The sequence below is a fragment of the Longimicrobium sp. genome, from assembly GCF_036387355.1.
Taxonomy (GTDB): Bacteria; Gemmatimonadota; Gemmatimonadetes; order Longimicrobiales; family Longimicrobiaceae; genus Longimicrobium.
In genome coordinates, this window is sequence record NZ_DASVTX010000392.1 from 1 (window position 1) to 42,405 (window position 42,405).

At 69.2% G+C, this 42,405-nt stretch carries 46 protein-coding genes; 29 read left to right on the plus strand and 17 right to left on the minus strand.

The window, feature by feature from the left end; translation table 11 throughout:
* Positions 1-138: 138 nt before the first annotated feature.
* Positions 139-528, minus strand: a complete 390-nt coding sequence (locus tag VF665_RS17040; RefSeq protein WP_331054648.1) for a helix-turn-helix domain-containing protein — start codon at positions 526-528, stop codon at positions 139-141.
* Between the two features lie 156 nt (positions 529-684).
* Here VF665_RS17040 and VF665_RS17045 point away from each other — a divergent pair, with 156 nt between their 5' ends.
* The 4 genes from VF665_RS17045 (at position 685) to VF665_RS17060 (ending at position 4,366) form a co-directional block, all read left to right on the plus strand.
* Positions 685-1,686 (plus strand): aldo/keto reductase, encoded by a 1,002-nt coding sequence (locus VF665_RS17045; RefSeq protein WP_331054649.1) that lies wholly within the window; start codon positions 685-687, stop codon positions 1,684-1,686.
* 667 nt (positions 1,687-2,353) lie between these two features.
* Positions 2,354-2,527, plus strand: coding sequence for a hypothetical protein (locus VF665_RS17050; protein WP_331054650.1), 174 nt, complete (start codon positions 2,354-2,356; stop codon positions 2,525-2,527).
* Positions 2,528-2,689: 162 nt separating this feature from the next.
* Positions 2,690-3,958, plus strand: a complete 1,269-nt coding sequence (locus VF665_RS17055) for an ammonium transporter (protein WP_331054651.1) — start codon at positions 2,690-2,692, stop codon at positions 3,956-3,958.
* A gap of 42 nt (positions 3,959-4,000) precedes the next feature.
* A complete protein-coding gene (locus VF665_RS17060; protein WP_331054652.1) occupies positions 4,001-4,366 on the plus strand; it encodes a P-II family nitrogen regulator in 366 nt (121 codons plus the stop codon).
* Positions 4,367-5,109: 743 nt separating this feature from the next.
* Here the strand turns inward: VF665_RS17060 and VF665_RS17065 are convergent.
* A complete protein-coding gene (locus VF665_RS17065; protein ID WP_331054653.1) occupies positions 5,110-6,618 on the minus strand; it encodes an ABC1 kinase family protein in 1,509 nt (502 codons plus the stop codon).
* Between the two features lie 387 nt (positions 6,619-7,005).
* On the opposite strand from VF665_RS17065, the gene VF665_RS17070 reads away from it, so the two are divergent.
* The 3 genes from VF665_RS17070 to VF665_RS17080 all read left to right on the plus strand — a co-directional run bounded on the left by VF665_RS17070 (position 7,006) and on the right by VF665_RS17080 (position 10,657).
* Entirely contained in the window at positions 7,006-9,243 is a 2,238-nt protein-coding gene (locus VF665_RS17070; protein WP_331054654.1) for a tetratricopeptide repeat protein, read from the plus strand.
* 70 nt (positions 9,244-9,313) lie between these two features.
* On the plus strand, positions 9,314-10,303 hold the full coding sequence (locus VF665_RS17075) for a polyprenyl synthetase family protein (protein ID WP_331054655.1): 990 nt from the start codon (positions 9,314-9,316) through the stop codon (positions 10,301-10,303).
* A 78-nt stretch (positions 10,304-10,381) separates the two neighbouring features.
* Positions 10,382-10,657: a hypothetical protein gene (locus VF665_RS17080; protein ID WP_331054656.1), complete on the plus strand. Its 276-nt coding sequence runs from the start codon at positions 10,382-10,384 to the stop codon at positions 10,655-10,657.
* Positions 10,658-10,865: 208 nt separating this feature from the next.
* On the opposite strand, the gene VF665_RS17085 is transcribed toward VF665_RS17080, so the two are convergent.
* A complete protein-coding gene (locus VF665_RS17085) occupies positions 10,866-11,777 on the minus strand; it encodes a DMT family transporter (RefSeq protein ID WP_331054657.1) in 912 nt (303 codons plus the stop codon).
* Between the two features lie 238 nt (positions 11,778-12,015).
* On the opposite strand from VF665_RS17085, the gene VF665_RS17090 reads away from it, so the two are divergent.
* Positions 12,016-12,402: a hypothetical protein gene (locus tag VF665_RS17090; RefSeq protein WP_331054658.1), complete on the plus strand. Its 387-nt coding sequence runs from the start codon at positions 12,016-12,018 to the stop codon at positions 12,400-12,402.
* Positions 12,403-12,598: 196 nt separating this feature from the next.
* Here VF665_RS17090 and VF665_RS17095 read toward each other — a convergent pair whose 3' ends face one another.
* On the minus strand, positions 12,599-14,560 hold the full coding sequence (locus VF665_RS17095; protein ID WP_331054659.1) for a pyridoxal phosphate-dependent decarboxylase family protein: 1,962 nt from the start codon (positions 14,558-14,560) through the stop codon (positions 12,599-12,601).
* A gap of 159 nt (positions 14,561-14,719) precedes the next feature.
* Between VF665_RS17095 and VF665_RS17100 the strand changes: the two genes are divergently transcribed.
* Both VF665_RS17100 and VF665_RS17105 read left to right on the plus strand, forming a co-directional pair.
* The gene (locus VF665_RS17100; RefSeq protein ID WP_331054660.1) at positions 14,720-15,109 is read left to right on the plus strand and encodes a type II toxin-antitoxin system RelE/ParE family toxin; all 390 of its coding nucleotides are present in this window, start codon (positions 14,720-14,722) and stop codon (positions 15,107-15,109) included.
* On the plus strand, positions 15,109-15,513 hold the full coding sequence (locus tag VF665_RS17105; RefSeq protein WP_331054661.1) for a helix-turn-helix domain-containing protein: 405 nt from the start codon (positions 15,109-15,111) through the stop codon (positions 15,511-15,513). The genes VF665_RS17100 and VF665_RS17105 overlap by 1 nt, the downstream gene beginning before the upstream one ends.
* Here VF665_RS17105 and VF665_RS17110 read toward each other — a convergent pair.
* The 6 genes from VF665_RS17110 to VF665_RS17135 are packed head-to-tail and all read right to left on the minus strand — an operon-like array spanning position 15,492 to position 18,842.
* Positions 15,492-15,965, minus strand: a complete 474-nt coding sequence (locus VF665_RS17110; protein ID WP_331054662.1) for a class I SAM-dependent methyltransferase — start codon at positions 15,963-15,965, stop codon at positions 15,492-15,494. The genes VF665_RS17105 and VF665_RS17110 overlap by 22 nt on opposite strands.
* 37 nt (positions 15,966-16,002) lie before the next feature.
* Positions 16,003-16,167: a hypothetical protein gene (locus tag VF665_RS17115; RefSeq protein ID WP_331054663.1), complete on the minus strand. Its 165-nt coding sequence runs from the start codon at positions 16,165-16,167 to the stop codon at positions 16,003-16,005.
* A complete protein-coding gene (locus tag VF665_RS17120; protein WP_331054664.1) occupies positions 16,167-16,853 on the minus strand; it encodes a PHP domain-containing protein in 687 nt (228 codons plus the stop codon). The genes VF665_RS17115 and VF665_RS17120 overlap by 1 nt, the downstream gene beginning before the upstream one ends.
* On the minus strand, positions 16,846-17,454 hold the full coding sequence (coaE, locus tag VF665_RS17125; RefSeq protein ID WP_349263146.1) for a dephospho-CoA kinase: 609 nt from the start codon (positions 17,452-17,454) through the stop codon (positions 16,846-16,848). Before coaE ends, VF665_RS17120 begins: the two co-directional genes overlap by 8 nt.
* Before the next feature lie 59 nt (positions 17,455-17,513).
* Positions 17,514-17,888 (minus strand): hypothetical protein, encoded by a 375-nt coding sequence (locus VF665_RS17130; RefSeq protein WP_331054666.1) that lies wholly within the window; start codon positions 17,886-17,888, stop codon positions 17,514-17,516.
* A gap of 45 nt (positions 17,889-17,933) precedes the next feature.
* Positions 17,934-18,842, minus strand: coding sequence for an MBL fold metallo-hydrolase (locus tag VF665_RS17135; RefSeq protein WP_331054667.1), 909 nt, complete (start codon positions 18,840-18,842; stop codon positions 17,934-17,936).
* A gap of 277 nt (positions 18,843-19,119) precedes the next feature.
* Here VF665_RS17135 and VF665_RS17140 point away from each other — a divergent pair, with 277 nt between their 5' ends.
* From VF665_RS17140 to VF665_RS17170, 7 genes are all read left to right on the plus strand, one after another.
* On the plus strand, positions 19,120-20,070 hold the full coding sequence (locus VF665_RS17140) for a CPBP family intramembrane glutamic endopeptidase (RefSeq protein WP_331054668.1): 951 nt from the start codon (positions 19,120-19,122) through the stop codon (positions 20,068-20,070).
* 189 nt (positions 20,071-20,259) lie between these two features.
* Positions 20,260-22,392, plus strand: coding sequence for a dehydrogenase E1 component subunit alpha/beta (locus VF665_RS17145; protein ID WP_331054669.1), 2,133 nt, complete (start codon positions 20,260-20,262; stop codon positions 22,390-22,392).
* Positions 22,393-22,677: 285 nt separating this feature from the next.
* Positions 22,678-23,034 carry a type II toxin-antitoxin system RelE/ParE family toxin gene (locus VF665_RS17150; RefSeq protein WP_331054670.1) on the plus strand — a complete coding sequence of 119 codons (357 nt, stop codon included), beginning with the start codon at positions 22,678-22,680 and terminating at the stop codon, positions 23,032-23,034.
* Positions 23,027-23,389, plus strand: a complete 363-nt coding sequence (locus VF665_RS17155; protein ID WP_331054671.1) for a helix-turn-helix transcriptional regulator — start codon at positions 23,027-23,029, stop codon at positions 23,387-23,389. Before VF665_RS17150 ends, VF665_RS17155 begins: the two co-directional genes overlap by 8 nt.
* A gap of 28 nt (positions 23,390-23,417) precedes the next feature.
* Entirely contained in the window at positions 23,418-23,624 is a 207-nt protein-coding gene (locus tag VF665_RS17160) for a hypothetical protein (RefSeq protein WP_331054672.1), read from the plus strand.
* A 276-nt stretch (positions 23,625-23,900) separates the two neighbouring features.
* On the plus strand, positions 23,901-24,260 hold the full coding sequence (locus VF665_RS17165) for a hypothetical protein (RefSeq protein WP_331054673.1): 360 nt from the start codon (positions 23,901-23,903) through the stop codon (positions 24,258-24,260).
* Positions 24,223-24,552 carry a Txe/YoeB family addiction module toxin gene (locus VF665_RS17170; protein WP_331054674.1) on the plus strand — a complete coding sequence of 110 codons (330 nt, stop codon included), beginning with the start codon at positions 24,223-24,225 and terminating at the stop codon, positions 24,550-24,552. Before VF665_RS17165 ends, VF665_RS17170 begins: the two co-directional genes overlap by 38 nt.
* 125 nt (positions 24,553-24,677) lie before the next feature.
* Here the strand turns inward: VF665_RS17170 and VF665_RS17175 are convergent, their stop codons facing one another.
* From VF665_RS17175 to treS, 6 genes are all read right to left on the minus strand, one after another.
* On the minus strand, positions 24,678-25,193 hold the full coding sequence (locus tag VF665_RS17175; RefSeq protein WP_331054675.1) for a hypothetical protein: 516 nt from the start codon (positions 25,191-25,193) through the stop codon (positions 24,678-24,680).
* A 159-nt stretch (positions 25,194-25,352) separates the two neighbouring features.
* The gene (locus VF665_RS17180) at positions 25,353-25,907 is read right to left on the minus strand and encodes a hypothetical protein (protein WP_331054676.1); all 555 of its coding nucleotides are present in this window, start codon (positions 25,905-25,907) and stop codon (positions 25,353-25,355) included.
* Between the two features lie 94 nt (positions 25,908-26,001).
* Positions 26,002-26,694 (minus strand): SDR family NAD(P)-dependent oxidoreductase, encoded by a 693-nt coding sequence (locus VF665_RS17185; protein WP_331054677.1) that lies wholly within the window; start codon positions 26,692-26,694, stop codon positions 26,002-26,004.
* Complete coding sequence (malQ, locus tag VF665_RS17190) at positions 26,691-28,235, minus strand: 4-alpha-glucanotransferase (protein ID WP_331054678.1); 1,545 nt, start codon at positions 28,233-28,235, stop codon at positions 26,691-26,693. Before malQ ends, VF665_RS17185 begins: the two co-directional genes overlap by 4 nt.
* Positions 28,235-29,533, minus strand: coding sequence for a hypothetical protein (locus VF665_RS17195; RefSeq protein WP_331054679.1), 1,299 nt, complete (start codon positions 29,531-29,533; stop codon positions 28,235-28,237). The genes malQ and VF665_RS17195 overlap by 1 nt, the downstream gene beginning before the upstream one ends.
* The gene (gene treS, locus VF665_RS17200; protein WP_331054680.1) at positions 29,530-32,811 is read right to left on the minus strand and encodes a maltose alpha-D-glucosyltransferase; all 3,282 of its coding nucleotides are present in this window, start codon (positions 32,809-32,811) and stop codon (positions 29,530-29,532) included. Before treS ends, VF665_RS17195 begins: the two co-directional genes overlap by 4 nt.
* Positions 32,812-34,848: 2,037 nt before the next feature.
* On the opposite strand from treS, the gene VF665_RS17205 reads away from it, so the two are divergent.
* From VF665_RS17205 to VF665_RS17230, 7 genes are all read left to right on the plus strand, one after another.
* Positions 34,849-35,061 (plus strand): type II toxin-antitoxin system HicB family antitoxin, encoded by a 213-nt coding sequence (locus VF665_RS17205; protein WP_331054681.1) that lies wholly within the window; start codon positions 34,849-34,851, stop codon positions 35,059-35,061.
* A 1-nt stretch (position 35,062) separates the two neighbouring features.
* Positions 35,063-35,287: a type II toxin-antitoxin system HicA family toxin gene (locus VF665_RS25940; protein ID WP_349263147.1), complete on the plus strand. Its 225-nt coding sequence runs from the start codon at positions 35,063-35,065 to the stop codon at positions 35,285-35,287.
* Positions 35,288-35,401: 114 nt separating this feature from the next.
* Entirely contained in the window at positions 35,402-35,773 is a 372-nt protein-coding gene (locus VF665_RS17210) for a VOC family protein (protein WP_331054682.1), read from the plus strand.
* A 615-nt stretch (positions 35,774-36,388) separates the two neighbouring features.
* Positions 36,389-36,862 (plus strand): hypothetical protein, encoded by a 474-nt coding sequence (locus tag VF665_RS17215; RefSeq protein WP_331054683.1) that lies wholly within the window; start codon positions 36,389-36,391, stop codon positions 36,860-36,862.
* 56 nt (positions 36,863-36,918) lie between these two features.
* Complete coding sequence (locus VF665_RS17220; protein ID WP_331054684.1) at positions 36,919-37,275, plus strand: hypothetical protein; 357 nt, start codon at positions 36,919-36,921, stop codon at positions 37,273-37,275.
* 78 nt (positions 37,276-37,353) lie between these two features.
* Positions 37,354-37,839, plus strand: a complete 486-nt coding sequence (locus tag VF665_RS17225) for a VOC family protein (RefSeq protein WP_331054685.1) — start codon at positions 37,354-37,356, stop codon at positions 37,837-37,839.
* A 232-nt stretch (positions 37,840-38,071) separates the two neighbouring features.
* Positions 38,072-38,464, plus strand: a complete 393-nt coding sequence (locus VF665_RS17230) for a hypothetical protein (RefSeq protein ID WP_331054686.1) — start codon at positions 38,072-38,074, stop codon at positions 38,462-38,464.
* A 667-nt stretch (positions 38,465-39,131) separates the two neighbouring features.
* On the opposite strand, the gene VF665_RS17235 is transcribed toward VF665_RS17230, so the two are convergent.
* The gene (locus VF665_RS17235; RefSeq protein WP_331054687.1) at positions 39,132-39,377 is read right to left on the minus strand and encodes a hypothetical protein; all 246 of its coding nucleotides are present in this window, start codon (positions 39,375-39,377) and stop codon (positions 39,132-39,134) included.
* A gap of 376 nt (positions 39,378-39,753) precedes the next feature.
* On the opposite strand from VF665_RS17235, the gene VF665_RS17240 reads away from it, so the two are divergent.
* From VF665_RS17240 to VF665_RS17260, 5 genes are all read left to right on the plus strand, one after another.
* On the plus strand, positions 39,754-40,269 hold the full coding sequence (locus tag VF665_RS17240) for a DUF1697 domain-containing protein (protein ID WP_331054688.1): 516 nt from the start codon (positions 39,754-39,756) through the stop codon (positions 40,267-40,269).
* Positions 40,270-40,345: 76 nt separating this feature from the next.
* Positions 40,346-40,558 (plus strand): DUF4287 domain-containing protein, encoded by a 213-nt coding sequence (locus VF665_RS17245; protein ID WP_331054689.1) that lies wholly within the window; start codon positions 40,346-40,348, stop codon positions 40,556-40,558.
* Positions 40,559-40,691: 133 nt separating this feature from the next.
* Complete coding sequence (locus VF665_RS17250; RefSeq protein WP_331054690.1) at positions 40,692-41,105, plus strand: hypothetical protein; 414 nt, start codon at positions 40,692-40,694, stop codon at positions 41,103-41,105.
* A 191-nt stretch (positions 41,106-41,296) separates the two neighbouring features.
* On the plus strand, positions 41,297-41,767 hold the full coding sequence (locus VF665_RS17255) for a hypothetical protein (RefSeq protein WP_331054691.1): 471 nt from the start codon (positions 41,297-41,299) through the stop codon (positions 41,765-41,767).
* Between the two features lie 33 nt (positions 41,768-41,800).
* Positions 41,801-42,253, plus strand: coding sequence for a GNAT family N-acetyltransferase (locus VF665_RS17260; RefSeq protein ID WP_331054692.1), 453 nt, complete (start codon positions 41,801-41,803; stop codon positions 42,251-42,253).
* The last annotated feature ends 152 nt before the right edge of the window (positions 42,254-42,405 follow it).

Here is a 42,405-nt window from a genome sequence, read left to right on the forward strand (position 1 = left end):
GTTCCGCCGCCCGCAGCGCATCCACGAACTGGGCGAGTAGCCCGGCCGCGGCGTACGATCCGGGCATGATGAAAAACAGCGCGGGGCGGACTCACCAGTCCGCCCGGCGCTTCTCTCATCGCCAGTCCCGCCGGAGGCTCAGTCCTCCTCGTCCGGACCGCGATGGGCTGCGGCGTCGTACTCGCGGCGGGACTGCTGCACCGCCTCGGCGTTGGCCTCCACCCACATCCAGAGCGCGCACGTCGCCTCGTTGAGCGCCGATCCGCGCTCGGTGAGGCGGTACTCCACCCGTGGCGGCACCTCAGGATACACTTTTCGCGTCACCAGGCCGTCGCGCTCCAGCTGCCGCAGCGTCTTGGTCAGCATCTTCTGGCTCACCCCGCGAATCTGCTGCCGAAGGCGGCTGAACCGCACCGCACCGCCCTCCTCCAGCGCCTCCAGAACCAGCAGGGTCCACTTGTCCGCCACGCGCTCCAGCGTTTCGCGGACCAGCGCTTCGCTGTCCATCAACTGCTGTGTGCCGGGCATCTTCCGCATCCCTGCTGATGGTATCCGCCGGGTGCCTGTAGCACCTTCGGGTGCCTTCTTCCGAATGGATACCATCATCGCCATCGTTGTGGGCGTTCACAAGGGCCACGGCGCACACCGCGCCCGCCGCGATCCACACGGGACGGGATGATGACGATGAACACTCGGCAGCTGGGCACGAGCGGACCACGGGTTTCCGCCATCGGGCTGGGGACGATGGGGATGTCGGACATGTACGGCCCGTCTGATCGGGCGGAGAGCATCGCCACGATCCACGCGGCGCTGGACGCAGGGGTCAACCTGCTGGACACGGGCGACTTCTATGGCATGGGGCACAACGAGATGCTCATTGCCGAAGCGCTGCGCGGCCGCTCGCGTGACGACGTGCTGCTGAGCGTAAAGTTCGGCGCGCTGCGCGATCCCGCGGGTGGATGGTCCGGCTACGACGCACGGCCGCAGGCGGTAAAGAACTCGCTGGCCTACACGCTGCGCCGCCTGCAGACGGAATACGTGGACGTGTACCGGCCGTCGCGGCTGGACCCGGCCGTCCCCATCGAAGACACCATTGGCGCCATCGCCGAGATGGTGCAGGCGGGCTACGTGCGCCACATCGGGCTCTCGGAGGTGGGGGCGGAGGCGATCCGCCGGGCGCACGCGGTGCATCCCATCGCGGACCTGCAGATCGAGTATTCGCTCCTTTCCCGCGGGATCGAGAGCGAAATCCTCCCCGTCTGCCGCGAACTGGGAATCGGCATCACCGCATATGGCGTGCTTTCGCGCGGTCTGCTGGGCGGGCATTGGACGCCCGGCGGCACTGGCGCGGGCGACTTTCGGAGCTACCTGCCGCGGTTCAGCGGCGAGAACCTGCAGCACAACCTGGGGCTGGTGGATGCGCTGCGCGGCATTGCGGACGACAAGGGCGTCAGCGTCGCGCAGATCGCCATCGCGTGGGTGCTGGCGCGCGGCGAGGACATCTTGCCCTTGGTGGGCGCCCGCCGCCGCGACCGCCTGACGGAAGCGCTCGGCGCGTTGGAAGTGCAACTCGGCGCGGACGATCTCGCTCACATCGAGCAGGCGATTCCCGCGGGTGCCGCCGCCGGCGACCGCTACGCCGCCATGCAGATGGCGCAGCTGGACAGCGAAACCTCGCACGCCTGAACGGGCACGCGACTTATCCGCCGCGCTTGGACGTGCCGGGCGCGGCGGATTCGGCGTGCGCCGCTGCGGATTCGCATCCGTGCTGCGCAGAAGCGCAGCATCCGACGGATGAAGAAGATGCCCGCGTCATGCGTTTCGCCCGTTCCGCCGTGAAACACACGATCCGGGGCTTCCGTGCCCCACTGTCGCCCCCGCTCGCGGACAGCGTGCGGCGGCACACCGCGGACTGCCGCGCCGCGCTTCCCGCCATCGCGGATCCGAAAGCGCGGTGGGGCGAATCGCATTTCCTGTCCATCCAACGCAGAGAAAGGCAGGGTGACCGGGCGATCGGATCGGGGATGCGGAACGCTGCGAACGGCCCCGCGGACGTGCAGGAACCTGGGTTTTCGCGCCGCGGAGGCCGACCGATCATCGCGCTCGCTCATCGCGCAGCAGAACTGAGCATCGCGGCGGCGGGGAATCCGGGCGACGGCCGATCCCGGACGGGAGGAAGCCGCCGCGCGGGTCCCGTCCACCCGGTCGCGGGCTGGAACGGGGTTGGCGCCGCGCTTGCAATCCTTATCCGCCGATATCGTCACCGCTGGCATCCGGCGGAAGATCGGGCCCGGCACACGGCGCTGATCCGGCGAGGCACGATGGATCCACGGCTGATCGAGAAGAGGACGCGATGGAAAAGCTCCGTCTGGATGCCGACCTGTTGAGCGTGCAATCGTTCCCCACCGCGGCAACGCTCGCCGCCGCGCGTGCCGCCGCCCCGGCGCGGAACCCGGCCGCACACCCGTCGCCCGCGCACGTGGACGGCTCGGCCGGCACCTGCTGGCCCTGCTACCGGACCGCGTAGCCGCGCCGTCCATCATCCTCAAGAAAGCCGCCCGGACGCTGCTCCGGGCGGCTTTCTTGCGCCCTCGTCCGCCCCGCGACGGTGGCCCGGACGCGTTCTGGAACGCTGCTCGCAAAGGCACCACGCGTCCGCTTTCCGCTCACCTCAAGCACGGGACGCACGATGATCCTTCAGGCGGATGCCGGCGGCGCGGTGCCCATCAGCGCGGGCGACACGGCCTGGCTGCTCGTGTCTACCGCGCTGGTGCTGCTGATGACGCCGGCGCTGGGGTTCTTTTACGGCGGCCTGGTGCGCTCCAAGAACATGCTCAACACGCTGATGATGAGCTTCGCCTCGCTCGGCGTGGTGACGGTGGCGTGGGCGGCCATTGGGTTCTCGCTCGCGTTTGCGCCGGGGAACGCGTGGCTGGGCGGAGCCGGGCACGCCTTCCTGGTGGGCGTTGGCGTGGAAGGCGGCGCGTGGGGCCCCACCCCGCACCTGCTCTACGCGGCGTACCAGGGGAGCTTCGCCATCATCACCGCCGCGCTCATCTCCGGCGCGGTGGTGGAGCGGATGCGCTTTGGCCCGTACCTGTCATTCATCTTTCTGTGGAGCATCGCCGTGTACGCACCGGTGGCGCGATGGGTGTGGGGCGGCGGCTGGCTGGGCACGCTGGGCGCACTGGACTTCGCGGGCGGCACGGTGGTGCACATCAACGCGGCGGTGGCGGCGGTCGTCGCCGCCCTGGTGGTGGGCAGCCGGCGCGACTACGGGCGCGCGGCGCTGCTTCCGCACAACGTAAGCTTCGTGCTGCTGGGCACGGGGCTGCTCTGGTTCGGCTGGTTCGGCTTCAACGGCGGAAGCGCGCTGGCCGCCAACGGCACCGCCGCGCTCGCCTTTGTGAACACGCTGCTGGCGCCCGCGGCCACCCTGGTGTGCTGGATGCTGCTGGACGCCTTTCGCGAGCGGAATATCACCGCGGTCGGCGCGGCGACGGGGATCGTGGTGGGGCTGGTGGGGATCACGCCCGCGGCGGGATTCGTGAGCCCGGCAAGCGCCATGGCGCTGGGCGCGCTGGTTGCCTTCCCCAGCTACTTCGCCATCCTGCACCGCCCGCGCACGCGCCTGGACGACTCGCTGGACGTGTTCGCGGCGCACGGGCTGGGCGGCATCACGGGCGCGCTGCTGGTGGGCGTGTTCGCGGAGAAGGCGTGGGGCGGAAAAGAAGGATTGCTCTTCGGCAATCCGGGCCAGCTGTGGACGCAGGCCGTGGCCGTGGTGGCGTCCGCCGCGTACAGCGCGCTCGCCACGTGGCTGCTGCTGAAGCTGATCTCGCTCGTGACCCCGCTCCGCCGCCCGGACCACGAAGAAGCGCGCGGGCTGGACCTGGTGCAGCACGGAGAAGAGGCATACACCCGCGGCGAGGGCGCCGTGCTGGTGCAGCCGCGATGACCATCCCGCGTGCCCGCCGGGCAACCGTCTGAGGAAGCGACCATGAAGCTGATCATCGCCATCATCCGCTCCGAGCGGCTGAACGAGGTGCTGGAGGCGCTGTACCGTGCAGAGGTGCGGGGGCTCACCATCTCCCCCGTGCGCGGCCACGGCGGCGAGGTGGAGCAGGTGGAGACGTACCGCGGAACGCGGGTCAAGGTGGGGCTGCAGGACAAGATGCGCCTGGAGATCGGCGTTTCCGAGCCGTTCGTGGAAGCGACGGTGAACGCGATTCTGGAAAGCGCGCGCACCGGGGAGGTGGGGGATGGAAAGGTGTTCGTGCTTCCGGTGGAGAGCGTGTACCGCATCCGCACCGGCGAGCGCGACGAGGCCGCGGTCACGCCGCAGGCGCCCGGCGCCCCCGTGTGATCCTGTGCTGAGCGGCTGAAGCCGCCGCAACAACTGCTGAAAGCCTCACGATACTGCCGTGAGGCTGGTCCGGTGCAGGCGATCGCTTCGGTGCCGAACGCGCGCTCGCGCTGAGGTCTCCCTTTGTCCCCCGACAGCGGGGGGCCTCTCGGCATGCCAGTACCATTCGAAGCGCCACCCATTTGCCGTTCTCCCTCTCCGCGCGGCTGTTTGCGCGGGGAGGGCCGGGGAGGGGCCGCCCGCCGCCGCGTGGCACCATCCGAAGCGCAGAAACCAACCCCGGCCTGAGCGGCTGAAGCCGCCGCTCTGAAAGCGGGAAGCCCCGACTCATGGCCGCTGGCGCGTCCACGATCGGGGCTTCACCTGCATTTGGGCGAAAAGTGTGGCGGCGATGGCGGGCACCACGGCGGCCCCCACCCGGGCCGGCACCACCGGCCCACCCTCCCCCAAAAAAGACTGGGGGAGGGTTGCCGTCTGGCGGTAAAGTCTGGAGTGCGTACCCGATGCTCGCTCCCCCCAGGTTTTTTCGGGGAGGAGCTGGGGATGGGGGCTGTTCAGCCGCATGCGACACGGCCTTGATCCCCACCAGGCTGCAGTTGCCGTGTGCCCCCTCTCCCACATCTGTTCGTGGGAGAGGGTGGACGCGTCTCAGCGCGGCCGGGTGAGGGCCACAGCCCGCGGACGCGCACCCGACTCTCCCCCGCACCACCATCAACGCGACCGGTTCTACTCCGCCCGCCGGATCACTCCACGCCGGCGGGGAGCGCGGCGTACTCCGGCTCCGCCACGGGCGCGATCGCCGCGGGGGCAATGGCGGGCGCGGCCGGACCGCGCAGCGCGGCAAAAAAGCTGGGGATGCGCGTCGCCAGCACGCCGAACAGTTCGCGGCCGGCGTTCCCCACCACCCGCGTCACGTCGCGGGCCAGCAGCCCCAGAACGAACGCCATGTCCTCCGACTCGCCCTCCGCCGGGCCCAGCGCGCGCAGCAGCGCCGTGCGGTGCCGCAGCAGCATGGGCGTCACGTAGCGCACGGGGTTGAAGCCGGGCACGTGGCGGGCGCCCAGCCCTTCGATCAACGCCACCGCCCGCCCGAAGTACGTCATCTCCCCCGTGAGCACCACGGGCCAGTCGTACAGCAGCCGCATCACCTCATCCGCCAGCGCGCGCTGCATCTCCGCCAGCTCGGCGCCGCGCTGCGTCATCTCCAGAATCAGTTCCACCAGGCGTCGGATGGTGGCGCGGTCCGTCGCGGGCTCCACGATGCCGAGGTTGAAGAAGCCCTCCACCACGCGGTCCGCGTCGCCCCGCACCGCCGCGAGCGCCGTGTGCACCAGGTGGCGGCGCATCTCCGGATCCACCTCGATCACCATCCCGAAATCCAGCAGCACCAGCGCGCCGTCGTCGCGCACCAGCAGGTTGCCCGGGTGCGGATCGGCGTGGAACAGGCCGTCCACCAGCATCATCTGGATGTACGCTTCCACCACCGCGGTCATCACGCCCTCCGGGTTCACCACCCCGGCGCGCACCAGCGGCTCGATGGCGTCCACCCGCGTCCCCTGCACGAACTCCAGCACCAGCGCGCGCCGGTGCACCATTCCGTCGATCACGCGGGGAACGACCACGCGTGGGTTGCGCGCGAACCGCTCGCCGATGGCGCGGGCGTACGCGGCCTCCTTGCGAAAATCCATCTCGTCCGTGATGCGCCGCTCAAACTCGTCCAGCGCCACGTGAATGCCGCGGATCTGCGGATGCGTCCAGAACCGCTCCACCCACCCCAGCACGCGCCGCACGAACCGCGTGTCGTGCTCCACGATGGCCTCCACGCCGGGGCGCAGCACCTTGACGACCACGTCCTCGCCGCCGTAGCGGGCACGGTACACCTGGCCCAGCGACCCCGCGGCCAGCGGCACGCGGTCGAAGTCCTGAAACACGTCGTCCACCGGCGCGCCGTACGCCGACACCAGTTCCCGCTCGATGTCCGCAAAGGGCACGAACGGAACGCGGTCCGTCAGCGCGCCCAGCGCGTCCAGGTACGGCTCGGGAACCACGTCCGGGCGCGCGGCGAACACCTGGCCGATCTTGACGAAGGTGGGGCCCAGCGCGGGAATGGTGCGCGCCAGCCGCTCCGCGCGCCGCAGGTGGAACGCGGCGCTCCGGCGCGCGGGGCGGCCGAACGCCAGGAACCGCCGCCGGTCCACCGCGAACGACACGGCGAAGGGGAGCAGGCGAAAGATCAGAAAAAGCGTGCGCATGGCTCGCGGAAGGGACCGGAAAAGCGCGGCAGGCGCGGAGCGAATCTCCGCGCCTGCCGGTGCTCCGGTACATACCCTGCTCCGCGGGCGGAGTTCGGAATCCGCGCGGCACGATGGCTCCGTCGGGCGATGCGTGACGGAGGCGTGCGGCCCCTCGTCACCGCAGCGCGCACACGTCCGCGCGGCGCTGTCCGCTTCCGGTTCGGGGCGCGCCCGGCACGCGGGGCGGGGCCATGCGCGTAAGTTCGCGCCGCGCCGCAGCATCGGTTCAAAGCACGCGTCCCGGCGCATTGCGGGCGGCCGGGGGTGCAGCCCCAAGGGTTGTACGCACTTACGGCGCGGGCTATCTTGAAGGTTCCCCAGCCCGACCGTCTCCACGCGATCTTCATGGCGAACGCAGCAGCAGCAAAGCTCCGAGACCAGGCCCGCGCCGCCGAGAACAAGGACAACTGGCGCGAGGCAGCCGCACTGTATCGCCAGGTGCTGGAGGAGTCGCCCGCCGAAGAGGTGGACATCGCCCTCTGGAACCGCGTGGGCGACCTTCACCTGCGCGTCAACGAGACGGACCGGGCGGTCGAGGCGTACGAGCAGGCCGTGACGGCGTACACGGAATCCGGGCTCTACAACAACGCCATCGCCCTCTGCCGCAAAATCCTGCGCGCCGTTCCCGGCCGCGCGGCCATCTACCACCGCCTGGGCCAGATCAGCGCCGCCGCCGGCTTCGTGGCCGACGCGCGGCAGAACTTTCTGGAATACGCCGAGCGGATGAAGCGCGCGGGCAAGCCCGACGCGTCGTTCGAGGCGCTGCGCGAGTTCGCCGACCTGTCGCAGGACGTGGACGTCCGCCGCCTGCTCGCGGACCAGCTGCTGAGCCACGGCAAGAGCGCCGAAGCGGTGGAGCAGCTGCGCATCCTCCTCGGCGCCGCCGAGGGGCGGGGCGACGACGAGGGCGCGGCGCACATCCGCGACCAGATCCGCGCCATTGACCCCAACGCCGATCTGTCGGCGCTGCGGCGCGACCGCACCGCGGCCGTGGACGAATTCCGCCACGCGCTGCACGACGGCACCCGGCTGGACCCGGCCGACGCCGGCGTGACGCACGGCGCGGACGTGGCCGCCGTCGCCGGGCTGGAGCCCACCTCCATGGACGACGCCCCGCTGGCGGGGCTGGAAACCACCGCGCTCGACGAGCCGGATTCCGCCACCGGCGGCGTGGACACGGGCGGCCTGGAGATCGAGCATACCTCGCTGGACCTCCCCACCTTTGCCGGGGGGATGGACGCGGACGACGACTCGTCCGCCATGCAGGACGCGGAGGACCCGCGCCAGAGCGTCCCGCTGTTCGGCGACGAGGCGCCGGAGGAAGACGAGAGCCTCTACGCCCTGCCGCTGATGGATGACGACGGCGAGGAAGACGAGGACGGCGGCGAGTTGCCGCTGATGGACTTCGGCGACGGCTCCGCGTCCGCGGGGACGGACCTGCCGCTCCTCACCTTTGAGGACGACGAGCCCGAGCCGCAGGCGCCCCCCGCGCGCACCCGCTCACCGCGCGCGCCGGAACCCTTTTCCCCCGCGGCGTTCGACGCGCCGCCCCCCCGGCCGGTGGACCCGCTGCCGCAGCTGCGCGAGCAGGTGGCCGCGGCGCCGGCGGACGCGGACGCGCGCGACGCCCTGGTGCGGGAGCTGCGCGCCCGCGGGCTGGGACACGAGGTGGACGAGGTGCTGGAGAACGCGCACCGCGCCCTGGCGGCCCAGGGAATGTACCTGGAGGCCGTGGCGCCCATCACCGCGCTCATCGGCCTGCGCCCCGGCGACCCGCTGCTGCTGCAGAAGCGGGTGGAGTACGCCTTTCGCAGCGGCCGCCCGGAGCCGCAGGTGGAGGCGTACCTGGGCCTGGCGCGGCACATGGTGTCCACCGGCGCGGGGGTCAAGGCGGCCGCCGTGTTCCGCCGCGTGCTGGAGCTGGACCCGCATAACGTGGAGGCCCGCGCCGGCGCCGCCGCGGCCGGTCCGCCTCCTTCGCCCGCGCCCCTCCCGCCCCCGGCCGCCGCTCCGGCCGCCCCCGCCGCGCCCGCAGCCGCCGCGCCGGACTACGTGGACCTGGGCGCGCTGATTCTGGACGAGGAAGAGGGCGAGCCCACCACCCGCTTCGTGGTGGAGGAAAAGGAGCCCAGCGGCGACGAGGACCGCGACTTCAGCGAAATGCTGGCGAGCTTCCGGCAGAAGGTGGCCGAGAACATCGAGGTGGAGGACAGCGCCAGCCACTACGACCTGGGCGTCGCCTTCATGGAGATGGGGCTGGTGGACGAGGCGATCGCCGAGTTCCAGGTCGCCCTGCGCGGCGGCAGCAACCCGCTGGCCACGCTGGAGGTGCTGGGCCAGTGCTTTGTGGAGAAGCAGCAGTACGCCGTGGCGGGGCGCGTGCTGGACCGGGCGCTCAAGCTGCCCGGCGCCGCGGACGGCGACCTGGTGGGCGTGCTGTACCTGCTGGGCCGCATTCAGGAGGCCACCGGGCATCCCGACCCCGCGCTGGAGTACTACGAGCGCGTGGTGTCGGTGGACATCCGCTTCCGCGACACCTCGACGCGGGTAGAGCGTCTGCGGCGCGAGCGGGGCGCCGCCTGAGTTTGACGAGGCACCGCCGCGGGGGTAGGTTTCCGCCCGAATCCACACGCAACCGCCCCAGCCGGACCGCATGAGCGCGCGCACCGCCGTCCCCCACCTTTCCGACATCCAGGGCCCCATCCGGGCGCGCCTGGACACGGTCGTCGACGAGATCCGTCGCATCGTGGTGTCGGACTTCGCCCCGGTGGAAACGGTCAACGAGTACCTGATGAAGATCCGGGGCAAGCTGTTCCGCCCCGGCCTGGTTCTGCTGTGCGACGAGCTGAATGGCACGCCCACGCCGCACGCCGAAACGCTCGCCGCCATCATCGAGCTGGTGCACCTGGCCACCCTGGTGCACGACGACGCGGTGGACCACTCGGTGCTGCGCCGCGGCATGCCCACGGTGAACGCCCTGTGGAGCCACCAGGTCGCCATCATCATGGGCGACTACCTGTACTCGCGCTCCATCACCGAGATCACCCGGTTGCGCAACCTGGAGTACATCCAGGTCATCGCCGACGCGGCCAACGCCATGACGGTGGGGGAGATGCGCCAGCTTTCGTCGCACGACGCGCTGGAGTTCTCCGAGACGGACTACAACCGGCTCATCGAGGCCAAGACGGCGTCGCTCATGGCCGCGGCCTGCGAACTGGGCGCACTTACCGGCGCCCCCGAGCACCGCGACCGGCTGCGCACCTTTGGCCACGAGCTGGGGATGGCGTTTCAGGTGGCCGACGACCTGCTGGACTACACGGCCGATTCCGCCGTCACCGGCAAGCCCACCGGGCTGGACCTGCGCGAGCACAAGGTCACGCTCCCGCTGATCCATGCCCTGCCGCTGTTCTCGGCGGAGGAGCGGGCGCGGGTGGAGGCGCTGTTCGCGGACCCGGAGCCCAGCGACGAAGCCATCGCGGGCGTGGTTCGCGCCGTACGCGAGCGCGGCGGGCTGGACTTTGCGCACGGCCGCGCCATGGAGTACGCGCAGCGGGCGGAGCAGGCGCTGGAGGGGCTGCCGCAGGGTCCGGCGCTGGAAGCGCTGCGGGCGGGCATCGTGTACGCCATCGAGCGGCGCCGCTGACGTGGGGGCACTGCTCTTGCCTGCGTCCGCAGCCGAGATCGCGGGTATTCATCTGACGAACGGGTTGGGGGAGGGGAGATGAGCGTCGCCACACGCCGTCGCGCGGGCCGGGTGCTCGTGGTGGTGCTGATTGGCCTGCTGCTGGGAGCGCTGCTCTCGGAACTGGCCGTCCGATTCATGCCGGACAGCGCCGCGCGCCGGTTCTTTACCACCTCGGTGGCGGCGGCCTTCGGCCCGCTGGTAATCGACCTGGTGGCCGTGGGCATGACTCTGGGTCCGCTGGTGCTGCGGCTGGACTTTCTGAGCATCCTGGGCGTGCTGGTGGTCGCCCTGGCGGTGCGCACCTGGCTGTAAGCCGTCGAGCTTTCAGAAGCTACGAAGACGAGCCCTCCCTCACCGTGCGTGAGGGAGGGCTTTTCGCGTTTTCATGCTCCGTCAACCTCGTTGCTCACGGAGGGCACTGAGGAACGGAACGGAGGTCACGGTACGGCACCGCCCACCTGTCCCATCCGCCGTTCCGTGAACTCCGTGCCAGCCGCCGTGAACTCCGTGAGAGACGCCGTCAGCCTTCCTGCCCCGCGGCAGACACCGGCTGCGCGCGTTTGGCCAGCTGCCCCGCGCGGATGGCGACGGCGACGCCCGCAAAAATCAGCGCCGCGGCGGGGATCATCCGGGCGGAGGCGTGCTCCTTGAGCACGAGGCTGGCCATCACCGCCGTCATCATGGGCTGCAGATAGACGAAGGTGCTCACCAGACTGGCCTCGGCGCGGGCCAGCGCCCACACGTTCAGGTAGTACGCGGCCACGCTGGGGAACAGGATGATCCACCCCATGGCCAGCCACGTGTCGCGCCCCGCGCCGCCCACCTCGCGCAGCACCGGCCCCAGCCCCCACGGCAGCATGCCGATCACGCCGAAGCCGAACACCCAGGTGATGACCGTAAGCGCGTTGTAGCGGCGCAGCAGATCGCGCGAAATCACCAGGTAGATGCTGTACGCCGCCACGTTGCTCAGCGCCAGCAGGTTGCCCAGCGCGCGCCCCTCGCCCACGCCGACGCCGACGAGCAGCAGCGCTCCCGTGCCCGCCAGCGCGATGCCGATCCACTTGAGCGGCGTGGCGGATTCGCGCCCCATCACGATGGCAATCAGCAGCGTCATCGCGGGCCCGGCGGCTACCAGCGTCTGCGCGGCCGTCGCCGTCGTCATGGTGAGCGCGGTGATGTACAGCAGCTGGTTCAGAACGACGCCGAACAGCGAGTACACGGCCAGCAGCAGGATGTCGCGCCGGCCCCGCACCCGCTCGCGCACGGTGGACTGGTGGATGACGACGAAGAGGAGCGCGGCGCCGCTGACGCGGATGAGCGCCAGCGCCGGGCTGGACAGGTCGCGCAGGGCCACCTTGACGGCGATGGGGAGCGTTGCGAAAAAGACCTGCACCAGCACCAGCGCGGTGTATACGGAAGATCGGGACGACACGGCGGCCTGCGCGTTCAAAAGAAACAAAGCTCCGGCGCGCCGTGCGGGGCGGGCCGGAGTCCGGGTGCGTTCAAGCGATCCCGACGAAGTGCTGAATACACCCCCGGCGCAGGCCGTTCCCCCGCTGGCCGCTTGCAATCGATGGGGTCCGCGGGACTGTCCCGCCCGGCTCCGCGCGTATATGTTAGCCGCGCGCTGTGGGACCTTTGCGAGCCAGCAACTACGCCGGGAGGCACGGATGAGCGAGACGCACGAGCACGACCACGATCACGAGCACGGGACCGAAGAGGGCTTCGGCCTGGCCCTCGGCTTCCGCATCTTCGAGGTCGACGGTGAGCTGTACATGGCCGAGGCCGAGATTTCCTCCTACGTGGACGATCCGAACGCCCTGGGAGCCACGCTGGTGTTCCATGCGCTTTCCGCGCTGGATCCCACCTCGCCCCCGGACGAGGACGACGAGGATCTGGGCTGGCGCATCGACATCGACGACGAGCTGACGCGCGACGAGACGGGGCCGGCGCGCGAGCAGTTCCAGGCCATCCTGCGCCAGCTGGCCGGCCTGGGCGAGGTCGAGCTTCGCCAGTACCTGGAAGCCGCCCGCCAGGAGCAGGACGACGACGAGTAGTCCCGGTCCTTGGGGATCGTGCAAGCGGGGGCGAGCACACCGGTGCTCGCCCCCGCTTTTTTGCGTCGTACAGCCACCCCCCTCGCACGGAGTTCAAGGAAACTGCACGGAGGTTCACGGGACGGACTACTCTCGTGAACCTCCGTGCCCCTCTGCGGCCTCCGTGAGAGGGGGCTTCCGCCGTCTTCCCCGCAAATCAGCCGCGGACCGGAAGCTCCTGCTCGAACACGGAGCGCAGCGTGCGGGCGAACCCGCCGATGAAGTCCACGTTGCCGCGGCCGCTGGCCAGAAACGGGTCCATCACGGTGCAGCGAATGACCGCCACGGCGCCGGCGCGGTGATAGTCATCGCGCGTAAAGCCCAGCGCCTGCACCGTCGGCATCGCCGAATCGCCGTACTCCGGTTGCCGCAGCTCCGTCTTGGTGACAAAGTACTCCAGCGTGCGCGCCGACCGCGCGTCGCCCACGCTCATCGCGCCGTAGATGCGGCCCACGAAGGCGTTCGTCTCCTCCAGCGTCTGCAGCGACGGGTGCCCCACCGCGAAGCAGACGATGTTCATGTCCGGCGTGGGAAGGGGGACCACGCGGAACTCGCCCCAGTCCCCGGCGGAAAGCCGGCGGTGCAGCACCAGCGCGCCGCGCGCCGTTTCCCCGATCAGCTTGCCGTAGCCGCGCGCATCCAGCGGCAGCGCCTTGTGCGACATCCACACGCTGGCGGCCGCCGCGCCCGGCTTGCTCCCCTCAAAGATGAAGCGGCCGATGTACCCCCATTCCGACGCACCGCGGTGGAACAGGTACGGCGCCTCCACCGCCACCAGGTCGCGCGACCGCCCGTCCCGGAACGACACCGCGCCGGCCGGATAGGGAATGAAGCCCAGCTTGTGCGGATCGATGGTGACGGAATCCGTGCGCTCCATGGCGCACAGGCCGCGGTACACGCCCTCCTCCGGCCACACCTCCGGCGCAAAGTCGCGCAGCGCCTCCTCGTACGCGCGGCGCGACCCGTCCGGGTTGCGAGTGAGCGAGGCCGCGTAGCCGCCCCACGCCGCGTCCGCGTGCAGGTAGAAGCCCATCCCCAGCTCGAGCGCCATCCGGTCGCGCACGTCCGCGATCTGGTCCAGGCGGTCCACCGCGCTTTCCTCCGTGGTCCCGATCACCGAGACACAGGCGATGACCGGCTGCCGCTTCTCCGCTCGCTGGCGCAGCGTGTCTTCCAGCGCGGCGGGGTCCATGCGGAAGCGCCGGTCCACCGGCACGTGCACCAGCTGCGCGCCGCCGATGCCCAGCGAGCGGCAGATCTTTTCCCACGAGTAGTGCGCGGTGGAGGGCACCAGCACCACGGCCGGGCCCAGCGCGTCGCCGTACACCTGCGCCAGCCGCCGCCCGAACTCCTGGTAGCCCAGCCCCTCCAACGAGTGCGCGGCCATGGCGTGCACCGCCTGGTACGCATCGCCCACGCGGTCGCGAAAGGCGGCCGCGAGGTCCAGCGCGTCGGTGGGCGCCACGTTCAACAGCCGCCACAGGTCCAGCTCGTCCAGCCCGGCCACCGCGCCGTCCGGCAGGCGCACGGAGAGCCCGCGCATCTGCATCTGCTCCGCCGCCCACCGCACCGCGACGGGAAGGTACTTCACGTTGCGCGCGACCCAGAGCGCCTCGTAGTTGGCCACCGTGCCGCCGCTGGTAAGGTGCCCCCACTGGCGTGTGGGGTCGTACCCGATCATGCGGGCGAGCTGGGCGGCCACCTCCAGCTCCATGCGCGTGGTGACCGGGCTGGCCTCCGACGCCACGTTGTTGGGGTTGTACAGCATGGTGGCGAAGTACCCGATCATGCTGGCCATGGTAAGGTCCGACGTCATGTGGCCGATGTAGCGCGGGCTGAAGAACGGAACGCCCGCCTTCAGCTCGCCCAGCAGCCCCATCAGTTCCTGCGACAGCGTGGAGATCGATTGCTCATAGCCCGGCTGGTGCTTTTCGGATTCAAAGACGCGGAATCCGTCCTCCGGGTGATAGTTGCGGCGCCAGAACACGTGATCGCGAAACGCCTCCAGCAGCAGGCGCTCGAACACGTCGGCGTTTTCGCCCTTGGGGCCCAGAAACACGGACGCGAGGTCCAGCGGGGCCTCGCGCCGGGAGTACGGCGAGTTGTCGTAATCGCTCATCAGGTCTGCCCGTCAGGGTGCATCGCGCGCGCCTCTCGCGCGGACGCACAAGATGCCACCTCCGGAGAACCCACGCAAAGCGGAGCGGGCTGACACGCCCGTTCGGGAGCGGCAAAGGGAGACTTGACGGCCGTGGTACAGAGTACTACGCTTGTCGGCATGATGAAAGTCGCCGAGCCACGGTTTCTGGAATTCGTCTACACCTCCCTGTTCGAGCGCACGCGCAAAGGCGTGCTGACCGACGCGGAGGTGAGGGCTCTGGAAGACGCCTTGCTTGAGAACTGCCTCGACGGTGATCTGGTCGCCAACACCGGCGGGGTTCGTAAAGACGGGGTCGCGCAGGACGGGCGCGGCAAGAGCGGCAGCACGCGCGTCATGTACCTGTACGTGCAGGAGCAGGGCACCGTCTACTTTCTGTTCGCGTTCCCCAAGAACATCCAGGGGAACCTCACGGCGGATCAGAAGCGTCTGATCCGCGGCATGGCGGATGACATCCGGCGGGAACCATGGCCTAGAAGTGGGCAGCACAGGCACAAAGGAGCAATCTGATGGCGGACCGGGACGATCGGATCGAGGTCACCGAAGAGAACTTTGGCGACCTGCTGGTGGCGGCAATGCAGGAGGCACGGCAGATCGCACGCGGCGAGGCAGAACCTGCCCGCCGCGTGCGGCGCCTGCTCACCGCCCGCAGTGCCGCCGTCGCGCCCCCGCCGCAGTACGATCCCAACGCCATCCAGGCCATCCGGGAACGGCTGGGGCTTTCACAGCAGATCTTTGCGCAGGTGCTGAACGCCAGCAGCGAGACGGTCAAGGCGTGGGAGCAGGGCAAGCGCGAGCCGGAGGGAATGGCGCTGGCGCTGCTGGAGGTGGCCGACCGCCACCCGGAGGCGCTCATGGACCGGGTGCACGAAAAGCCGTATCCGCCGCAGACTCAAAAGCCGCCACAGACGTAACGATCCGATACCGGCTGGTCGATGTCGGTGATCTGCGGAAGGTAGTCGCGCGTAAGCCAGAACGGCTCCACGTCCGGATCCCAGGTGAGGATCACGACACGGCGCCGGGCGACGCGCACCATCTCGGCGATGCCGGCGCGCCAGTCCGGCCAGTGGTGCAGCGTGAGAGTGGCGAGCGCCGCGTCAACCGAGCGCGATGCGAGCGGAATGGCATCCGCTACCCCGCGCACCGCCGGTCCGGCGCTGGGCGCGCGCTGCGCGATCATGGTGGCCGACGGCTCCACCGCGACAACCCGCCGGCCCGCCGGTTCGTACGACCCGGTACCCGCGCCGACGTTTACGACGGTGCGCGCGTCTCCCAGCGCGTCCGCGATCCGCGCCGCGATGCGCGGGTCCGGCCGGCGGAGCGCCGCGTATCCCACGCCGATGCGGTCGTACCGAGGTTCGGGCACGTCTCTGCGTCGCCAAAAGAAAAGACCGGCGGCTGGGTCAGCCGCCGGTCTTGGGGCCGTTGGGCCCGGTGTTGTCCTGCTTGGCCGTGTCGGACACCACCGGGTCCGGCTGGCCGGTGGACGGCGGCTCCCCCTCGCGGACATTCTTGCCGTTTCCGCACGCGGCGGTGCACAGGGCCAGCAGCACGAGCATCTTTCTCATCAGTCCTCCTCGCGGTTGCCGCCCCCGGGAAGCATCTTCCGGACCTTGGCGAACGTGCTGTACGCCGCCACCACGGGTGACGACACGCCGCGCGCCCCCACCCGCCCCGCCCGCAGCGCGGCCAGGAACGATTCGCGGTCGTGCGTAAAGGGCGGCACGTCCACGTACGCCGTCCCGATCTCCCCCGCCGTGTGCCCGTCGCTTCCGGCGCCCAGCAGCTTGCCGCGCGCGCGCGCCCACGCCTCGCCGCGCTCGTTCACGCCCGCGGCCCAGGTGCGCGCGTTGTGCGCCTCCACCACGTCGATCAGGTCGATCACCGCGTCCAGCCGCTCCCCCGCCCCGCGGCGGCGCACGTCGAACGGGTGCGGCGCATAGACGACGCCGCCCTGCGCTAGGATCTGCTCGCACGCCTGCCGCAGCGGCGTGCCCCGCGCGATGGGCTCGCGCAGAAAGATGCCGATCAGGTCCGGCCCCTCCGCGGTGCGCACCTCCTCCCCCGCGATCACGCGGTCCGGGGCGCGGGCGGCCAGGCGCAGCGCCGCGTCGAGCCGGTCGTGGTCGGTGATCACGACGCGGTCGATACCGCGCTCCTCCATCGCCCGCAGGATGGCGTCGGGGTCGTTCAGCGAGTCGTACGAGGCGCGCGTGTGCACGTGCATGTCCACGCGCAGCAGGCGCTCAGACACGCGAGGCCCGGGCGCGCAGGTCCGCCCACGCCTCGCGGGCGCGGCACTCCAGCTCCGCCAGGGAGCCCGCGTTCTCGATCACCACGTCCGCCCGGGCGCGCTTGAGCTCGGCGGGCATCTGCGCGGAGATCATCCGCCGCGCCTCGTCCGGCTGCATCCCGCGATCGCGCACCATCCGCGCGAGCCGCACCGCCTCCGGCGCGTCCACCAGCACCACTACGTCAAAGTCGTCCGCCATCCCCGCTTCAAAAAGCAGCGGAATGTCCGCCACCACGACTGACTCGCCGCGGCTCTCCGCCTCGCGGTAGTGGTCGTCGCGCAGCGCGGCCACGGCGGGGTGCACGATGCCCTCCAGCCGCGCCCGCGCCTCCGGATCGGCAAAGACGATCCTGCGCAGGGCGGCCCGGTCCAGCGCGCCGCCCTCGTCCAGCACCCACGTGCCCCACTCGGCGGCGATGGCGGCGTGCGCGGGGGTTCCCGGCTCCACCACCATCCGCGCGAGCTGGTCGGCATCCACCACCGTGGCGCCCATCTCCCGCCACGTCTGCGCCACGGTGGACTTTCCGGCCGCGATGTTCCCCGTCAATCCTACTTTCAACATATCGTCTGTGTCGCAAACTGTTCGGGATCAAGACCTGATGAACGGCGCGCGGCGGCGGGTCAGGGCGTGCGCCGCGAGGGCTCGGCGCGAATGTCGTCGGCGGTGTTGCGCCTGCGGTCCGGCCCGGACGAGCCGACGGCGTAGGTGCGGCGCGTGACCGTGAGGTAGTACGGCTGCCCCCACGAGTCCACCGCCGCGTTCGGCCCCTGCCGCGAGGTGATGAACCGTTCGAACTCCGAGGGTTTCGGCATGTTTCCCGTCAGCGCCTGCTCGCGCGCCACCAGCCGCTGCAGATCCTTGACCTCGTTGCGCACCGTCCACCCGTAGAGCGGGTTCATCGCCGTTTCCAGCTGGGGGCGCGCCTTTTCGCGCAGCGGCTTCACAAAGACGAAGGCCGCCACCACCAGGGCCAGAAACCAGACCACCTTGGACATCGCAAGCTCCGGGTTGCGTAAGCGGGCCCCGTGCGGGCCCGCGGGTCAGGCGGCGGCGAACCGCGCCGTGCCGTGTTCGTCCTCCGCCATCGTGGCGCGGCCGGCGGCCGTCAAACGGTCCAGGTGCGCCAGCGTTTCGCGCAGGGCCAGCATGCGGGTGCTGACGCCCATCTCGCGCCCGGGGTAGCGCCGGTCCACCACCTCCCAGCAGGTGAGCGGCTCCGCCCCGAGCAGACCAGCCACGGTGCCGGATTCTGCATCCGCCGCGCCGCGCAGTTCGGCGATGCGCGCCGCGCCGTCCGCGATGGGCTCGCCGTGGCCGGGAAGGACCAGCGACGGATGGAGCGCAAGCAGCCGGTCCAGCGCCCCGGCGTAGTCGCCCACGGGATCGCTCCGCTGGCGGTTCACGCCCAGCGTGGGGGTAATGCGGGGGAGAACGGCGTCGCCGGCGATCAGCACGCGGTCCTCCGGGCGGTAGAGCGAGAGGTGGCCGGCCGTGTGCCCCGGCGTCCACATCCACCGCCACCCCGGCGCGCCCTCCACTTCGCCCTCCATCCCGTCCAGCATCACGTCCACGCGCACCGGCGGGGCCAGGGACTGCGCCCCGGACCGCGCCGCCTCCACCGCGCGCTGCACCTCGTCCGGCGCGCCGGCCCGGCGCAGCAGCACGCCCCGGTATTCGGCCTCTTCCTCCGGGTGGGCGGCCGCGTGCGCCATCCGCTCCGCGTCCAGGCGGTGCATCACCACGGCCGCGCCGGACGTGTCCGCCGCGCGGGCGGCGAGCCCCACGTGGTCCATGTGCATGTGGGTGACCACGTGGATGCGGACGGTGTCCCATCCCCCGGCCGCGGCGCACACGCCGGCGTCCAGCGCGGACCAGGCTTCGGGGGTGTTCAGCCCGCCGTCCACCAGCATGGCCCCGCCGTCCGGCAGCCGGATGACCCAGGCGTGCACCTCGGTGGGGCGAAAGGGAAGCGGGGTGGTGACGCGCCATATTCCGGGCGCGACCTGCGGAACGGCCGGCGGTCCGGGGTCCTGGGCGGGGTCGGAAATCGTCGCGCTCCCTGCGTGAACGCCAGCGATAGAGGTGAGTGGGAGGTTCAAATATGGGGTGCGGGCGGGCTGTGGCAAGGAAGTTGGCACGGCACGGCGCGGAACGGGTGTCGGCAAAGGGGGCCGCCGGATAGATTCGGCGCGGAATTCCACCCCTCAACCCCGCCCCGGCTCTTCCATGTCCAACGACGCCGCAGCGCGCCAGGGGCGCCCGCTGGCCGCAATGCTGCTGTACCTGTCCTTCGTGTTCGTGGGCGGGGCGCTGCTGGCGCCCTGGCTGTACCACGCGGTGCAGGCGCTGGCCCGCGGCATTCCCGCGCTGGAAAACGTGGCGCGGACCCCGTTTGCCCGGTACGTGAACCGCGCGCTGCTGCTGATGGCGCTCGCGGGGCTCCCTTTCTTTCTGCGCGGCGCGGGGATCCGCCGCTGGCGCGACGTGGGCGTGGCGCCGGGGTTCATGGTGGGACGGCGGTTCGCGGCGGGGTTCGGGCTGGGCTTCACCTCGCTGGCGATGGTGTGCCTGGTCGCGCTGGCGGCGGGCGGGCGGGCGCTGCGGCCTACCAGCGCGGGCGACCTGGCGGGGCAGTTTCTGGGTGCGCTGGCCACGGCGCTGGTGGTGGCCTGCATGGAGGAGCTGCTGTTTCGCGGCGCGTTCTTTGGCGGGTTGCGGCGCGTGGTGCCATGGGGCGCGGCGGTGGCGGGGAGCAGCGCCGTTTACGCCATCGTCCACTTCATGGGTCGGCCGGAGAACCCGCCCGTGGTGGACTGGCTGGCCGGGCTGCGCGTGCTCCCCGGCATGCTGGCGGGGATGACGGCGCTGCACACGCTCTTTCCCGCCCTGCTGAATCTGGCGCTGGCGGGGATCATCCTGGCGCTCGCGTACCACTGGACGGGCGAACTGTCCGCCTCCATCGGCATTCACGCGGGGTGGATCTTCTGGCTCAAGTACTACGGAACATTGACGCGCGGCGCACCGGGCGCGGACCCGTGGTTCTGGGGGAGCCGCAAGCTGGTGGACGGGTGGATGGCCACGATCGCCATCGCCATCGTACTGGCGGTGCTGCTGGGGATGGCGCGGCGGCGGTCGGGGCCCGGGCCTGACCCATCCCGCGGCCCGACAGGGGATTGAGAAGAGCGGCTCCGCATGCCGTAGATGCGAGGCCGCTTTCCGTGCGCCGTCCGGAATGAGGACGCGCGGGCGGCGGGATCTCCACTGGCCCCGGGTGTGCGGCGGGACTATGTTGACTGTGTTTTGCACCCGAACCGCGCCGCGCCTCCGCGTCGGCCGGATGATGACGTTCTGAGAGACCGCACAGCCATGGCCCTCACGAGCAAGAAAAAGCCGAAGACCGCCGACGCGCCCGCTCTGGACCGCGACACGCTGCTCGGCCTGTACCGCACCATGGTGCTTTCGCGCCGGCTCGACGACAAGGAGATCCAGCTCAAGCAGCAGAACAAGATCTTCTTCCAGATCTCCGGCGCCGGGCACGAAGGCATCCAGGTAGCGGCCGCGGCGCACGCGCGCCCCGGATACGACTGGTTCTACTTCTACTACCGCGACCGCGCCTTCAGCCTGGCGCTGGGCATGACCGCGCTGGACCACCTGCTGCAGGCCGTGGGCGCCGAGGCGGACCCGTCCTCCGGCGGGCGCCAGATGCCCTCGCACTGGGGGCACCACAAGCTCAACATCGTCAGCACCTCGTCGCCCACGGGAACGCAGTTCCTGCAGGCCGTGGGCACGGCGGAGACGGGAATGCGCGCGCTCACGCTGGGCGGCGACCTGGTGGAAGGCACCCGCGCGCACGGCGACGAGGTCGTGTTCGTCACCACGGGCGACGGCACCACCAGCGAGGGCGAGTTCTGGGAGAGCCTGAACTCCGCGTGCAACCTCAAGACCCCCGTGGTCTACATCGTCGAAGACAACGAGTACGCCATCAGCGTTCCGGTGGAGGTCAACACGGCCGGGGGCAGCATCAGCAAGCTGCTCACGGGCTTTCCGGACCTGTACATCCAGACCTGCGACGGCACGGACGTGTGGGAAAGCTGGGAGGTCATGGGGCGCGCGGTGGAGTACGCCCGCAGCCGCAGGGGCCCGGCGCTGGTGCACGCCAAGGTGATCCGTCCGTACAGCCACTCGCTCTCGGACGACGAGAAGTTCTACAAGACCGAGGCGATGCGGAACGAGGAGGCGCAGCGCGACCCCATCATCCGCACCGGGCGGGCGCTGGTGGAGCGCGGCATCGCCACGCAGGACGAGCTGCAGCGCATTGAAGAAGAGGTGAACGCCGAGGTGCAGCGCGCCACGGACGAGGCCCTGGCCGCGCCGCAGCCGGACCCGTCCACCGCCATGCACTACCTGTTCAGCCCGGACGTGGACCCCACGGCCGAGCAGTTCGACACCGAGGACGACCCGCGGCCCACGGGCAACGAGACGACCATGGTGGACCTGATCAACGCCACGCTGCGCGACGAAATGCGCCGCGACCCGCGCATCGTGGTGTTTGGCGAAGACGTGGCCGACGTGAGCCGCGAGGAGCTGATCAACGACGTCAAGGGCAAGGGCGGCGTGTTCAAGGTCACCGCCGGCCTGCAGCGCGAGTTCGGCAGCACGCGCGTATTCAACTCGCCGCTGGCGGAGGCCAACATCGTGGGCCGCGCCATCGGCATGGCGGTGCGCGGGCTCAAGCCGGTAGTGGAGATCCAGTTCTTTGACTACATCTGGCCGGCGATGATGCAGATTCGCGGCGAGCTGGCCACCATGCGGTACCGCAGCAACAACACCTTTTCGGCGCCGGTCGTGATCCGCACCACGTACGGTGGATACCTCAAGGGCGGCAGCATCTACCACTCGCAGACGGGCGAAAGCCTGTTCGCGCACTGCCCCGGGCTGCGCGTGGTGCTGCCCTCCAACGCGACGGACGCCGCCGGCCTGCTGCGCACGGCGATCCGCTGCGAAGACCCGGTGCTGTTCCTGGAGCACAAGCACCTGTACCGGCAGGTGTACAACAAGGGGCAGTATCCCGGCCCCAACTTCATGATCCCGTTCGGCAAGGCCAAGCGGGTTCGCGAGGGGACGGACGTGACGGTGGTGGCGTGCGGCGCGCTGGTGCAGCGCTCGGTGGTGGCCGCCAAGGCCGCGCAGGAGCGGCTGGGGATCAGCGTGGAGGTCATCGACCTGCGCTCGCTGGCGCCGTTCGACATGGACACGATCGCCGAGTCGGTCAAGAAGACCAACCGCGTAATCATTGCCCACGAGGACTCGCTTTCGTGGGGCATCGGCAGCGAGATCGCCGCCCGCATCGCGGACGAGCTGTTCCCGTGGCTGGACGCGCCGGTGCGCCGCGTGGCATCGATGGACACCTGGGTGGCCTACGCGCCGCAGGTGGAGCGCGCAATTCTTCCCGAGCCGGAAGATGTGCTGAGCGCCATCGAGGCGATCAAGGCGTTCTGATCCGAGCGGCTTCCAGCTGATTCGCAACGGGGCCCCGGCACACGCCGGGGCCCCGTTCCTTTTCGTCTCCCATCTCTGCCGGCACTCCGCACTCACGCACTTCGCACTCACGCACTGCCCCTGTCCCGCCGCTGGCGCACTAGGATCGCTCTCCGCTCGCCACGTCACGGACCCCTTTCCGGACACAGCTTACACACGCTATCCGCATCCGCTAGGTTCCCGGCGCGCCGCTCTCAACGTCCAGCTTGAGGCTTCCCTCCGGTTTACTCCTACGTTAACTTTCGGATGCGCGAGATCGTTCTGTATCGAACCGCTTCGGGACGATGCCCCGTTCAAGACTTTCTGGATGACCTCACCGCCGCGCAACTGAAGAGAGTGGCGGAGGCGCTCGGCATCGTTGCCACCGCCGACCCCGTCTCGCCGCAGCTTCTCAAGAAGCTTTCGGGAACGGAGGACCTGTGGGAGGTCCGGGTGCAGCATGCGGGCAACGCGTTCCGCATCCTGGGCTTCTGGGATGGCGGGCGGATGATCGTCCTTGTTTCCGCATTCGCCAAGAAGACGGGAAAAACGCCGCTGCTGGAGCTTGAGGTGGCCCAGCGCCGCCGCCGCGACTACCTGAGCAGGAAGGGACATCATGGATGATCTGGACCGCTATATTGCATTGAGGGCGTCGCGCGACCCGGAGTTCCTGAACGGTTTCGAACGCGAGCGCCGGGCGTTCAAATTCGGGCTCATGCTGAAACAGGCGCGGCTGAATGCCGGGCTCACGCAGCATCAGGTGGCGGAGCGGCTGGGCACCAACAAATCGGCAATCAGCCGCATGGAAAACCGCGCCGAGGACATCCGCCTTTCCACCCTGCAGCGCTACGCCGAGGCGGTGGGCTGCATCCTTGCGCTGGAACTGCGGCCGGAGTCGGAGGGCTGGATTCCGCGCGTGCAGGCGGAACTCGCGGCCGGGCAGCAGCGCACGCCGGAGCACGCCGCGACCGGCGACTGAGCCTGCCTTCCACCGTCACGCAAAGCACATGGCCACCAAGCTCGACAAGCCGATCAAGCGCGAACTGGAGATCGACGGGCGCACCTACACGATCACCATTGCGCCCGCCGGGGTGAAAGTCGTGGAAAAGGGGAAGCGGAAGGGCGTCTCGGTCTCCTGGTCCGCCTTCGTCAGCGGCGACGCGGCGCTCGCGGCGGAACTGCGCGCTTCCCTGGACGCGCTCCCCGCCCGCTGACCGGAGCACCGCGGCTGGGTGACATCCAGTCGGACGGATCGGCTGGAAATCGCGTGTTCCGGATGGCGGAAAGCGGGTGGTTGGAGATCATCGCCCGGATCGGGAAGCACGGGGCGTGGCTCGCGAATCCCAAGCCGCTGCGCGGAAATCGCAACCGACAGCACCACCCGGTGCGCTCCCAACGGGCCAGCGACCGGATCGGCTTGCACGCACAACTTGACCGGAGGCAGCAGAATGCGCGATCGTCCAGAGCGTAACCAGCCAAGGAGACCCCGCATGCCTGCTCTTTCCATGAGACTCGGCGCCCTGCTGCGCCGCCCGGCTTCCCGCCCCCGTGGCCCGCTCCCGGAGGCTGCGCTCGGCGTCGACGACATGCCGCGCCCCGAGTGGATGTCAGAGGACGCGTTCCAGGATTTCAAGACGGCGTACGCCAGTTCCCTCGCCGGCCGCGGGACCGTGATTCAGGTGGAGGATCTCAGCGTCCTGCTCGACCCTGAGGCGCACGTCCCCCCGGAGTGGATTTCGCCCGGGGCATTCGACCGGCTCAAGGAAGCTCGCGGACAACTGCCCAGCCGCGCCGGGCGCGGAATGGCCGGGGATGAACCACGGGCCGGGTTCGGCCTTGAAGCCGAATAGGCGTTCGCCTGCCGCCCCCGATCCGCCGCCCCGCCGTCAGTCCGTCATCGCAGACGAGTTCCTGAGCGATCTGGAGTTCTGGATCCGCAACGATCCACGAACGGCGATCAAGCTGATCACCATGATGATGCACATCCTTCGCGATCCGATTCACGGGATCGGGAAGCCGGAGGCATTGCGCCATGGCGGTGGAACGTGGTCGCGCAGGCTCACGCACGAGCACCGGATCCTGTACCGGATGGAGGGCGATCAGGTGCACTTCCTCAAGGCGCGCTCGCACTACGAGTCGTGAGGCGAGCGCAAGCGGCTGACGCGACGATCCGCTGGTGGCACGACAGGCATAACAGACAACCAGAACGCCCCCGGCCACGCGGCCGGGGGCGTTCTTGATGAGGATCGCCGCCGTAGCGGGTTACGTCACGCCGCGCCGCCCCCGGCGGGGATGGCGCCGCAGCTTACCGGGTTGCCGTGATCCGTGCCGGTGCGCTCGTGGTACACCACGATGTGCTTGCCGTCCCCGAGCGTCGACAGGGCGACCGGTACCGTGCTGGTTGCCGAGCCCTGTCCGTTGGCCACCGGAGCGACGTCCTGCAGCGGGGCCACCACCTTGCCCGGCTCGGCGCAGGTGCCCTCGTGCACGTGCCCGCCGCTGGCCCCGGTGCCCATGTCCATCAGCGAGACGGTGATCATGGTTTCGCTGGCCCCGTGCGCCATCAGCTGCATCTCGCCCGGCATCCCTTTTCCGCCAATCGCGTCCATCGAGATCTTGGGGCCGGTGTTGGCCGGCGCCGCGGGCGCGGCCGGGGCGGGTGCCGCGGGGGCCGCCGCGACGGTGCTGTCGGCCGCGGCATCCGTCTTGGCGTCGTCTCCCCCGCCGCACGCCGCGAGCGCGAGAGGAAGGGCCGACATCGCCCAGAAGCGCTTCGCGTTCATCCGCATCTCCTGCCTTGGGTGTGCTGTGTGTGCCTGGATGCGGCAGACTACGGCCGGGCACTTCCCTCGTCAACCGTCGCACACGCCCGAGAAAGCCAGAACGCCCCCGGCCGCGTGGCCGGGGGCGTTCCGCATCGGTGGATCGATCACGTGCGGCGGTCACATGGAGGCGTTGGTGGACTGCGCGGGAATGGCGCCGCACACCACGGGCTTGCCCGGCTCGGCGCCAGACTTTTCGTGGTACGCCACGATGTGCTGCCCGTTCATCACCGTGGCGACCGGGATCTGCACGGTGCTGCTGGACATGCCCTGCCCGTTCGCCAGCGTCACGTCCTGCAGCGGCGCCACCACCTTGCCCGGTGCGTCGCAGGTGCCTTCATGGATGTGGCCGGAGTGCGTGGTGGTGCCCGGCGCCATGAGCGTCACGGAGATCATGGTTTCGTTGCCGCCGTGCGCCATGGCCTGCATCTGCCCGGTGACGCCTGAACCGCCCACCGCCGCCATCGCGATGGTGCCCGCGGCGGGAGCGGCAGCGGGGGCCGGCGCCGCGGCGGTGTTGCTGTCCATGGGCGTCGTGGTGACTTCCATGCCCGGCGAAGGCGCCGCGGAAACCGCCGTGCTGTCCGCGCCCGCTCCGCCCTCCGCCGAATCTCCGCCGCCGCAGGCCACCAGCGCGAGCGGAAGCGCCGTGGCGATACAGAACCGTGTCTTCATCGTGTCGACTCCAGGCCAGAGGTGTGAACCCGCAAGAGTGCTACGGGCGCAGAGTATGGCCGTGGAGCCTGGCTGTCAATGCTTTGTCCAACGTTTATCCATCGACGGGAACGCTGGCCCCGCTCACCGGCGCGGACTCGGGTGAGGAGAGGAAGAGGATCGTGCGGGCGATCCGTTCCGGCGGCGTCCACGACCGGGTGTCCGCGCCCGGCATGGCGGCGCGGTTGGCGGGCGTGTCGATGGTGCCGGGGAGCACGGCGTTCACCCGCAGCCGTCCCCGGTTCTCCTCCGCGACGGCCTCGGCAAGGGTCAGCAGCGCGGCCTTGGAGATGGCGTACGCCGCGTGCCCCTTGCGCCCCGCGCGCGCCGCGCCGGACGAGACGAAGACCATGGTTCCGCCCTCGGTCATGCGCGGAACGGCGGCGCGGACGAGAAGGAACGCGCCGCGCAGGTTCAGGTCCATCATCCGGTCCCAATCCGCCACGGGCGTCTCGTGCAGCGGGTGCCCGCCCGCGTAGCCGCCGACGGTGTGCACCACCGCATCCAGCCGCCCCGCCCACTCCGTCGTCTGCCGCACGGTGAACTCCGCGCCCTCCTCGCGCGTGAGGTCCGCGGCGAACCAGGTCAGCCGGTCGCCATGCGCCGCCGCGAGAGCTTCCAGCGCCTCCGTCCCGCCGGAGTGGTGCGTGGGGACGGCGACGCGCCATCCGGTCTCCAGAAAGGCGGCGGTGACGGCGCGGCCCAGCCCGCCCGCGCCCCCGGTGACCAGCGCCACGCGATCGCTCATTCCTCATCCCCGGGTTCGGGGAGCGGCACGGGCGGCTGCCGTTCCGTGGCTACGACGCGCGAAAACAGCCGTTCCGCCAGCTTGGGCGTCAGGTCGCCGTCCCGAAAGCGCCACGCCCAGTTGCCCTCCGCCACGCCCGGCGTGTTCATCCGCGCCTGCCCGCCCAGGCCCAGCACATCCTGCAGCGGCATGATCGCCCAGCCGGCCCGGGAGCGCAGGACGGTGTCGATCATCGCCCAGTTCATCTCCCTCTCGCCCGCGCCGGCCATGTCGTCCAGCGCGGCGCGCTCCTCCCGCCCCGCGTCGGCGTACCAGCCCAGCGCGGTGTCGTTGTCGTGCGTGCCGGTGTACGCGACGGAGTTGGCGATGTAGTTGGAGGGCAGGTGCGGGTTGGTGGGATCGTCGCCGCCGAAGGCGAACTGCAGCACGCGCATCCCCGGAAGCTCCAGGTCGTCCCGCAGCTTCTCCACTTCCGCCGTGATGATCCCCAGATCCTCCGCGATCACGGGGAGCGAGCCGAACGCCCCGCGCAGCGCCTCGAAAAAGGCGCGCCCCGGCCCCGGCCGCCAGTCGCCGTTGATGGCCGTCTCTTCCTTGGCGGGGACGGCCCAGTAGCTCTCGAATCCGCGAAAGTGGTCGATGCGGACGATGTCCACCATCTCCATCGTCCGGCGGAAGCGCGCGATCCACCACGCGAACCCGTCGCGCATCATCAAATCCCAGCGGTAGAGCGGGTTGCCCCAGCGCTGCCCCGTCTTGCTGAAGTAGTCCGGCGGCACGCCCGAGACGGCCAGCGGCAGCCCGGCGTCGTTCAGCTCGAACAGTTCCTGGTTGGCCCACACGTCCGCGCTGTCCTGCGCGACGAAGATGGGGACGTCGCCGACGACGCGGATGCCCAGGCCGTTGGCGTAGCCGCGCAGCGCCGTCCACTGCAGGTCGAACAGGTACTGCGCGTAGGCATGCCGCTCGATGGCGTCCGCGTGCTCCGTGCGCGCGGCCTCCAGCGCCTCTGCCTCGCGCCGGCGCAGCGGGTCCGGCCACGCCGTCCACTCGCGGCCGCCGTGCGCCTCGCGCAACGCCATGAAGAGCGCCCAATCGTCCAGCCAGGCGCGGTGCTCGTGGCGATACCCCGCGAAGTCCTCGCGCAGCTCGTCGTCCGCATCCTCGCGGTACACGGCGTAGGCGGCGCGCACGACCTGGTCCTTCCACCGGGCCACGGCGGGGAAGTCGACGTCGTCGTCGTCCATCTCCGGCGGCGCCAATGCGTCCTCGTCCGCCAGCAGGCCGTGCAGCGCCAGCTCCGACGGGCTCAGCAGCATGGGATTGCCAGCGAAGGCGGAGAGCGCGTTGTACGGCGAGCCTCCCTCGTTTACGGCCACGAGGGGAAGAAGCTGCCACAGCGCCTGCCCCGCGCTCGCCAGCCAGTCCACAAAGCGGAACGCCTGCTCGCCCAGGTCGCCGATGCCCGGGCCCGGAAGAGACGTGGGGTGCAGGAGAATGCCGCTCGCCCGCTCGCCGATGGTGGCCGATTCCTCCGGCATCAGACCTCCCCCGCCGCGATGGGGAGAACGTAGGCGACCTCCGCGGGGTCCAGCGCGAGCGTGGCGGGAACCGGTTCCCCTCCCTCGCGGTAGTCGTCGCGGCAGATGCGGTGCAGGCGGTAGTTGTCCGGCGCGCGCACGATGTCGCCCAGCGGAAGCTCGCGCGCTTCCTTCCACACCTTGTTCACCAGGATCACCCCCGCCGCCTCGTTGGCGTCATCCGCGCGGCGCAGGACGAGCGTGTCGCCCTCGATCGCGCCCAGCGCCTTCAGGTGCCCCTCGCCGTGCAGCAGCGGGTGCGTGCGCTTGAGCCGGTTCACGCGGGTGATGAACGGGCGCAGGTCCACGTGCCGCCGCTCCCAGTCCGTGGGCACCGTACGCACCACGTCCACCTGCTTGCGAAAGCCGAACTCGTAGCCGATGGGCATCATCACCCCGGCGCTGAACGCGGCCGCAAAGGCGTAGCGCTGCCGCTGCACCGCCGGGTCGCCGTCCGTTTCCGCCGCCAGCCGGGGCGTGTCGTGCGACTCGGGAAAGGCGATGGACGGGGCGATGGCGCCGAACGCCTCGTGCTGCGCCAGCGCCCACGGCTCGCTGAAGTTCCACCACTTGGACGAGTTGAAGAAGAAGTCGAACCCCGCCGACTTGAGCGCCACCACGTCCTCCACCGGCGCGCCCAGGGTCTCCGCGAAGAACACGACCCCTTCATCCACCTTGCGCGCCTCGGCGATCAGGTAGCGCCACAGCTCCGCGGGCACCTTGTACGCCGCGTCGCAGCGGAACCCGCGAAAGCCCAGCTCCACCGCCTCGCGCACCAGCTGCGCCCAGTAGCGCCACAATCCTTCGCGGTCGTGATGCGTCAGGTTCTCGATCTCCGCCAGGTCGCCCCACACGGTGACCTTGGACGGATCGTCCGGATCCACCACGAACGGGCTGCGCACCTGGCCGTGCTCGTCGCGCGCGTACCAGCCGGGGTGCTGGTCAATGAGCGGCGAGTCCTTGCTGGTGTGGTTCACCACCAGGTCCATCACCGGCTGGATGCGCATCTCCGTCATCTGCCGGAGCGCCTGCCGCAGCGGCTCCAGGCTGTGCGCGTCCGCCCCGGCCGGAAGGAACGCCGGGTTCAGCCGGCGGAAGTCCTTGACGGCGTACAGGCTGCCGCTGAACCCGGGGTAGTGCCACGGGTTGATGTAGATCCAGTCGAACTCCATTTCCCGCGCGCGCCGGGCATGCTCTGCCCAGCGCGTCGTGGGGCCCACCAGCCTCGGGAACAGGTTGTAGATCAGCGGCGGATTCACGCGCGCCCTCCCATGATGGCGCGAATGCCTTCCACCGGCACCCACAGCCAGTCCGGGCGGTTGTTCATCTCGTAGCCCAGCTCGTACACCGCTTTTTCCAGCTCGAAGACGGCCAGCACGCGCATCATCGTGTCCTCGTCCGCGGGAACGATGGACGAACCCGCCACGGTGTCGCGGTACGCGGCCAGGAACAGGGCGCGGGCTTCGCGCTCCCACGCCTGCGCCCACCGCTCCAGCGACATGCGCAGGCGGAAGTCGTCGCTGCGGTGCTCGTGCATGGCCATGCGCACCGCGTAGTTGAAGGAGCGCAGCATGCCCGCCACGTCGCGCAGCGCGGACTTCTTGCTGCGCCGGTCCGCGAGCGGCCGCGCCGGCTCGCCCTCGAAGTCCAGCACGTACCACTCGCTGGCGCCCTGCGCCGGGGTGCGCGCGCGCAGCACCTGGCCCAGGTGGTAGTCGCCGTGGTAGCGGATCTTGAGCGTGTCGCCTGCCAGCACGCGCAGGTCCTCGGCGCGGTGGCGCAGGTCCGGCGCGTTGCGCACGATCTCGCCCAGGGGGCCCTGCACGGCCTGGGCAAAGGAGCCCGGGACGGCCTCCAGCTGCTCGCCCAGGTCCGCCAGCACCGTATCCACCTGCAGGCGGAACGCCTCGATGGCGCGGCTCACGTCGTCCTCCGTTACCGGCTCCGGCGCAAAGTCCGGGTCGTCCGCCGACGAGGCGAGGGCCAGGTGCATGCGGCCCGTCATTTCGCCCAGCCGCTGGATGCCGGGAAAGGTTTCACCCGCCATCCGCCGCACCGCCTCACGGCCGCTGACGGTGTCGGGGTCCGCCGCGCTGCGGGACGCGGCGCTCAGGTAGCGGTCCAGCCCCTTGAGCGTCACCGCCCACGCGTCGCCGTCGTTGGGGATGAACTGGAAGAGCCCGGCCACGGAGTGCAGCGCGCCCTCCTGGTCCGCGTAGTCGATCCACCCCGCCAGACGGGGGACGGAGGGAAAGCCCGCGCGCTCGGAGAGAAAGCGGGTGACTTCCAGGTCCGGGTTGATCCCCGCCTCCAGCTTGCGGAACACCTTCATCACCAGCTTGTCGCCAAAGACCACCGAGGTGTTGCTCTGCTCCGCGCCCACGGGGCGAACGGGGCCCACGGACTTCAGGTCCTCCACCGCGCCGGTGCGATGGCCGGTGAAGCGGCCAATGCGCGTTGTGAGCGACTTTTCGCCCTCCATCACCTCCAGCAGCGCGCCGGCGACGCGGCGGTCGGCCAGCGCCTCGTACAGCTGCACCTCGCCCGCCTCGCCCGGGTGCGACGCCACAGGCTCGGCCTGCACGCCGGCCTCGCCCGTGGGGCGCAGGGTGAAGGGGAGCAGGTACAGGTCCGGGTCGCCCTCGCTGTAGCAGACGCGGGCGATGCCCAGCAGCAGGGTGGGCGCGCGCTCCGGGTGCAGCACCGCGTCGTCCGCGTGCTCCAGGCTGGTGACGTCGCGGGCCTTGCTGCGGAACCAGCGCTGGGCGCGCAGCCACTCCACCGGCACCCCGCCGATGAGCCGCTGCACCAGGTCCGTGCCCTCCAGCATGGCCGCGTCCTGCTGCGCCCATTCGCGGGCCAGCGCCGGGTCCAGCTCCAGCTCTTCGGCGGTGCGCGGGGCGCGCAGGGCGAACCAGAAGAAGCCGTACGGGCTCAGCGTGAGGGCGTAGGCGCTGTCTTCGATGGGGAGGAACGCCGTGTCGCCAAGCAGTTCCACCGGCACGCGACCGCTGTACTCGCCCAGGTCCAGCTGCACGGCCTGCGCGGTGCCGCTCAGGTTGTTGACCACCAGGATGATGTCCTGCCCATGCTCGCGGACGTACGCCAGCACGTGCGGGTTTTCCGGCTCCAGAAAGCGAATGCTGCCGCGGCCGAAGGCGCGGTGCTGCTTGCGGACGCGGATGAGGCGCTTGGTCCAGTTCAGCAGGCTGAAGGGCGAGCGCTCCTGCGCCTCCACGTTCACGGCCTGGAACCCGTAGACGGCGTCGCTGATGGCGGGCAGGTACAGCCGCTGCGGCTCCGCGCGGCTGAAGCCGGCGTTGCGGTCCGGCGACCACTGCATGGGGGTGCGCACGCCGTCGCGGTCGCCCAGCCACACGTTGTCGCCCATCCCGATCTCGTCGCCGTAGTAGATGATGGGCGACCCCGGCATGGTGAACAGGATGCTGTTGAGCAGCTCGATCTTGCGCCGGTCGTTCTCCATCAGCGGGGCCAGCCGGCGGCGGATGCCCAGGTTGATGCGCATCCGCGGGTCGGCGGCGTACTCGCGGTACATGTAGTCGCGCTCCTCGTCGGTCACCATCTCCAGGGTGAGCTCGTCGTGGTTGCGCAGGAACATGCACCACTGTGCATCCTCAGGGATGGCGGGCGTGCGCTCGATGATTTCCACGATCGGCTTGCGGATCCCCTGGCGCACGGCCATGAAGATCCGCGGCATGAGCGGAAAGTGGAACGCCATGTGGAACTCGGCGCCGTTCTCGTCGCCAAAGTACGGGCGCACGTCTTCCGGCCACTGGTTGGCTTCGGCCAGAAGAATGCGGCCGGGGTAGTTCTTTTCCAGCCGGATGCGGAATTCCTTGAGGATGTCGTGCGTCTCGGGAAGGTTCTCGCAGATGGTCCCCTCGCGCTCGATCAGGTACGGCACCGCGTCCGCGCGAAAGCCGTCCAGGCCGCGCTCCAGCCAGTACTCCATCACCCGGAACATCGCCTCCTTGACCTCGGGGTTGTCCCAGTTGAGGTCCGGCTGGTGGCTGAAGAAGCGATGCCAGTAGTACTGCCCCGCCACCGGGTCCCAGGTCCAGTTGCTGGGCTCGGTGTCGGTGAAGATGATGCGCGCGTCCTTGTAGTCCGTGTCGTTGTCGCTCCACACGTAGTAGTTGCGCTCCGGGCTTCCCTTGGGGGCGCGGCGGGCGCGCTGAAACCACGGGTGGTCGCTGCTGGTGTGGTTCAGCACCAGGTCGGCGATGACCTTGAGGCCGCGCTTGTGGGCTTCGTCCAGAAAGCGCTGCACGTCGTCCAGCGTGCCGTACGACGGATGGACGCCGTAGTAGTCGGCGATGTCGTAGCCGTCGTCACGCAGCGGCGACGGGTAGAACGGAAGCAGCCAGATGGCGTCGACGCCCAGCCCGGCCACGTAGTCCAGCCGTTCAATCAGCCCGGCGAAGTCGCCGACCCCGTCCTGCGAGCCGTCCTGAAAGGCCTTGACGTGAAGTTCGTAGAAAACGGCATCCTTGTACCACAGCGTATCGGCGCTCAACGCGGGGCTCCTGGTTGGGACGGTTGGTCGGGTCGTCGTACGGGACGGCGGCTGAACGGGCTCCGCCGGACTGGCAGGCTCCGAAACTGACCGCGCGGGCTGCAGGAAGCGCGCCGGGGGTGGGGGCAGGACGGAAGGATGCGAGGTGCTGCGTGTGACATCGATGACGACAGACAGTTCGTCCTGCGATGCGGTGTAACGAATCGGGAGCTAGACGTGACAACTCTTGCGCCTGTTCCGGCCGCTGGCTACCCGTTGCACTCTCCCATCCTTCGTCTCCCATCCGATTGCGGCCCCATGGAGCTACCATTCGCGGAAGTATTCATCGCTGGCCTCGGCGCAATTCTAAGCTGGTTCATCACTTCCCGTGCGTATAAGGCAAGCCTAGATCAGCATCGGTTGAGTGCTTCATCTGCCGCTGCCGATTGGCTCCGTGACTTGAGGACGTGGGCCGCTGAAGCAATCGACGTCCTGGCCGAAGCTTCGTATACGTGTCGACGTGGCGATCCGGAAAGCACGGAGGAAGAACAGCGAACCCTCCACACCTGTCGGTATCGCCTCTCGGCCCTGATCGATCGGGGCCGGCTTTACCTCCCGAACGAGCAGGAGGATACCGTAGGGAATCAAAAGGCGCGCGCCTATCGCGGGCTCCGTCACCATGCGCTAGACGCGCTCGTAGCTGCTGAATGCGTGATCGGGCGAACGATCGCTCTGGGTGAATATCCGGATCGCAAATCGGCTCTGATTGGTATGCGGCGAGAATTCGTATCGTCCGTGCAGGCGATTCTTGACCCGCACAGCTTCAACCGGGAAGTCGCCCGATTGATCCGGCTGGCAAACGAAGAGCGTGCGGCAGATCCAACTCTTGGGGGCTTGCTGCCGGATGCTAAGAAGCCTCCGGCTGGGGCTGAAGCGCTACTCGCGGCATCGTCCAGGAGGCATAGGGTTCGACTCTAGCCAACCTTTTGGAGGGATGTGACCTGATCCTCGAAGAGAACCCACGACGTGAGGAGCGGGATCAGGCAGGCGGCCGGACCCACTCCACTCTCGATGGGCTGGCTGCGGCCCAACCGGTCCGAAGTACATTCATCCCCGGACAGGTGATCTCTGGGATTCGGTGATGAGAATCGCGATGTGAGGTAAATGAACTCCCAAGCAAGGGCATGCACTTTGACGCTTCGAACTCTGGGCGGATGGAGCCTTGTACGTCACCCGCTTGGGAGTGAGCGGCATCTCCGGAATCGCTCGAGGTGGTTCAGCGCGGTTTTGATTGCGGGATTTCTGCTCGCGGCGTGTGTCCGGCCGGGAACGCACCCGATTTCCTGCTCCCCTCAAGCGCGATGGTTCAAAGATAAGGCGGTGTTCACAGTGCCGGTCCGGGGCTCGGTCGTGAGGCTCGACGGTGAGTGGAACCCTCTGGGCCTGTCGCCGGATTCGCTGGAACGGCTTCGCGCGGGAGAGGACATACACATCACTGGCTCGCTGCCCTACGGGTGGGGCATGCGCTTTACAGCTCAGGGACGGCGCTACGAAGTAGGGGCCTACCTCCGCAGCGATGAAACGCGTCGCGCGCGTACGATGCCGCTCGATGCTGCCCTTGCTCGAGCGCCTTTCAATGGCCTGTTCGTTTGGGACACGCCCAGGAGCGGCTCGGAGGCGGCGTACGCGGATCCCGCCTTCTCTGACGCTCGGATCACCGTGAAGCAGGTCGGCGGCCGGTGCATTCAGCTCACGCTTCGCGGTCGTTCGGCGGTGAGGCGGCTTGTCTCGCTCGCACCAACACAAATGTGGGCGTTCGAGCACTGGGCCGCGGGGCCGACCGACTCCGTGCCGGCTGCAAGCGGGCTGCCGGCGCTTCGCTGACGGGACGTTCCGCTCCGGCTTGGCGCGGCCGACAACAAGCTTTGGTGCGGACGGCGCGGACCCGGTGCTGATCGAACCTGCCGCCAGCGTTCAAAGCGCGGCTACGGCTGACATTTGCTGAGGAAGCGACTAAATTGATCCGTTCACGCGTCCGCTCCCCAGCCCCTGCGAAGCATGCATACATACACCGCCGTCGTCGAGCGCTGCCCCGATACGGGTCTCTATGTGGGCTATATCCCGGGGTTTCGAGGCGCACACACGCAGGCCGAGACACTGGACGAACTCGACCGCAACCTCCGTGAAGTGATCGAGCTTTTGCTGGAGGACGGAGAGCCCCGGCTGGAAGCCGAGTTCGTCGGCACGCACACCGTTACCATCGCGGCCTGACGTGGGGGACGTTCCGGTCCTAAAGCCGCGGGAGGTTACCGCCGTTCTGGAGCAACTCGGGTTCGCAGAGGTGCGCCAGAAAGGCTCCCACAAGCAGTTCCGCCATCCGGACGGACGGGCGACCACCGTTCCTTTCCATTCTGGCCGGGATATCTCCCCCATCCTCCTCCGCCGCATTGCAGGGGATATCGGGTTTACTCTGAACGAATTCCTCCAGCATCGCTGAAGGGTGCGTTCACCTGGCCGCTCCGCAGCAACACGGGGCCGCGAGACCGACTCGTCCTGCAGGAAGCACGCTTCCGCTCGCCCGCTGACCCGCATCCCCGCAACGGAGACGAACATGGAACTGGGCGCATTTTCCATCAGCTTGGCCGTCAAGGACATCGAGGCGTCGAAGCAGTTCTACCAGAAGCTCGGGTTCCAGGTCTTTGGCGGGAACCAGTCGCAGAACTGGCTGATTCTGAAGAACGGCGACCACATCGTCGGGCTGTTCCAGGGAATGTTCGAGCGGAACATGCTCACGTTCAACCCGGGATGGAACCAGGACGCCCAGCCGTTGGATGCGTTCACGGACGTGCGCGAACTGCAGCGCCGGTTGAAGGCACAGGGCGTGGCCTTCCTGAGCGAAGCGGACGAGAGCACGACGGGGCCCGCGAGCTTCGTCGTGGCGGACCCCGACGGCAACCCCGTGCTCGTTGACCAGCACCGCTGACCTGAGCCGGGGCTGATGTCTGCGCCTTCTGCCACGCCATGCCGATGCGCGTTCCCCTGCCGATCCCGAGCAACGGAGCAGCCCTGGTTGTACTCGCGACGCTGCGTAGAATCCGGCGCTACGCCCTCGTGGGTGCCTTGGCTCTTTCTTCGGCCTGCACAAAGGTGGGGGAAGGAACAGACCTGTCTGGCTTCTATCAATCGCGCCGCCTGGACGGCGGAGAAGCGCTCTGCCCGCGGCGCGACGGCTCGTTCGCCTACTTCGCCCGGGGCGCATCCGATGTAGAAGCGCTTCAGACCGGCCGCTGGCAGGCTGTTGTTGCATCTCAGGGTCTGTGCTTGCGATTATCGATACGCTGCACCTCCACGGGGGAACCGGCGCCTATCTGGCCGGGGGCAACCCTCGCCGGGAACCTTTCTGGAAAGTCGCTGGACCCTCTCACGAAAGCTCGTCCTCATCCCCGCAGGCCAAACCGAGGCGCTGTTCCGCAGAGCAGGAGACGAAATGGTGTGTCCTCGCCTTCACGTACGCCTCTGAACAACCGCCTGCACGCGGCACACGGTCAAGTGGCGCGCACGCCGTCATCGCACGCGGCCTTGCCCTTCTGGACGACACGTGATCGAGAACCGGCGGCTGACCACAGAAGAAGAACGCCTTCTCCGCTGGATGCTCGTGCAGGGCGGAACCGCGGCGCGTGCCCTGTTGCCGCAGGTAGATCGTGCGTCCGTCACCCCGGTTTGCTGTCCCTGCGGCTGCCCCAGCCTGCAACTGCAGATTGAGGGACAAGCGCCGCCAACCGGCGGGATGAAGGTCGTTGCTGACTTCCACTACGGGGAAGGAGAACATGTCAGCGGGATCTTTGCCTATGAGCGGGACGGTTTCCTCGCTGGTCTGGAGGTCTACGCCTGGCCGATGACGTTCCGCAGTCGCTCCCGAGCCCGGAGGATCTGCATCCCACGGAACCGCCCGCGCTTCAAGAGATTGCTGCAGCCGACGTTCCGCCGGGTTTCATCCGCCACAGGCAAACGGAACATCCCGCGCGCGCCAGAAGCGCGGGAGCGAACTCTATCAACGCGATTCCCACTGTGACCGCCAGAACTTCGGGCCACCTCTCGCTGACTCGCGTTGTCGTGGTGGGAGTCGTGATGATGCTCGTGACGAACGCGGTCGTGAACCGCGACATCCGATTGACCGGCGTCCTTCAGACCGTCCTGCGCTGGACGATCACCGTGGGTGCGTCGTACCTGATCGCGGCCCGCCAGAGCGGATGGCGCAATACGCTGCGTGCCATCAGCGCCGCCGTTCTCATCACCTTTATTGCGGTGTTCCTGGAGCTTTCGGAATCCGTCCTGACCGGACGAGCGGCTGCCGAGAGGCGTGGTCCCGCGGTTGTTCTCGCGTTGCTGCTGGCTGCCCCCGTGACCGGCCTGATTGCGGGCGTGGTTGGGGCATGCGCATTCGAATTCCGGCGGCGGATTGGTGCGGCCGGTCACCCGGCGTAAAAGGCCGGCACAGTGCTCCGCAGACGCACAGCCCCGCGTTCTGCATCCCCAGAAAATCACCTGGACCGGAGAAGCGCGATGCAGAAGCCCGCAAAGAATACGATCTGCCTGTGGTACAATGGTGATGCCGAGGAGGCGGCGCGGTTCTATGCCGCGACCTTCCCGGATTCGTCCGTGGACGCCGTGCATCGGGCGCCCGGAGACTTTCCGTCCGGCAAGCAGGGCGACGTGCTGACGGTGCAGTTCACCGTGATGGGTATTCCCTGCCTGGGCCTGAACGGCGGCCCGGCGTTCACGCACAACGAGGCGTTCTCGTTTCAGGTCGCAACCGATGACCAGGCCGAGACGGACCGCTACTGGAACGCGATCATCGGCAATGGCGGCGAAGAAAGCGCCTGCGGGTGGTGCAAGGACAGGTGGGGATTGTCGTGGCAGATCACCCCGGTGGTGCTGACGCAGGCGATTGCCGATCCCGATCCCGACGTCGCGAAGCGCGCGTTCGGCGCGATGATGCAGATGAAGAAGATCGACGTGGCAGCCATCGAGGCCGCCATCCGGGGATGATGTTCGCCGGAGCCAGCGCGCTCGGGGGCCGTGCTCTCTTGCCGCGGGGGCGGATCAACAGCACGTTCACGGCCCCATTGGTTGTGATCACCTCATTCCCAGCGTGGTGTATGCGGATTTTTCCGGTTCTTGTTGCGGCCATGCTCCTCGGGCCTGCGCGAGCGGCGGACAGCAGGGCGGGAGCACGGCTCCGGCCGCGGGTTCCGGGGCGGGCACGCAGAAGTCGCGCGTCGTGGAGCAGGTGCGCAGCCTGGAGGCCGATCCCCTGCAGGCCGGTGCCGCACGGCTGCGTCAGCGACTCTTCCGCTACTTCGTGGACGCGCCGGACATCACCATCACGGTCTGCAGCGGCGTGCTCGACCCACTCGCGAGCGCACGCCAGAACTATGGAACGGAGATCTTTACCCAGCAGCTTTTGTCCAGCGGCGCCTTTTTGATCGAGAACCCGGGCATGGCGCGCGACCGGGGGACCGTTCACGCCGCGGGTGTGGCGGGTGCGCTCAAGGCGTACGAAGCCATTCTGCGGACGCACCCGGAGGCACGGCGGCCGCTCCTGGACGAGCTTGTTCAGCTTCGTGAAGCAGGCAACCTGGTCGCACACGCCCGCTCCCGCATGCGCTGCTGAGCAGGCAAGCGCGGCTGCCGCATACCTGTCGTGCGCGGCGGGAGGGCACGATGGGGGGGAACACGCGTGCGGCGAAATCCAGACGTGAGGTGAGGGGCGCGACGCGGATGCGGAGGTTCATGGAACGGAGAACTGCGCCTAACTGCAGTTCTCCGTTTTGTGCACTGCGGGACGGTGAGAAGTGGAAGCGCGGGAGTGTGGACCGGAACCGCCCGGAACCGGCGGCAACGGCCCACGGTTGACACGCCCCCCAGCTGAGCAGAGACTGCAGTCTTCAGCGCCATCCGTTCCGGTGAGGCGCAGAACGTCTCCGCATGGTCGGGCACGCCGAGGGGCCGAGTTCAGGGCCGGGGAGCCCCGCACGCGCGACACCGGCGGACCACCGCGACGCAGGATGCGGAGCCCTGATCGCAGCGGACGCCGGCCAGACAGCCCCCTTCCAGATCTGGAATCGCGGAGCATGATCATGGTCTCACCGCATGCGCTGTATCGTCGCGCTCCTGGTGCTCGGCACGGCTCACGGGCTCCACGGGCAGCGCCCCACGGGCCCGGCGGCTCTGGAGGGGACGGTGATGCACTCTGTGGCGGGACAGGCGATCTCCCGGGCGGTGGTGTGTGTCTCGCTACCGGTGGAGCGCACCCACTACCCGAGGTGTGGAGCAATCGATCAATCCTCGGGCAGGTACCGGGTGGACAGTCTGCCGGAGGGGCGCTGGCGGGTTGGCGTCAACTGCGCGACGATGAACATCTTTGCGCATTCCATGGCATCGGACAGCATCGCTTTCAAGGATTCGGCCGCGGTCCGCCGGGACTGGATGGTCACGACCGACGGGTGCGACCCACGCCCGCTGCGCCGAATCCCCGGTACGTTTCGGGGATACTGGACGCCCGGGTTCGAATCCAGCGAGTTCATTCCATGCGCCGCCGATGCGTGGTTCCTGCCCGGAGACTCCCTCCGGACCAGGAACTATGACGAGCGGCGCGCTTGGGCGGTGCTGCGGCGGGGGAGCGTCCCGGAGGGGTTCGTGTGGCCGAAGGGGCGGAGAGACCGATACGGGAACCCGCGGTACTACGTAGAGTGGCGCGGGGAGGTTGTCGGTCCCGGGCACTACGGCCACATGGGAGTCTCGGCGTTCGAGATCAACGTGGATTCCGTGCTCACGGTTCGAGCGCCCCGCCGGGGAGACTGCAGGCCCGCGCCCTGACTCCGCCCGAGGAACGCCCCCGCTCCGCGTACCGCGTTCCGGGCCGGGCGCTCGCGTCACGAAATCCACTCCCACCATCGCACCATGCCTCGATACGTTGCGCTGCTTCGCGGGGTGAGCCCGATGAACTGCAAGATGCCGGAACTGAAGGAGTGCTTTCAGGCGGCGGGATTCGAGGACGTGCGCACGGTTCTGTCCAGCGGCAACGCCGTGTTCACCACGCGCGAGTCGGAGTGGTCGGCGCTGGAGCAGACGGCCGAGCAGGCGATGCTCGCGGCGTGGGGGCACGCCTTTCCCACAATCATCCGGCCCGCTGCGTATCTCGCCGACCTCGTGGCGCGCGATCCGTTCGGCGAGTTCCACCTACCGCCCGCGGCCAAGCGCGTGGTCACGTTCCTGCGGCACCCCGGGAACCAGGACGTGCAACTGCCCGTGGAGCGCGACGGCGCACGCATCCTGAAAATGGAGGCGGCCGAGGTTTTCACGGCCTACGAGCCGAGTCCCGAGGGCCCGGTGTTCATGACGCTGCTGGAGCGGACGTTCGGAAAGGACATCACCACCCGGACGCTCGACACCGTCCGGAAGTGCGCGGCGGCGTAGCGGAATCCCCGCGTTTGCATCAGCGCCGGATCACCGTCCCCGCGCCTCTCCATCAAACACCACCATCGATCATCGCATGCCGGCAGACGAGAAGCCCAAGGGCCCCGCGTCCTACTTCCCCGCCATCGAAAAGAAGTACGGCAAGCCGATGGAGCACTGGCTGGAACTCGCGCGCAGCCGCCCGGAGTTGAAGCACATAGAACGGGTGAGCTGGCTCAAGACGGAGCACGGGCTGGGGCACGGCCACGCCAACGCGATCGTCGCGTACGTCCTCGCCGGGGCGAAGTAAATACATCAACTGGGGCCTGCCCGCCTGGCACGGAGAGCGCTTGCGCGACTCTGCGGCTCAGCGCACGTTGCGAGTACGTCCGGCTCACCGGCCTGCGGTGCGGCCCGCCCCATCCCCTTTCTGCCGTGCCCCCGTGTTTGAAGGCGACCGCTCGCTCGCGCACCTGGATGACCGTGCGCTCGACGAGCACATCTCTCTGCTGATCGTGGAACTGCGCGCCGCCGAGCGCGAGGTCTTTCGCCGCAAGGCCGTTCTGCTCACCCGCTTTCCCGAAGGGTGGAGCGAGCCGCCCGCGGGCGCAGTCCCCTCCGAGGTGCCGCACCACAGGTACGTGGAACTCCTGGAGCGGTACATGGAGCGTGCGCTGGACGAGCGCCAGTGCCGCCCCGGAAGCGGAACGTACCCGTGGACCGAAGTCTGGGGACTGCCGGGAAGGCTGGGTCCCGTTCCGCGGATCACCATCCGCAATCTCGTCCGGAGCGCGCATGAACACGCCCGGTCCACGCTCGCCACGCCTGCCCCGGCGCCGAGCGAGCCGGCGTCCTGAACCGGTCTTCGCTCCTGCCGATCATCTCCGGCCGCCGCGGGCCGGCGATGCTCTTCCCCCGGCCTGTGCCCTCCGCACGTTTCCCGAGGGAGGTGACGATGCGTGGACTGATCGTACCCGTCTCGCTTCTGTTGCTCGCCGCGGTTCCGGGTGCTTCGCGGCCGGCGGGAGGCACCGCGCTGCCCTGCACGGTGGGCGGCCCGCCCATCTCGTTCTCCATCGCACGCACGCAGAACATCGTTGGGGAATCCCGGGTCATCGCGCGCGCCACCGCCCTGGGCGAGGTTGCGCCTCCCGCGGAGGATCCGCGGCAGGACGCCACGTTCGTCGCTTTCAGCGTCGACGAGGTCCTGCGAGGCAGGGGCGTCCCGGATACGCTCCGTCTGTACGGCGTCATCCGCGAAGACGATGCGTGGCCGCAAGAGGAGGAAACCGAGATCCCGCACCGGTCCTACCTGCGCCGGTCGGGCGGCACCTGCATGGCGTTCACGTACCAGACCGGGGGCGAGTACCTTCTGCTGCTGAATCCGTCAGAGCACGGTGTGAGACTGGATCCGTACTGGATGCTTCTGGCGCCGACGAACAATCAGATTCACGGTGCGGACGACTGGTGGCTGCAGTGGGTGCGCCTGGAGATCGCGCGCAATCCGCCGCGTCCCTGATCTCCCCGCCGCCACCGACGCCGCCGAGGGTGCATGGTCCAGATCCGGCCGTATCGATCGTCGGATGCGCAGGCGGTCTCGGAGGTCATCCGCACGACCATGCGGGTGTCGAATGCGGCGGATTATCCCATGGAGCAGCTTGAGCCGCTGATCGACTATTTCTCGCCGGAGAAGGTGGAGCAGATCAACCGGGACCGCACCTGCCTGGTGGCCGAAGAGGATGGGCAGGTCATCGGCACCGCGGCGCTGGAGAACGATGAACTGGTGACGTTCTTCATCGTCCCCAAGTACCAGGGCCGGCGCGTAGGCACGGCGCTGCTGGAGCGGCTGGAATCCATCGCGCGCGAGCAGGGTGTGGCGCAGCTGAAGGTCGGGTCCAGCCTGACGGGCGCGGCGTTCTACGAACGGCACGGGTACCAGCGCACGGCCGGTGTCGTCGAAGGAACGGCTGGTCCGCAGATCCTGATGCGCAAGCTGATCCAATGAGCCCCATGCGGGCGTCCCACGACCAGTGAACGCCTGGATGGGCAGAACGCGCGGGCGGGTGGGCGCCGGCCGATCCCCTCGCAAACACCTGGGAGGATGACGAGAATGCGGATGTCGCTCGTGCTGGCGTGTCTGGTGGCGCTGTCGGCGCC

Excerpts from the sequence above, each read along its gene's own strand:
- VF665_RS17080 (WP_331054656.1), top strand. The coding sequence starts at position 10,382 with ATGAGCGTCGCCACACGCCGTCGCGCGGGCCGGGTGCTCGTGGTGGTG.
- VF665_RS17055 (WP_331054651.1), top strand. The coding sequence starts at position 2,690 with ATGATCCTTCAGGCGGATGCCGGCGGCGCGGTGCCCATCAGCGCGGGC.
- VF665_RS17220 (WP_331054684.1), top strand. The coding sequence starts at position 36,919 with ATGATGCTCGTGACGAACGCGGTCGTGAACCGCGACATCCGATTGACC.
- VF665_RS17050 (WP_331054650.1), top strand. The coding sequence starts at position 2,354 with ATGGAAAAGCTCCGTCTGGATGCCGACCTGTTGAGCGTGCAATCGTTC.
- VF665_RS17170 (WP_331054674.1), top strand. The coding sequence starts at position 24,223 with ATGAACCACGGGCCGGGTTCGGCCTTGAAGCCGAATAGGCGTTCGCCT.
- VF665_RS17175 (WP_331054675.1), bottom strand. The coding sequence starts at position 25,193 with ATGAACGCGAAGCGCTTCTGGGCGATGTCGGCCCTTCCTCTCGCGCTC.
- VF665_RS17095 (WP_331054659.1), bottom strand. The coding sequence starts at position 14,560 with ATGAGCGATTACGACAACTCGCCGTACTCCCGGCGCGAGGCCCCGCTG.
- VF665_RS17090 (WP_331054658.1), top strand. The coding sequence starts at position 12,016 with ATGAGCGAGACGCACGAGCACGACCACGATCACGAGCACGGGACCGAA.
- VF665_RS17165 (WP_331054673.1), top strand. The coding sequence starts at position 23,901 with ATGCCTGCTCTTTCCATGAGACTCGGCGCCCTGCTGCGCCGCCCGGCT.
- VF665_RS17210 (WP_331054682.1), top strand. The coding sequence starts at position 35,402 with ATGGAACTGGGCGCATTTTCCATCAGCTTGGCCGTCAAGGACATCGAG.
- VF665_RS17240 (WP_331054688.1), top strand. The coding sequence starts at position 39,754 with ATGCCTCGATACGTTGCGCTGCTTCGCGGGGTGAGCCCGATGAACTGC.
- VF665_RS17260 (WP_331054692.1), top strand. The coding sequence starts at position 41,801 with ATGGTCCAGATCCGGCCGTATCGATCGTCGGATGCGCAGGCGGTCTCG.
- coaE (WP_349263146.1), bottom strand. The coding sequence starts at position 17,454 with ATGTTGAAAGTAGGATTGACGGGGAACATCGCGGCCGGAAAGTCCACC.
- VF665_RS17060 (WP_331054652.1), top strand. The coding sequence starts at position 4,001 with ATGAAGCTGATCATCGCCATCATCCGCTCCGAGCGGCTGAACGAGGTG.
- VF665_RS17245 (WP_331054689.1), top strand. The coding sequence starts at position 40,346 with ATGCCGGCAGACGAGAAGCCCAAGGGCCCCGCGTCCTACTTCCCCGCC.
- VF665_RS17160 (WP_331054672.1), top strand. The coding sequence starts at position 23,418 with ATGGCCACCAAGCTCGACAAGCCGATCAAGCGCGAACTGGAGATCGAC.
- VF665_RS17100 (WP_331054660.1), top strand. The coding sequence starts at position 14,720 with ATGATGAAAGTCGCCGAGCCACGGTTTCTGGAATTCGTCTACACCTCC.
- VF665_RS17070 (WP_331054654.1), top strand. The coding sequence starts at position 7,006 with ATGGCGAACGCAGCAGCAGCAAAGCTCCGAGACCAGGCCCGCGCCGCC.
- VF665_RS17145 (WP_331054669.1), top strand. The coding sequence starts at position 20,260 with ATGGCCCTCACGAGCAAGAAAAAGCCGAAGACCGCCGACGCGCCCGCT.
- VF665_RS17115 (WP_331054663.1), bottom strand. The coding sequence starts at position 16,167 with ATGAGAAAGATGCTCGTGCTGCTGGCCCTGTGCACCGCCGCGTGCGGA.
- VF665_RS17235 (WP_331054687.1), bottom strand. The coding sequence starts at position 39,377 with ATGAACTCGCTGGATTCGAACCCGGGCGTCCAGTATCCCCGAAACGTA.
- VF665_RS17105 (WP_331054661.1), top strand. The coding sequence starts at position 15,109 with ATGGCGGACCGGGACGATCGGATCGAGGTCACCGAAGAGAACTTTGGC.
- VF665_RS17040 (WP_331054648.1), bottom strand. The coding sequence starts at position 528 with ATGCCCGGCACACAGCAGTTGATGGACAGCGAAGCGCTGGTCCGCGAA.
- malQ (WP_331054678.1), bottom strand. The coding sequence starts at position 28,235 with ATGCCGGAGGAATCGGCCACCATCGGCGAGCGGGCGAGCGGCATTCTC.
- VF665_RS17045 (WP_331054649.1), top strand. The coding sequence starts at position 685 with ATGAACACTCGGCAGCTGGGCACGAGCGGACCACGGGTTTCCGCCATC.
- VF665_RS17075 (WP_331054655.1), top strand. The coding sequence starts at position 9,314 with ATGAGCGCGCGCACCGCCGTCCCCCACCTTTCCGACATCCAGGGCCCC.
- VF665_RS17130 (WP_331054666.1), bottom strand. The coding sequence starts at position 17,888 with ATGTCCAAGGTGGTCTGGTTTCTGGCCCTGGTGGTGGCGGCCTTCGTC.
- VF665_RS17180 (WP_331054676.1), bottom strand. The coding sequence starts at position 25,907 with ATGAAGACACGGTTCTGTATCGCCACGGCGCTTCCGCTCGCGCTGGTG.
- VF665_RS17155 (WP_331054671.1), top strand. The coding sequence starts at position 23,027 with ATGGATGATCTGGACCGCTATATTGCATTGAGGGCGTCGCGCGACCCG.
- VF665_RS17140 (WP_331054668.1), top strand. The coding sequence starts at position 19,120 with ATGTCCAACGACGCCGCAGCGCGCCAGGGGCGCCCGCTGGCCGCAATG.
- VF665_RS17205 (WP_331054681.1), top strand. The coding sequence starts at position 34,849 with ATGCATACATACACCGCCGTCGTCGAGCGCTGCCCCGATACGGGTCTC.
- VF665_RS17185 (WP_331054677.1), bottom strand. The coding sequence starts at position 26,694 with ATGAGCGATCGCGTGGCGCTGGTCACCGGGGGCGCGGGCGGGCTGGGC.
- VF665_RS17065 (WP_331054653.1), bottom strand. The coding sequence starts at position 6,618 with ATGCGCACGCTTTTTCTGATCTTTCGCCTGCTCCCCTTCGCCGTGTCG.
- VF665_RS17150 (WP_331054670.1), top strand. The coding sequence starts at position 22,678 with ATGCGCGAGATCGTTCTGTATCGAACCGCTTCGGGACGATGCCCCGTT.
- VF665_RS17225 (WP_331054685.1), top strand. The coding sequence starts at position 37,354 with ATGCAGAAGCCCGCAAAGAATACGATCTGCCTGTGGTACAATGGTGAT.